Raw genomic sequence first — 56,533 nt, forward strand, 5'->3', positions numbered from 1 at the left:
CAGCGGCCGGGCGGCGAATCCGACGGCGTACGTCAGGAAGGACAGGAGGGTGCCGACGAGCGGGTCGGTGTTCGGAAAGAACAGCTTGTTGAAGACGAGGGCGGCGGCGGAGCCGTAGAGGAAGAAGTCGTACCACTCGATGGTGGTGCCGATGAGGCTGGCGGCGACGATGCGCTTGAGGTTCGCGGGTGGTGGGGGAGCGGTGGTTGCGGAGGCCATGTGCGCCACTTCCTCGTGTGCGGTGGGGACGGGTACGTGTTCGCACACCGTAGGAAGGTGCAGGTCAGGGGCACATGTGGTGGGGCAACATAGTTCAGGGCGCAGCTATGCGTCGGACCACCATGACTGCTCGCGGAGCGGCGGCTGAGAGGGACCCCGCCACCATCGTGATGTGCGGGCAACCGCGGCCACCGAGGTGGGGTGGATGTCGTGCAGGAGGACGACATTGTTGCGCTCGGCCTTGTCGATGACGGTGCGGGCGACCTTGGCCGCGTCGCGGTACTTCCAGTCCTCGGTGTCCACGTCCCACAGCACGGGGGAGAGGGTGGTCGCCGCCTTCACGGTGGCGTTCATGGCGCCGTACGGCGGCCGGAACAGCGCCGGTGGCCTGCCGGTGGCGGCCTTGGTGGCCGCGCTGGTGCGGTCCAGCTGGGAGCGGACCTGGTCGGGGGTGAGGCCGGTGAGGTCGGGGTGGTTCCAGGAGTGGTTCCCGACTTCGTGACCGGCCTGCGCCTTCGCGCGCACCAGCTCGGCGGGGGCGGCGACGTTCTGGCCGGTGTTGAAGAAGGTGGCGCGCCTTGTACTGGGCGAGGTGCTTCAGCAGTGTCGCTGTCTCCGGGGCCGCCGGGCCGTCGTCGAAGGTCAGTGCGATGCACTTCACCTTCTTGCAGTCCGTTGTGTCGTCTCCCAAGGCGGCCTCCGTCGGGACGGACGGCTCGGGCGTTTCGGTCGCGCCGAGGTCGAGTCGGCTGCTGGGACGCACGGTCTGCTGCTGGACGCGGTTGCCGAAGTCGGACAGCCACGGGGTGACCGTCGTCTTCGAGAGGGCACGCGTCTGGTCGTAGGGCGATCCACAGCAGGACTTCGGCGTGCGCGCCCGAGAGGTGGCCCGGCCGTCCTCGCCAGCGCTGTGATCAACGCGGTGTCGATGTCGAGGAGCGCGGGTGGCGCCGTTCGTGGGATTGGGTCCGGGTGCGCCGGTTCAGCTCCTCTGTGAAGGGAGACCGGCGGTCCAGCGGAATGTGGTGGGGAAGACCCGCAGCAGGTTGTGCGAGGTCCAGGCGCCGACGGCGTCGTGCGCGGCCCGGCTCCGTTACCGGGCCCCGGCCGCTGGGCCTGTCAGGCCCGTGGAAACCGTGCCTGCTGCACAAGCTCCCATTGCTGGGATCCGTCCGTGAGCGCGTTACCGGTTTTACGCGTGGCCGAAGCCGGGGCGCGCCCGCCTTGCGTAGGCACAGGCGAGCGGCCCGACTGCCGCTGCGCTCGGGGACAGCAGGCGGCGCTAGAGGCAGGATCAGCCGCGGCCGACCAGAGAGGCCCAGAACTCGCTCAGCGCCTTCGCCGCCGACTCGGGGTCCTCGACCATCCAGAAGTGACCGGCCTCCAGGACGCACACCTCGGCGCCCAGATCGCGGGCGACGTCGCGAGCCACCTCCTCGTTGTCGAACGGGTCACCGGAGGGGACGAGGACGAGGCCCGGCGCGTCGGTCGCTGCGAGGTCGCTGCCCCAGTCGGCGAACGGGTTGGGCAGCGCGGAACGGTAGAGCCCGAGGATGGATTGCCCCATCGTCTTGTCGAAGCCCTCGTGCAGCGCGAGGGCGTGATGCTCCGGCACACCGAGGGACCGGAGCTGGCCGGCTGTGCTGTCCGGCTCGTCCACGGACGCGGTCCGCGCACGCTCGTTGAACGCCTCGCCGTCGCCCGACGTCTGCCAGATCTGCGCGACGGGGTGCCAGACGTAGTCGGTGTGCATGACGCTCGAGCAGTCGGCGGCCCAACTACGTAGAGGCACGTCGTACGCCGTGACGACCCGATAGGTCAGCAGGGCACCCCAGTCGTGGCCCACCAGGTCGACGGGGCCGGGGATTTCGCGCAGCGCGTCCGCCAGCCACCGCGCGTACTCCTCCTTGCTCGCGCCGAATCCCTCCGGGACCGGGGCACCGAACCCGGGCAGGCGAAGGGCCACGCTGTCGGTGTCGAGTCGATCGCGCACGTCCTGCCAGATGTCACCTGTCTCGGGAACCCCGTGGACGAATACGGCAGTCATGTGGTCTTCCTTTCCCTCGTGTACGTGTCTGCAGGCTTCCCTGACGACTGCTCATTTCCCAGGCCGGATGGTCGCTCGGTTTGCGCGAGTTCTGCGCGGATCCTGTCATCCGACAGAAGTCTCGCGCGACGGATCGGCCGGGCGAGCGGTGGTGCGGCACCTCGCCGAGCCCCTCCCGGGGAGGGGTACATCCCGGGTCGTGTCGGGGCGAGCTCGCGGACGCGGCCGCCCGCGGGGCCGTGTGGCCAGGAGCGCTTGGTCGGCAGGTACTTGCCGCCCCGGGTGACGACCGCGCGCTCGCCGCCCCCGGCGTTGCCGTCCTCGTGCAGTACGCGAACGAACGCACCGGCCTGCGGTTCCGGCAGCGGATCGTACGGTTTCAGCTGCGCTAACTACTGACAGCCCGGTGCCTCTCCCGCCACCGCGCGTACGTGCTGCCGGTGGCGCAACTGCTCAGATACCCGTCGTGGACCCGACGAAGGACCGCCTCGCCATGCGGCGCCACGGGGCTGTCCCGGCGCCAGGCGAGCACATGGCGGTACCAGAGCGGATTGCCCGCCAGGGGGCGGACGGCGACGCCGGGTACCTCGATGAAGGTGGCCTGGCAGAGGCTGACGGCAAGTCCTGCCCGGACGATCTCGATCAGCTGACGTCCCTCCGCCTCGTAGGGGGTGCGCGGACGGACGTCGGTGAGGGCGAAGACGGACGTCCAGTACTCGCGGGTGCGATCGCTGTCGGGTCGGGGTACGGCCCAGTCCTCCTTGGCGAGCCGGGTCAGGCTCACTTCCTCCCGCTCGGCCAACGGGTGGTCGGCGGGGAGCAGAGCGAAGACGGGCTCCGTGACGAGCGGGTGCAGGATCACGCCGTCGCGCGGTGCGAGCTCCTGGCCCGGGTGGTCGCCGAGGACCGCGGCCTCCAGGCGGCCGGCGGCGAGGTCGTCGAGGAGCGGCGCGGGCGCGTACCGGCAGCGGCAGGTGACCTCGGCCCCCGGCACCACATCGCGTACGGCCAGCAGGAGATGGCCCAGGAGCGGGGCGCCGACCGAGCCGACGCGGACGCGGGCGGGGGAGGCCGCGCGGCGGGTGGCGCGGTCGGTGTCCGCGAGGAGCTGGTCGATGCCCGGAAGGATGGCGTGGGCCCTGGCCAGCACCAGCTCACCCAGCGAGGTGGGCACGGCTCCGGCGTGGCCGCGCTCGAACAGCGGGCCGCCCAGGAGCCTTTCGACGCGCCGCACCTGGGCGCTCAGGCCGGGCTGGGTCATTCCCAGCGACGCCGCCGCGCGGGTGAGGCTGCCGGCTTCCGCGACGGCGCACACCACGCGCAGATGGCGTATCTCCAGATCCATGGCGCGGATGTTATGGAGCGCTGGGAGGTTCCCGACAGGGCTGCGCGGCCCCCACAGTCGTATGTGAAATGTCACATGCCGTATGTGTGGAGGTAACGCATCCATGAGACCTACCCTTCCCGCGCCAAGGAGGCGAGGAGTGCTGCTGTCGGCCGCGCTCGCAGGCCTCCTTCTCTTCCTGCTCGGCGTTCCCGGCGCCCCGTACGCCCGGGCGGTGACGGCGGCCCGGGCGGCGGACAGCGCCTCGGACTGTGCACTGCGCGGCACCACCGGGTGGACGGACGAAGGTCATGACACCGACTACTCCGTCTTCCAGCGCCCCGCCGCAACCATCAAGGTCGCCATGATCTTCGTGGACTTCCCCGACGCCCCCGCCACCGAGTCCGCCGCCGACGACGCGGCCCAGCTCACGCCCGGCGCGGACTGGGTGTGGAACGCGTCCTACGGCCGGACGTGGCTCGCCATCACCCAGCACCGGAGCTGGGTACGGATGCCGCACAACTCCACGGACTACGGATTCGCACGCGGCCTCAGCCACGAGACGCACGAGGCGTATCTCAAGGACGCCGTCACGGCCGCGGATCCGTCCGTGGACTTCTCGCGCTACGACATGGTGTACGTCGTACCGACGAAGAACGCGGCGGCCATCTCCTTCACGCCCACCTATGTGTACGACCCGGGCACGGCCGGGGTGGTCGCCGACGGCAAGCGGATCAAGTGGGCGGTGACCTTCGGTCAGGACATGTGGCACTGGGGCCACAAGCTGCTCGGCCACGAGACCGCGCACACCTTCGGGCTGCCGGACCTGTACGCCTTCGACGCGGGCACGGACGCGCATCGCTTCGTGGGCGGCTGGGACGTGATGGGCCTGATCGGCGGGCACGGGCCGCAGTACTTCGCCTGGCAGTCGTGGAAGCTCGGCTGGATCGACGACAGTCAGGTCGTCTGCCGGAACTCCGCGGGCACCGACACGGTCACCCTGAACGCGGTCGAGTACGCCGGCGGAACCAAGATGGCCGTCGTCCGCACCGGACCCACGACGGCGTACGTCGTCGAGTCGCGGCGAGCGGTCCTCGCGGACACGGGGCTGTGTTCGACCGGTGCGCTGGTGTACCGGGTCGACTCGTCCGTCGCGACCGGCAGCGGACCGATCCGGGTGATGGACGCCAAGCCCGACGCCACTCCGGCAAGCGGCTGCCGTCCGCTGGACGACGCGCCGTACTGGGCCGGGCAGTCGTTCACCGACGCGGCGGCGGGGGTGCGGATCGAGGTCCTGAGCGCGGCCGGCGACTCGGACACCGTCCGTATCACCAAGTCGTAGGACATCGCCGGTCGTTCGTGCACAGAATGCACGGACTGTGTCCTGGACCCACCCCACAGGCGGTCCAGGACACAGCCGTGTTCCCTCAGGCGGCCTCGGGGAAGTGGCAGGCCACCTGACGTGTCTCACCTGGCGCCGCGATGCCCAGCACCGGAGCCTCGGACCGACAGAGCGCCTGGGCCCGGGGGCAACGGGGGTGGAACGTGCAGCCGGGCGGGGGAGCCGCCGGGCTCGGCGGGTCGCCGAGCAGCGTGATCCGCTCGCGGCTGCGCTCGGCGACCGGATCGGGAAGCGGTACGGCGGACAGCAGGGCCCGGGTGTAGGGGTGGGCCGGGGCCGTGTACACCCGCTCCTTGGGGCCGATCTCGACGATGCGGCCCAGATACATCACGGCGACCCGGTCGCAGACCCGCTTGACCACCGACAGGTCGTGCGCGATGAAGAGGTAGGCGAGAGAGAGTTCGCGCTGCAGACGCTCCATCAGGTTGACGATCTGCGCCTGCACGGAGACATCGAGCGCCGAGACCGGTTCGTCGGCGACGACCAGGCGGGGGTTCGTGGCCAGGGCGCGGGCGATGCCGATGCGCTGGGCCTGGCCTCCGGAGAACTCGTGCGGATAGCGGTCGATGTGCTCGGGGATGAGCCCGACCAGCTCCATCAACTCCGCGGCCCGGCGCCGCGCGTCGACCGCGGAACTACCTTGTACCAGCAGCGGATCGGAGATGATCCGGGCCACGGTCTGGCGCGGGTTGAGCGAGGAGTGCGGATCCTGGAAGACCATCTGGATCTCCCGCCGCAGCGGTCTGAGCTCGCGCTGGGTGAGGTGGCTGATGTCGCGGCCGTCGTACGAGACCGAGCCATCGGTCGGCTCCAGCAGTCGCAGGATCATCCGGCCGGTGGTGGACTTGCCGCATCCGGACTCCCCGACCAGACCGAGGGTCTCGCCCTCCGCCACGTCGAAGCTGACGCCGTCGACGGCCCGTACGGGGGCCGAACGGCCTCGCCGACCTGGGAAGGTCATCGTCAGGTCGCGCACGGACAGCAGCGGGTCGGCGTGGGGAGGGGGCGGTGCGGCAGTGGCGCTGATCGGGAACGTCGGCCCGTCGATGGGCGTCATGAGATGACCTTCCGAGTGGAGTCCGTGGGGGCGGTGGCGTGGCTCAGGGGCAGGTGACAGGCCACCGCGCGCTCGTCGGAGCCGACCAGAGGGGGCCTGACCCGATCGCAGCGCTCCCGAGCGTCGGTGCCGGCCGACGCGGCCCGCGGGCAGCGCGGCGCGAACGCGCACCCCGGCGCGGGCGTGAGCAGCGACGGAGGGCTGCCGGGGATCGCCCGAAGCGGGGTGTCGTCGGTGTCGTCGAGACGGGGCAGGGAGTCCAGGAGGCCCCGCGTGTACGGGTGGGCCGGGGCGGCGAACACCGCCTCCACCGGGGCCCGTTCGGCGGCGCGGCCGCCGTACATCACCAGGACCTCGTGCGCGACGCGGGCGACCACCCCGAGGTCATGGGTGATCAGGACGACGGCCAGGGAGCGCTCCTGCTGGATCCGGGCGATAAGCTCCAGGATCTGGGCCTGCACGGTGACGTCCAGGGCGGTGGTCGGCTCGTCCGCGATCAGCAGGTCCGGTTCGCAGGCCAGCGCCATGGCGATCATCACGCGCTGGCGCATGCCCCCGGAGAACTGGTGCGGGTACTCGCCCGCTCGGCGCCTCGGTTCCGGAATGCCGACCTCGGCGAGCATCTCCACGGCGCGCTGCCGGGCTGCGGCCCGCCGGGAGCCGAAGTGGACCCGGTGGTGCTCCGCTATCTGCTCGCCGACCGTGTAGTAGGGGTGCAGGCTGGAGAGCGGGTCCTGGAAGACCATGGCCATCTTCCGGCCGCGCAGCCGGTTCAGTTCGCGCTCCGCGAGTCCGACCAACTCCCGGCCGTCCAGGGTGATCGAGCCGGTGACCTCGGCGCCGGTGTGCAGGCCCATCACCGCCATCGAGGTGACGGACTTGCCGGAGCCGGACTCGCCGACGATACCGAGGGTCCGTCCCCGGTGGACGTCGAAGGAGAGCGTGTCGACGGCGCGGACGGGGCCGTGACCGGTCGGGAAGGTGACGGTCAAGTCCCGTACGGACAGCAGGGGTTCGGCGGCCATCACAGCCTCACTCGCGGGTCGACGACGGCGTACAGCAGGTCGACGGCCAGGTTGGCGACGACGATGAAGGCGGCGGCGAGCAGAGTCACGCCGAGGATCACCGGCTGGTCGCCGGTGGACAGGGCGCCGTAGAAGAGCCGGCCGATGCCCGGCAGGCCGAAGATGGACTCGGTGATCACGGCACCGGCGAGCAGGCCGCCCAGGTCCATGCCGAAGAGGGTGAGGATCGGCGTCATGCCGGAGCGCAGGCCGTGCTTGACGACGACGGTGCGGCGCGGCAGGCCCTTCGCGCGGGCGGTGCGGATGTACGGCTCCGCCATCGTCTCGATCATCGAACTGCGGCTCTGCCGGGCATACATGGCCGCGTACAGGATGGCGAGGGCCAGCCAGGGCAGCAGCAGGTTCGAAGCCCAGTGCGCGGGGTCGGCGCCGAAGGACACGTACTGCGGGTAGGGGAGCAGGCCCGCGACCCGGATGAGGCCGTAGATCAGCATCATCGAGGTGAAGTAGACCGGCAGCGAGGCGGCGCCGACCGCGCCGACCATCAGGACGCGGTCGGTGAGGGTGTCCTTGCGCAGGGCCGCGACCACGCCGGCGCTCAGACCGAGCGCCAGCCACAGCACGGCGGCGCCCAGCGCGAGGGAGGCGGAGACGGGGAGCCGGTCCATCAGCAGGGCCCAGACGGACTCGCTGCTCTGGTACGAGTAGCCCAGGCACGGGAAGTCGCAGTGCAGCGCGTATTGGCCGCTGCCCATGGTGCGGCCGGTGAAGATGCCGCCGGCGAAGTCCCAGAACTGGCGCCACAGTGGCTGGTCGAGACCCATGTGCGCGCGGATCGCCGCCAGGCGTTCGGTGCTGCACGCCTTGCCGCAGGCCGCGGCGGCGGGGTCGGAGGGAAGGACGTAGAAGATGGTGAAGGTGACGGCGGCGACGGCGATCAGCACACCGATGACGGCGGCCAGCCGCCGCAGCGTGTAGACGATCATGTGCGGCTGCCCCTCGGGTCGAGGATGTCCCGCAGGGCGTCGCCGAGCAGTGTGAACGCCAGCACGGTCAGGAACAGGCAGGCGCTCGGGATGACGAAGTACATGGGGTCCGTGTCGTAGAAGGAGACGCTGTCGGCGATCATCTGGCCCCAGGACGGGGTGGGCGGACGGACGCCGACGCCCAGATAGCTGAGGGCGGCCTCGGTGGCGATCATGCCGGGGATGATCAGGGTGGTGTACGCGATGACGGGGCCCGCGACGCCCGGCAGGATGTCGCGGGTGAGGATCCGCCACGAGCCGGCGCCGCCGACGCGGGCCGCGTCGACGTACTCGCGGTGTTTGAGCGAGAGCGTCTGTCCGCGCACCACGCGGGCGATGCCGGGCCAGCCGAACAGGCCGATGACCGCGGTCATCAGCAGGATCCGGTTGACGTCCTTGGCCACCGACATCATCGCGATCATGAAGATGAGGGACGGGAAGGACATGGTGAGGTCCATCAGGCGGGAGAGCACGGTGTCGGTGCGGCCGCCGAAGTAGCCGGCCGCGATCCCGGCCGCCGTTCCGGCGACGACGACGATCGCGGTGGCCGTCAGGGCGATGAGCAGGGAGACCTGGGCGCCGTGCACGACCCGGGCGAACAGGTCGCGTCCGGTGACCGGTTCGACGCCGAGCCAGTGGTCGGCGGAGATGCCGCCGAGCGGCCCGAGGGGCGTGCCGCCCAGGTAGGGGTCGACGGCGGTCTTGTCGAACTCGTCGGGCGACCAGCCGCCGAGCGCGCTCAGCAGCGGGGCCCCCGCCGCCATGAGGAGGAAGGCGGCGACGATGGCCAGGGAGATCTTCACGGAGGTGCGGCGACGCAGTTCCTGACGGGCGAGCTGCCAGGGGCCGCTGCCCGTGGCAACGGGGTCCAGGGGGACGGGGGTTGCCATGTGACTACTCACCGCTCTTGGAGGGGTCCTTGAGGCCGACGGAGGCGTAGTCGAGCTGTCCGCCGAACGAGGTCTGTCCGTACGCGCCCGCGATGTTGGTGCCGAGCACCAGCGGCCAGCGGCGCACGAGGACCGGGACGGCCGGTGCCTTCTTGAGGATCTCGCCGTCCAGCTCCTGCCAGGCCTTGTTCGCCGTGTTGGCGTCGGTCAGCGCGGCGATCTCGTCCATCCGCTGCATGGTCGCCTCGTCGCGGAAGAGGGAGTGGTTGCCGGAGTTGCCCTTCTCCTTGATGTAGCGGCCGTCGAAGACGAAGGGCAGGAAGGTCGAGCCGGAGGGGTAGTCCGGGCACCAGCCCGTGTAGACGAGGTCGGTGCGCTGCGTGGTGTCGCCGATGGTGGCGTAGAACGCGGACGGGTCGACTGTGTCGATGGTGACCTTGATGCCGACCTTGGCGAGGGACTGCTGGATCGCCTCGGCGCGCCCCTTGTCACCGGTGGAGACGGTGATCTCGGTGGAGAAGCCGTTCGGCTTGCCCGCCTTCTTGAGCAGTTCCTTGGCCTTGGCCGCATCGCCCGTGGCGGGGATCTTCAGAAGGTCGGGCTGCTTGCCGTCGAAGAGCGTGGCGGGCATGTACGCGGTGGACAGGTCGTTGAAGGCGGGCCCGCCGGACGCGGTCAGGACGGCGTCCCTGTCGAGGGCGTACTGCACCGCCCGGCGGATCCTGGCGTCGTTGAACGGGGCGCGGCCCGTGTGCATCTGCACCATGTCCGTGCAGTTGGTCGACTCCGCGAGCAGCCGCTTTCGGACCTCGGCGTTGGGCAGCACCTTGGCCGCGCTCTCCGGCCGCAGCGCCCCCCAGGAGACGGCGGAGGCGTCCGGGCCCTGGCTCGCGATGAGCCGGTCGTCGATCTGGTTGCCCTTCAGGCCCATCACCACGACCAGCTTGTCCGGATACGCCTTGCGGACCTGGTCGGTCTTGGGGTCCCAGTGCGGGTTGCGGACCAGGACGAGCTGCTTGTCGCGGTCGTACGACTGGATCTTGTAGGGGCCCGAGGAGAACGGCCGGTTGTCGTACCGGGGCCCCTTGTCCTGGGACTTCGGCACGGGCGCGAAGGTCGGCATGACGGTCGCGTTGGGGAACTCGGCGAAGGGCTTGCGCAGTTCGAAGACGATCGTGTGGTCGTCCGGCGTCTTGATGGAGTCCAGGTGCTTGCCCTGCGCCGGCCCCTGGTAGCCCTGGGCGCCGGCGAGGTAGCGGGCCGCGTAGTCGGCGCCGCCCGGCAGGTCGGGCGAGAAGGACCGCTCGACGTTGTACTTCACGTCCTGCGCGGTGACGGGCGTGCCGTCCTCGTATCTGATGCCCTTCTTCAGGTGGAAGGTCCAGGTCTTGGCGCCGTTGGAGGACGTGCCCAGGTCGGTGGCCAGGTCGGGGACCAGCTCGCTGCCCCCCGTGCCGGGGGCCGCCTTGTAGGTCACCAGGGTGCGGTAGAGCAGCCGGGTGCCGAACTCCATGTCGCTCATGACCCAGTTGCGGGCGGGGTCGAGGTGGGTGAAGTCCTGGTTGGACAGGACGGTCAGGGTGCCGCCCTTCTTCGGAGTGCCGCCGACGACGGCGCCCTGGTTGACCAGGGCGGGGTTCTTGCCACGGCCTTCGCCGTCCGTGGAGTGCGTGCCGCCGGAGCAGCCGGCCGCGCCCAGGGCGAGGGTCGCCACCAGTGCGGTGGCGAGGGAGATACAGGTGCGCTTGTTCATCGTGGTCACTCCGTGAACAGTCGGACAGCCTCAGGCAGCCTCAGGCTGATATGTGACCCGTAACATAGTAATGTGAAATTGTACTGCGCAAGGTGGCGCCCGCTCCTTTATCCAGCCGTGTCCAAGTGCTCGCCTGCGGCCGGGTGGGGCACGGGCAGACCGAGATGGAGGAGACAGCATGAAGGAATCCGCGCCCGCCGTACCCCGCACGCTCAGTCATGACGTGCCCGTGTCCACGGAGTTCGAGGGGTTCATGGCGAGTGACTGGGCGGCGACCCCCCTGCCCGCGGACATCCGGCCGGCCGTCGCCGACCTCACCCCCGCCCGCCGCGCCCGGCTGTCCGCCCGCTTCCCCGGTGAGCGGCTGATCATCCCCGCGGGGGAGCTGAAGGTCCGTACGAACGACTGCGACTACCGCTTCCGGCCGCACAGCGCGTACGCCTGGCTCACCGGCCTGACCGGCGAGGAGCAGGCCGGGCACGTCCTGGTCCTGGAGCCGGACGGGCCCCACCGGCACGAGGCCGTGCTGTACATCCGGCCCCGCTCGCCGCGCACCGACAGCGGCTTCTACCGGGACCGGCGCTACGGCGAGTTCTGGGTCGGCCGGCGCCCCGACCTCGCGGAGGCCGAGCGCATCACCGGGATCCGCTGCGTCCACCTCGACGCGTACGGGCGGGTGCCGCCGGGCCGCGACGCCACGGACGACGCCGAACTCGCCTCGGCGCTCAGCGAGTTGAGACTCGTCAAGGACGCCTGGGAGGTGGGTCAGCTGCAGCTGGCCGTGGACCACACCGTCACCGGTTTCGAGGACGTCGTGCGCGCCCTGCCGCGCGCGCTCGCCCACCCGCGCGGCGAGCGCTGGATCGAGGGCGTCTTCGGCCTGCGCGCCCGCGCCGAGGGCAACGGCACCGGCTACGAGACCATCGCCGCATCCGGCGCCCACGCCTGCGTCCTGCACTGGATCCGCAACGACGGTCCCCTGGATGCAGGGGAGTTGCTGCTGCTGGACGCGGGCGTGGAGACGGACAGCCTCTACACCGCCGACATCACGCGCACCCTCCCGCTCTCCAGGCGGTTCTCGTCCGTGCAGCGGCAGGTGTACGACCTCGTGCTCGCCGCCCAGGACGCGGGGATCGCGGCGCTCAGGCCCGGTGCGGCCTTCCGCGACTTCCACCGCGCCGCGATGCGGGTGATCGCGGAGGGACTCACGGAGTGGGGCGTGCTCAAGAGTCCGGAGGGGGAGCTGCATCGCCGCTACACCCTGTGCGGCAGCGGGCACATGCTCGGGATCGACCTCCACGACTGCGCGCAGGCGCGGACGGCGGCCTATCCGGACGGGGTGCTGGAGGAGGGGCAGGTGCTGACGGTCGAGCCCGGCCTCTACCTTCAGCCGGACGACGAGACCCTCCCGGCCGAACTGCGCGGAATCGGCGTGCGCATCGAGGACGACCTGGTCATCACCGCGGACGGGGCGCGGCTGATGTCGGGGGCTCTGCCGCGGACATCGGGCGCGATCGAGGCGTGGATGGGGGCGCTGATCGACGGCTGAGACCTCTCGGCGACGAGACGGCTGAGGCTCTTGGTGCCTCGACGAAAGCCCCTCGACGGCTGAGCCTGTTGGTGGCTCGACGGTGAGCCTCTTGGCAACGGCCAGTGCAATGTGAAATATTACTGACGTGCCCACGAGAAGCTCTCCCGATCTCATCATCGTCGGAGCGGGCGTGGTCGGCGCCGCCTGCGCCTACTACGCCGCCCGGTCCGGCCTCCGCGTCATTGTGATCGACCGTGGCCCCGTCGCCGGCGGGACCACGGGAGCCGGCGAGGGCAATCTGCTGGTCTCCGACAAGGAGCCTGGCCCCGAACTCGACCTGGCCCTGCTGTCCACGCGGTTGTGGCGCGAACTGTCCGAAGTGCTGCCGCCCCACATCGAGTACGAGGCGAAGGGCGGCCTGGTCGTCGCCTCCGACGAGGCGGGAATGGCCGCCCTGCGGGACTTCGCCGCGCGCCAGGCGCGGGTGGGTGTCTCGACCCAGGAAATCGCGGGTGACCGGCTCCGCGATCTGGAGCCCCACCTCGCCCCGGACCTGGCGGGTGGCTTCCACTATCCGCAGGACGCTCAGGTGCAGCCCGCCCTGGCGGCGGCGCATCTGCTGCGGGCCGCGGGCGAACAGGCCTCGGACCGGGTGCGGTTGCGGCTCGGTGAGGAGGTCACCGGCGTCCTGACCGGCGCCCACGGCGAGGTGCGGGGCGTACGGACGGCGACAGGTGAGGTACATGCGCCGTATGTCGTGAACGCGGCCGGGACCTGGGGCGGTGAGCTGGCCCGGCTCGCGGGCGTGGACCTGCCGGTGCTGCCCCGGCGCGGCTTCGTGCTCGTCACCGAACCGCTGCCGCGCGTGGTGCGGCGCAAGGTGTACGCGGCCGACTACGTCGCCGATGTCGCCAGCGGCTCGGCGGCGCTGCAGACCTCCGCCGTCGTCGAGGGCACCCCGGCAGGCCCGGTCCTGATCGGCGCGAGCCGGGAGCGCGTCGGCTTCGACCGCACGCTGTCGGTGGAGGTGCTGCGCCGCCTCGCGGCCCAGGCCACACGCCTGTTCCCGGTGCTCGCCGGGGTGCGGGCGATCCGCACCTACGCCGGATTCCGCCCGTATCTGCCAGACCACCTGCCCGCGATCGGACCGGACCCGCGCGTTCCCGGACTGCTGCACGCCTGCGGCCACGAGGGCGCGGGCATCGGACTCGCGCCGGCGACCGGCGTGATCATCGCTGGGCTGGTGACCGGGGAGAAACTCCCGTTGGACGTAGAGCCGTTCAGGCCGGACCGGTTCGGCGGTGCGCGATGAAGCCGACCCGCCGCCGCATCCGCTCACCCTGGAAGGAGCCGCGCCATGGCGCGTGACCGCAGCCCCGCCGAACTCGTCGGCGCGACGCCCGAGGCCCCGTTCGAGATCACCTTCGACGGGCGCACACTGACCGCGCTGCCCGGACAGTCCGTCGCCGCCGTCCTGTGGTCGGCCGGCATCCTCGCCTGGCGCACGACTCGCCGCGGCGGTCGTGCGCGCGGAGCCTTCTGCGGCATCGGCCAGTGCTACGACTGCCTCGCCACGATCAACGGCCGGCCCAACAGGCGAGCCTGTCTGGTGCCCGCCCGCCCCGGCGACACGATCACCACCCAGGAAGGACACGGTCATGCCGAACTCGCCGTCTGACGAGGCGACCGACGACGCGACCGACCACGCCTACCGGGAACCGTACGACCTCGCAGTGATCGGCGCGGGCTGCGCGGGCCTGGCGGGCGCCGTCACCGCCTCCGAACTGGGGCTGTCCGTCGCCCTGTTGGACACTGCCGACCAGATCGGCGGCCAGTTCTACCGCACCCCCGCCCCGGCCCTCGGCGCGGTGCGCCCCGAGGCCCTGCACCACGACTGGTCCGCCTTCGCCGACCTGCGCCGGCGCCTGGAGGACAGTGGCGTCGTCCACCTCGCCGGGCACCACGTGTGGACCGTGGCGCGGGGGAGTGAAGGGGAGGCCGAGTGGGACGTGCACGCGGTCACCGGCGCGGACGGCTGCGGGGAGCGCCCGGTCCGGGTGCGCGCCCGTACGGTCCTGCTCGCGACGGGCGCGTACGAACGCCAGCTTCCCTTCCCCGGCTGGACGCTGCCGGGCGTCGTGGGCGCCGGGGGAGCGCAGGCGATGCTGAAGGCGGGTCTCGTCCTGCCTGGCCGGCGCGTCGTCGTGGCGGGCAGCGGCCCGCTGCTGCTCGCCGTCGCCTCGTCGCTCGCCGCGGCCGGGGCCCGGGTCCCCGCGGTGGTGGAGGCGTCCGGCTATCTCGGGTACGCACGCCGCCCGGGCGTCCTCGCCGCCAACTCGCACAAGCTGGCGGAGGCTCTGGTCCATGGCGCGGCGCTGCTGCGGCACGGCGTACGCCTGCGCACTCGCAGCGCGGTGACCCGGGTCCACGGCATGGACCGGGTGGAGGCGGTCACCGTCTCCCGGGTGGACCGCGACTGGCGGCCCGTACGGGGGACGGGCCGCCGGATCGCCTGCGACGCGCTGGCGGTCGGGCACGGTCTCGTCCCGCAGATCGAACTGGCCACGAGCCTGGGCTGCGCGACCCGGCGCACCCAGGACGGAACGTGCGCCCTCGAACTGGACGGCCTGCAGGAAACCTCGCTCCCCGGCCTCTGGGCGGCGGGCGAGACCGGCGGCATCGGCGGCGCTCAACTCGCCCGCGCGGAAGGCGAGATCGCGGGCATCGCGGCCGCCGCCCGGGTGTCCGGGCAGTCCGCGCTCACCCGCAGCGCACGTGTGCGCGAGCTGCAGCGCCGCCGCGACCGGATGCGGGCCTTCGCCGACGCCATGGCCGCGGCGCACGCCCCGGGTCCGGGCTGGGTGCAGTGGCTCGACGACTCGACGGACGTGTGCCGCTGCGAGGAGGTGACCGCCGGCGCCGTCCGTGAGGTGGTCGCCGACTACGGCGCCCGCGACGCGCGCACCGTCAAGCTCCTCACCCGCGCGGGCATGGGCTGGTGCCAGGGGCGGATGTGCGGAGCGGCCGTGGCCTGCCTCGCGGCCGGACCGGGCGCCGCATCCGTGCCGCCGTCCGCCGAACGCCGGCCACTCGCGGTGCCCGTGCCCCTCGGGGTGCTGGGGGCACTCGACCCGACAGCTCAGGGCACCTCCGAGGCGCCGGGTACCCGGTCCGACCAAGGGGCGCGGGGAACTGCGCGACCAGCCACGACCGACCCGCACTCGCAGCCACCCCCGCACCCCCACGGCGATTAGCCACGGCGCCCCGCACTGTTGTCGGCACCACTCACACCACAATAAAATGTCACACATCACACAAGGAGTTGCTTCATGAACGCCACCACCGCCGGCACCGCCCGCGCCACCTGGACCGCCACCCGCCCCTGGCGCGGCATCATGGTCGCCACCGCGCTCCCCCTGCGCGACGACCTTTCCGTCGACCACGACGCCTACGCCGAGCATGTCCGTTGGCTCATCGACAACGGCTGCGACGGCGTCGTACCAAATGGCTCACTGGGCGAGTACCAGACCCTCACCGACGAGGAGCGCGCCCGCGTGGTGCGTACCGCCGTCGAGGCCGCGGGCAACGGGGCGCGCGTGATGCCCGGGGTCGCCGCCTACGGCAGCGCCGAGTCCCGCCGCTGGGCCGAACAGGCCGCCGAGGAGGGCTGCGGCAGCGTTCTGCTGCTCCCGCCGAACGCCTACCGAGCCGACGAGGAGGCGGTACGCGCCCACTACGCGGAGGTCGCCCGGGTCGGACTGCCCGTCGTGGGCTACAACAACCCCATCGACACCAAGGTCGACCTCACCCCCGCCCTCCTCGCCGCGCTCCACGGCGACGGCAGCATCGTGGCCGTCAAGGAGTTCACCGGCGATGTGCGCAGGGCCTACGAGATCGCCGAACTCGCCCCGGACCTCGACCTGTTGATCGGCGCGGACGACGTCCTGCTGGAGCTGGCCCTCGCCGGGGCGGTCGGCTGGATCGCCGGCTACCCGAACGCCTTCCCCGCCACCTGCGCCGAGCTGTACCGCGCCGCCGTCGCCGGGGACCTCGGCACGGCACTGCCGCTGTACAGGTCGCTGCACCCGCTGCTGCGCTGGGACTCCAAGACCGAGTTCGTGCAGTCCATCAAGCTGTCCATGGACCTCGTCGGCCGCCGGGGCGGCCTCACCCGCCCGCCGCGCATGCCGCTGCCCGCCGCGACCGCCGCCGCGGTGCGCGCGGCGACCGAGAAGGCAGTCGCCGAGGGCCACCACTGACCGCAAGCCGGCTCACAGGAAGGGACGTTCGTTGCGTACCCGTCATGTCTTCCACGCCGTCGACTCCCACACCGAGGGCATGCCCACGCGCGTGATCACCGGCGGTGTCGGGGTGATCCCCGGCGCCACGATGGCCGAGCGCAGGCTCCACTTCATCGAGCACCTGGACCACCTGCGCACGCTCCTGATGTACGAGCCGCGCGGCCACGCCTCCATGAGCGGCGCCATCCTCCAGCCGCCCACCCGCCCGGACGCCGATGTCGGCGTGCTGTACATCGAGGTGTCCGGCCTGCTCCCGATGTGCGGGCACGGCACCATCGGCGTGGCCACCGTCCTCGTCGAGACCGGCATGGTCCCGGTCACCGAACCGGTCACCACCATCCGCCTCGACACCCCCGCCGGGCTCGTCTCCGTCGACGTACACGTCGAGGACGGGGCGGCGAAAGCGGTCACGTTCACCAACGTCCCCGCCTTTTGCGTGGGCCTCGAGCGCAAGGTGGACGTGCCGGGGTACGGGACGGTGACGTACGACCTCGCCTTCGGCGGGAACTTCTACGCCTTCGTCGAACTCGACGCGCTGGGGCTGCCGTTCGACCGGTCCCGCAAGGACGACCTGCTCGCGGCCGGGCTCGCCGTCATGGACGCGATCAACGCCTCCCCGGACCGCCCCGTCCATCCGCTGCAGCCCGAGATCGCCGGGCTCAAGCACGTTTACCTCGCCGCGCCCGGCTCCGACGCCCACCGCTCACGCCACGCCATGGCCATCCACCCGGGCTGGTTCGACCGCTCCCCGTGCGGCACCGGCACCTCGGCGCGGATGGCGCAGCTGCACGCCCGCGGCGCGCTGCCGCTGCACGAGGACTTCGTCAACGAGTCCTTCATCGGCACCGAGTTCACCGGTCGGCTCGTGGCCGAGACCGAGGTCGGCGGGGTGCCCGCCGTCGTTCCCAGCATCACGGGACGTGCCTGGATCACCGGCACCGCCCAGTACTTCCTCGACCCGGACGACCCCTTCCCCGGAGGCTTCCTCCTGTGACCACCGCCCTCGCCCCGGTCGTCTCCCGCAACCCGGCCGATCCCTCCGACGTCCTGGTGCAGGTCCCCGCCCCCGGGGCCTTCGCCGCCGTCGCCGTCGTCGAGCGCGCCCGCGACGCCCAGCCCGGCTGGCTGCTGGGCGGCGCGAACGCACGCTCGGCCGCGCTCGTCGCCGTCGCCGCCGCCATCGACTCCGCCGCGGACGAACTGGCAGCCCTCGCCGTACGGGAGGTGGGCAAGCCGGTCACCGAGGCACGCGCCGAAGTGGCCCGCACCGCCGCCATCTGGCGGTACTACGCCCAGGCCCCCTTCGAGTCCACCGGTTCCGTCCACGAGGCGGCCGACGGTGCGGGGCTCCTCCTGAGCCGGCGCCGCCCGCACGGAGTCGCGGCCCTCATCACCCCGTGGAACTTCCCCTTCGCGATCCCGAGCTGGAAGGCGGCCCCGGCGCTCGCGACGGGCAACACGGTCGTGCTGAAGCCGGCACCGGAGGCGACCGCGTGCGCCCTGCGCCTGGCCGAGATCGTTCAGCGGGCCGTGCCCGCCGGGGTCTTCACGGTGCTGCCCGGCGGGGCCACCGAGGGCAACGCCGTACTCTCCGCCGCCGACGTGGTCTCCTTCACCGGCTCCAGCGTCGTGGGCCAGGCGGTCGTCCGCGCCGCCACCGCGCGGGGCATCCCCGTACAGGCCGAGATGGGCGGGCTGAACGCGGCGATCGTCCTGCCCGACGCGGACATCCCGCGGGCCGCCGCGCACATCGCCACCGCGATCGCCGGATACGCGGGCCAGAAGTGCACGGCCACCAGCCGCGTGATCGCGGTCGGCGCGGCCCTCGACCCGCTGCGCGAGGCTCTCGCCGAGGCGCTGCGAGCGCTTCCCGTGGGCGACCCCGCCAACCATGCCACGGTGTGCGGACCGGTCATTGACGAGCGGGCTCGTGACCGGGTGATCGAGGCGAGGGAGGGGTTGTCGATCGTCGCGACCGCCGCCGTCCCCGAGCGGGCGGACGGCTGGTACGCAGCCCCGGCCCTGGTCGAGAAGGTGCCGCCCGGCGACCCGCTGCTGCGGGAGGAGGTCTTCGGACCGCTGGCGGCGCTGCTGCCCGCCGACGACCTCGCTCACGCGGTCCGGATCACCAACTCCGTCCCGTACGGCCTGGTCACCTCGGTGCACACCACCTCGCTCGACACGGCACTGCACGGGCTCGACCACCTCGACACCGGCATGATCCGCGTCAACGCCCCGTCCTCCGGGGTGGATTTCCACCTGCCCTTCGGCGGGGCCAAGGCCTCCAGCCACGGTCCACGGGAACAGGGCCGCGCCGCCCTGGAGTTCTACACCTCCGGCCGCACCTACACCCTGGTCCCCGCCCACCCATAGGGTCTCGGCACGCGGCCCGGCACATCCACGGAGCCCCGGCACCAGCCCCGGCCCCCACGGGGGCCCCGCAGCCTCACAGGGTCCCGCACACCCCCGGGCACCTGCGAAAACAACGTGACATTGTACGCTGGTGATCCGCTCGGCCACGAGGGCACAGGGCACGAAGGGAACACCACCACCATGGGCCACCTCAAGCAGCGCAACCTCATCACCACCAGGGAGCGGCTGCGCGACCAGGTCGCCCATGCCCTGCGCGCCGCGCTGATCTCCGGCGAACTGCGCCCCGGCGAGGTCTACTCGGCGCCCGGCCTTGCGGAGGACTTCGGTATCTCCGCGACACCGGTGCGCGAGGCGATGCTCGACCTGGCCCGCGAGGGCCTCGTCGAGCCCGTCCGCAACAAGGGCTTCCGCGTCACCGAGGTCAACGAGCGCGACCTCGACCAGTACACCGAGATCCGCACCCTGATCGAGGTCCCCATGGTCGGCCGGATCACCCGCAGCGCCGCCCGCGAAGACCTGGAGGCGCTGCGCCCGGTCGCCGAGGAGATCGTGCGCGCCGCACGCGAGCACGACCTCATCGGCTATCTGGAGGCCGACCGGCAGTTCCATCTCTCCCTGCTCGCCCTCGGCGGCAACGACCGCCTCGTCGAGACGGTCGGCGACCTGCGCAAGCGTTCGCGCTTGTACGGCCTGACCGCTCTGGACGAGCGCGGACAGCTGATCCCCTCGGCCGAGGAGCACATCGAACTCCTCGACCTGATGGTGGCCGGTGACGCCAAGGGCGCCGAGAAGTGCATGGCCCGCCACCTCGGCCATGTGCGCTCGCTGTGGGCCAAGGGCGGCCAGGACCAGCAGGACAAGCCCGCCGGGCGCGCGCCGCGGCGGAAGCTCGGCGCGGCCCGCTGAGCCTGCCCCGCACCGACTGTGCTGGTGGGGGTTTGGGATGGGTGCAGGGCCGTTCACCTGCGTTCATGGACAGCCCTTAGGACCGACTTCAGCTTTCGGCCCGTCTGAACGGCTGTGAACGAGGCTGAATGAGAGGGAAGTTGAGACGGACGGCGGGGTCGGGCTCGCGAGCATCCTTGGTGTCGAGGAGGGGGCATGGCACTGGCCCGCAAGGGATCACGACGGATCGTGGTCGACGGCACGGTCTACCGCTGGCGTCTGCGGCGTAGGCCGACGTACTTCCAGGGCCTGGCCTGGTCGCCGTGCACATTCGCGGTCGAGCATGCGGGCACCCCGGGGGCGATGCTTGTGGTCATCACCGACCAGCCGCATCCCAGCAACTGGATAGGTCGCGAGGCCGAACCTGTGCTGCCCTCCGGTGTTGCCGCGGCCGTTCGGGTGGCCCTGCGTGAGGGCTGGACACCGACGGCTCCGGGCTCCGCGTTCCACCTTGACCAGTCCGCCGACTTCACGCCTTCTCACTGAACAGAGCCGGGAAATCGTTGGAGCCTGTACCTCGGCCGACGACAGTCGGCCACGATGCGGGTCCGCCGAACGATCAGGCGCACGTGTGCCTCGCGGCGCCCTCACCGGCCTCCGCCAGGCCTCCGTCGACGGTTGATCAACCACCGTAGCGGCTGCGCAAATCCTCGCTGGTCCTCGACATCAGCCCTATCGTGCCTTGCGGTTGCATCTCCGCCAGCGGACGTTCCGTCTGGAGTCGTAGGCAGTCAGCCCCGTTTCCTTCTCGACGATGGCTGAAAGGGCGAAGACCTTGCCGAGCACGACCGCAGCATCGTCCCCTGCATGCCAGTAGGGCACATGGCGTTCAGGGCCAGGACGACGCGCTCCACCAACCGGCTCTGGGAGTTGGCGAACCTGCGGAGATAGAAGGTAGGCACTGTGTGATGCCGTGCTCCTACTTGCTGGCTCGGATCGGCGTTCTCCGGGTCCCACTCGTCCATGCCGTGAGCGTCGCATGGGGCACTGACATTCGGCCGACCAGCTGGGGCAGTGGATCCGTCAGGTGGGCACGGCAGGGCGTGGACTTCCGTGGAAGACCTGGCTGGTGTGCCAGGCGCGGTGGTCGGCGGCGACAGGGCGGGCACCTGGCTGTGGGCCGACGAGAGGTCGGCCGGCGAGCGCTATGACGTGATCCCGGGATGCGGGGCTGTGGCCCACGAAGCGCTGTGAGACCAGGATGCGGTAGTCGGCGTCGACCCCGAGAACGCCCTTGTCGAAGAGTTTGTGGTGCAGCGAGCACAGGCACAGCCCGTTGTCGACGTCGTCCGGTCCGTCGAGGGCCCACCAGCGCACGTGCGCGGCCTCCAACCCGACCGGCACAGTGCCGATTCGGCCGTCGTAACCGCAGAAGGCGCACCGGTACTCGTAAGCGGTCAGCACCAGCTCGCGCATCCGCCGGTCCCGCTGCCTCCGGGCGGTCGAGAGCTGGCTGGTCTCAGCCGTCTCCAAGTCCAAACCGACGGCTTCACACAGGTCGCTGTGGAGCGAGGGAGGAAAGTGCAGGTCGAGCAGTGATCGCGCTATTCGGTGCAGCAGCTCTGGTTCGCTCCGCAGGGCTTGTCTGAGTCCCGGGGCGAGTTGTCCGGTGGCACCGGATTCCCGGAGGTCGCGCAGGGCACTGCCTGGACTGCTGGGGCCGCGGTCGGTACGTACTTCCCATACGCCGTCGCTGACCAGGTGGTGGAAAGGGTAGGCGGGCGTCGTCCTGTTGGGCGGGCCGTACTCGGTCAGCAGCCGCTGTAGATCCTGCTCCACCGCGCTGTACCGCAGCTCGCTGCCAGCGTCCTCCTGGAACCGGCCGAGGGCGTACAGGAGCAGTAGGGGCTTGTGCGGTGCGCGCGTCCCGCTTCTGGTCCACTGCCTCAGCTTCGCGGTGCGTTCGAGCCAGTCCATGGCCAGTGATCGTAGCGGCGACTGCCGGGCATGGACGGGGCCACAGAACCGGGCCTCGCTGGGGGAAACGTCCCTCAGCCAGACTCCGCCTTGATATCTCCGGCTTGGCGGATGGCGCCGATGACCCGGTCATGCGCTGCGGGGTCGAGAGTGGTTGCCACGGCTGCGGCCAGTACATAAAGCACGGGTGCCATGCCGGTCCCGTACGTCGTCGTCACCCAGGCGAAAGGCTTGGTCGTCAACACGGTCCAGGTGCCGAGTAGTACCGTCGCGGCTGCGAGGCGCCGGGTCCAACGGACCAGCCGGCGGCTGAACAGGTCGCGGCTGGAGACCTCGGCGGCCAGGGTGCGCCAGTCCTCGTCGGCGATGTTGACGACGGCCACGCTGAAAGCCTTGCGCATGTCCTCCAACTCCGGGCCACCCATGGCTGCCACGGGTTTCCAACGGCGTATTCGGGCAGCGATGCCGTCGGCCACGCGGTTCACTTCGACGTCCCCGGTGTGGTCTCCGGTGCGCCTCGCCCTACGCCACCGGCCCTCCTCGAATCTACCGAGAAGAGCCCCTTGGTCACCGCGAGTTGACCCGGTCGGCGTCCCCGTCATGGCGGGCAAGGGTGAACCGTCCCGGCGCGTCCTCGTCCAGCCAGCCCCGCTCCACCAGAGGCTTCAACTTCCCCCGGGCCCCCTCGATCTTCGCCATGGTGGCCTCCAGCCCGATCCGCGGCACGATCTGCTTGGCCTGCACCGGACCTGGAGCATCAGCGACGCTCTCCACGATGTCCCGGTACACGTCCGGCAGCACCTGAGCGACCAGGCCCTCCCGCCACGGCGGGACCGCCATCACCCCGATCCCGTGAGGCTCGGCGTTTCCTCGGGTTCAGGCACATCGTGCGCGTCACCTTCCTGCGCGACCTCCGCGGCCGACAACTCCGCCAGCACCTGCGCGACGGTCTCCCGCGTGATCTCCAACCACGACAGATCCGCCCGGTACTTCTCCAGCCGGACGGCCAACTCCTCAGCTTCGGCCTGGAGTTCTTCCACCCGCTGTCGAGCCGCGGCCTCCCGCGCCTGGAGCTCTTCCGGCAACGACACCATGGCGTCCCACCTCCACCCCCCACGGTAGAAGTCCAGCCGCACCAACCACACGCCAATCAGCGGGTCACGAGTTAGTGATCTTGCTGAACGCGAGGAGTACCAAGAAGCAGCCCAGCGGACAGGCGCCGGCTATGAGGATCAGTTTGCCGTCACGGCGGCGATGTCCCCGCACGGCCAGCCAGCCGCCAACAAGGGCTATGGCGGCGAGCACTCCGCCCAATAGGCGTGGGAGGAAGGGCGAGAAGAGGCCGGCGAGCAGCATCAGCCCGTTGAACATGCCGATGCCGATCGTGATGTTGAACCGCATGCGGTCGTCCATGCGTGCGTCGGTGTCATCGCCCATGTCGTTCATCAGCATCATGGCACGCTACCAATACGGAGCCGATCTGCACCGACCGGCCGACGACCTCGATCCGCCCCGTACCTCACTTGATCCAGACCACCAATTCAGAGGATCCGCACCCAAAGCGGTTTGCTGCACGGCTACTGGATGCTGTCTGGCTATGGCCTGCGCGCCTCCCGCGCCCTGGGCTGGCTCGTTGCCGCCATGCTCGTCTCCGTCGTGCTGCTGATGGGCTTCGGGCTCCCTCAGGATTCCCCGAAGCAGGAGGTGACCGGCACTGTGCCGCCCGACAGAGGCGGCAAGGTCATCTTCGAGATCGAAAGACAGCCCCCAGAATCCCACGGGGAGTTGGTTCACCAGTGAGCGCTTCGAAGAAGGCCCTGAACGTCACCCTGAACTCGGTGGTGTTTCGCTCCTCTGGCCAGGATCCGACCACCGTCGGCACCTACATCGAGATGGCTTCCCGGTTGACCGAGCCCGTTCTCCTGGGGCTGGCCGTCCCGGCTGTCCGAAACCGAGTGAAACGCTAACCCAGCGCTGGTACGGCCGCCGACGCGGCGGCGAAGAGGCTACCGAAGTGTCCGACGACGCGGCGGTCGGCTGTACCCTCGGGGTTGGCACGGCATGCTGTGGCCAGCGTGCCTCGAAACGGATACACCGTGGTCCGCAACCACGCCCGCAAGAGCGATGCCCGCCGCCATACCGCGGCCACCAGCCCAAACCCTCAACTGGCCTGTCCGCACTGGATGAACTGCTCGGTGGCGGTCTGCGCCCCGGACGGCTCACCGTGATCGCTTCGCGCACTGGCATGGGCAAGTCCATGATCGCTCTGACTCTCACGGTGCCGGGCAGCCATTAGGCGTCGCCGGCCGGGGTGGGCAGAACGGCGAGCATCGAAGCCAACCGCCCTGGCCGCGGACGCTCAACCGGCTCCAAGGATCGGGAACAAGGTAACCGTGCCAGTAGACCGAGTTGATGATCAGAGGGCTGGGGGCGCAGGTGGGTGGGCTCGGTAGGGAGCGAGGGCGGCGGTGGCGGCCTCGGCGTAGGGCTTGCTCGACATGCGGGTGACGAACTGCCCCATGGCGCGTTCGTCGCCCAGGTCGTGAGGCAGGACCAGGCCGAGAGCCTCGGCGAGCGGTTTGCGGCCGACGTTCACCAGAGCACGTACAGCAACGGCCCAGTCATCGGTGAGCGTCACCGCTGTGCGATACCAGAAGGGGATCAAGGCGGTCAGACACACGACGGTTACGGCGAGCACGGCACGGCCAGATGCCCGTATAGCAGGGCGACGAAGAAGTCGACGTTGGCGCGGGCGGTGTCGACCTGCCGCCGTGCCTGTTCGGGAGCGGTGGTGATCAGCTCGTCCCACAGCACCTGGGTGTCCAACCGGTAGCGGTCGTAGCCGTATTCCTCCAGGCGGCGGATGGCGTTGCCGAGCCGGGTCGGAGCGATCTGCACGTCCGCGATGGGGAAACGATCGATCTTCTCCCGCAGGAGCCCCCGCTGCAGCGGACCGATGCCTGCGTCCAGGCGGGCCTGCATCGCGTCCCGGCGGGCCTTCTGCACCGGGCAGTTCCGCTCGTAGGCTGCGCGCGGCCAGAATGTGTAGCCCTCCAAAAACCGGTACAGCAGCGGTCCCAGGGCGCTCATCACCAGTCCGAGCAGCACCGCGGCAACGAGGAACGTGGACGTACTGCTGCCCAGTTGGGGCCACTTGTCCAAGGGACCGGGGCCCTTGAGGCTTGGCGCGACGGTGAAGATGAACAGGGCGAGGTTGAGGCCGGTCGGCAGAATCCATCCGCGGCCGCCGTGGCGGACACAGGCCCCAGGCGCCGGATCCGGCTTATGGCAACACCAACCCGTCCTAGGACGGTCCGTATGACGGGACCCGCGAAAGTGTCGGTTTGGGTGGCGGCACAGCCAGCACCAGCTCTGGGAACACCAGGTCCGGTAACGCAAGCAGTGACCCTATAGTCACGGGAGCGGGCGACAAGAAGGAAAACCAAGGAAAATCTCTGTCCAACGGTGACTTCTGGTCCGGTCTCATCGAGACCATCGGCGGCGCGTTCGGCGAAGCGGGGGGCGGCGCCTCATCGTCACGGGCCTCGTCGAATGCGGGGTAGGGGTCCTGTGTGCGGCAGGTGTCCCATCCATGGCCGGCGGTGCGGGACTCGTCGTTGCTGGATCGGGCCTGATAAATTCCGGATCGGACAAGCTCTGGAAGGAATTCCGTGAAGCTGATGCGGCATTCGGTGGAGGGGAACCATCTACCGGGCAGGTCGGATATGGGAGCACCAAACTCGGTAGGTTCATCGCGCTTCGGCGACTCTTGGACGAAAAGAAGACGGGCGGAAACTATGCTGCCGGCCATCTCGAGGACGGCACCGTGATCGTTGGGCGTACATCGGGGGCTGCTCACGCAGAGGAAGATGTGATACGCCAGGCCAACGGAAAAGGAATCGTAGACATGTACTCTGAGCGCGAGCCGTGCAAAACAAATGCCAAGGGCTCACAAGAGACATGAATGTCACGTATACCGTCCGCTGGAACGGCGTGGATAGAGATGCGGCTAAGGCTGAACTTGCGAAGGCCATGAGGGAATTCTTCAAATCGAGCTGATTCGTAGATGTGTCCCGCAGGAGGTCAGTGTAAGCTGGCCGCCCGCGGACGTTGAGGGAGAGGCATGGGGGAGAGGAAACTCCAACTGGTCGAATTGTCCAACGTTGATAGTTGGGTCTCCGGTTCGGAGGGAGCCTTCGTCGTTCCGGAAGAGCCAGTCTTCAATGTCTATCAACCGGTTGCGCCGGTCGAGGTCATCACGATCGGCGATCGGAGAATGATTCGATTCGGCCGTTCTGGAATCTTCGGGTCCTTGCTGGTAGACCTCGCGTCTGGAAATGTGTTGCAACAAATCCAGGACGACCCCGACGTGAGCCTGGTCAACACGTCCCTCGCCGCATTCAACAGCTGCCTTGAGGCATTTCTCAACAGGTTCCCGCTGGATGAACTCGACGATGAGGATGAGGAAGACGAGAGAAACGCACGAGTGGCTCGAGAGATTGAAAGCGATCTGAAGGGAATCGATCCACAGGCATATACCGAAGACAGCTTCTGGTATGAGGTGCGCTGGAGTGTAGCGATCGGAGACTTCGCCAGTTGAGAGCCTAGTTCCCGCGTGCGGCACAACCGACGAGCAAGGGGAGCGTCAGCTGGTGGTCCGCAACGGTCACCACTGGCCCCGGACCGTGGTCACGGCGGCCGGGCCAGTCGAGGTGACCGCCCTTCGGGTGAACGACCGGCCGGGTGGACGAGGTCACTTGTGAGCGCGCGGCTTCCATCCCCTTCTGGCTGATTGGGCGGCAACATCCGGACCGCGAAGGCAAGTCGCGTGCCGCCCGGGTCGGTCCGGCACAGGACGCGCAGGCCGCTGGCCATCGGTGCAGGGCTCGGGCGACATGCGGAGGCGGTTCTACCAGTTTCTTCGCCGCCTTCCGTGTCGCCTTGAGTCCGGGGCCGGCTTCTTCCAGTGGTGGGCACCGACACCCTGCGTGGACGCTTGTCGTACACGGAAGACACAATCGGCGCATGTCTGAGACCTTCGTCGACCTGGGAACTGTCAATGCGCCGTCTGGTGTGCTGGTGCTTGGTATGGCCGGAGGGATCGACCAGTGGCGAGAACTGGGTCAGCCTCTGTCCGAGCGCGCAAGGACGGCTGCGGCAGACGGAGGGGGCCACCTTCGGGAGTGGTTGTGCGAGGCGGTTGCGGTCCCGGCAGCGGCCGACCGGCCTTTGAGAGTGCGGGCGAGTACCTCGCCGTCTCCGTTCGACGGGGAACCGACGATCGCGATCTTGGAGATCAGCCTCGGTCTTCTCTGGCCCGAGACCACGGAGCTGTCGGTACCGGTCCGGCTCGGGGGCCTCCCCGTCGACCGGTGCGGCATGGTTGTCGGCGACGCCGCAGGGCTGGACGCGTGGACGGGAATGGACGACGAGCCGGCCGACGGGCTCGCCGATGTCTTCTACTGGGGCCGGTATGCGGGCGAGGCGCATGCGCAGTTCGGTGGTGAGCGGATCGCGCAGTACGGCGTCGACGGGCCACACGGGTGGCTGGACCTCCCGGTGGCTGAGGCGGCTGCACGTGCCGCCGAACTCGCCGCCTGGCGCGACCGCCTCCATGGCAAGGGCCTCATGGTCTCGGTCGACGAGCACACCGATTTCCACCGCTTCCAGCGGGCCGGGTGGCACCATCCGCTCCACGTCGGCGCGATCGACGTCGGCGGTTGTCAGGTGCTCGGCATCGAATGGGACCAGGGCGACCACTCGATCAGGCACCGCGGCGAGCGGGACGCTGGTCAGGTCTATCCGGTCACCCTCGAAGCCGATGAGGCGGGCGAGACGATGATGCGATGGACCATCCCGCCCCACGACTTCGTCGACGAAGACGAGTGACGAGCCCAGCTCTGGATCCGCCACCGTCGTGAGACGGATCAATCCCCGACACGAGAGACAGGGCTGAAAACCCAAGTCACAGCGGCGGCATGTGACACAAGCCGCGAGACCCTACACACGATCCTCCTGTTGACCAAGCACGCCACCATCCACGCTCTCCTCGCCGCTGGTCACAGCAAGCGGTCCGTCGCCCGACAGCTCGGGATGACCCTCAACACGATCCTGCGCTTCTCCCGCGCCATCACCCCGGAGAAAATGTTCACCGGGCAGTGGAGAAACCGCGCGACCAGACTCGACGCCAACAAGCCCTACCTCGACCAGCGCTGGCAGGAAGGCTGCACCAACGCCTGGAAATTATGGAAGGAGATCAAGGAGCAGGGCTATCCCTGCGGCTGCGCCAGCGTCCGCGACAGCGTCAGCAGGAACATTCGCGGCAAACCCCACCCAGTCGGCCCTCGTCCGCCGTCGGCCCGCGCCGTCACCCGCTGGATCCTCACCCACCCCGATGCCCTGCCCGAAGGCAACCGGATTCAGCTCAAGGCCGTCCTGGTCAACTGCTCCGAACTGACCACACCTGTCGACCACGTGCGCTCATTCGTCCACATGGTCACCGAGCTGCGAGGCGACGGACTGCCGGAGTGGATCGCATCCGCCCGAGCCACCCCCGACCTGCCAAGCCTCAGCCGATTCGCCCAGCACCTCGAACGCGACCTCGATGCGGTCATCGCCGGCCTGACCCTGCCATGGAGCTCAGGCGTCGTCGAAGGGCGCGTCAAAAGGATCAAGATGCTCAAGCGGCAGATGCACGGTCGCGCGGGCTTCAAGCTCCTGCGCAAGCGGGTACTGCTTGCCCCCTGACCTCACTGTCGGCGGCAAATGCGACGATCCCCAGACAGCCAAGCAAGGAGAGAAATGGGCACCTGGGACATCGGCCCCTTCGATAACGACACCGCCGCCGACTTCGGAGGCGACCTGGACGAGGCAGCACTGGAAGAACGCGAAGCCATGATCCGCAGCGCGCTCAAACGCGCCGCTGACCCTGCGGACTTCCTGGATACCTCCGACGGTGAGCGAGCCGTCGCCGCGGCCGCCCTGGTCGCTGCTCAGTACCCGGATGGCGAACCGACATGCTCGAACTACGGTCCGTCAGAGCCTCTGCCAGAGTTGCCCGCAGACCTTCGTACGCTCGCCGTCGACGCTCTGGACCAAGTGGCCTCCGAGCGGTCTGAACTCGCCGAACTTTGGGACGACGCTGCGAACGGCTCGAAGTGGCGCCACGACATCACCCGCCTTCGCGACGTTCTTGACCCTCCGGTCCCTCCACAAGAGGAAGCCCTCTTCGACATCTAAGCGATCACCCACAGTCACGGGTCACAGAAGTTGGACCAGAGCCCGACTTCGGGAGTCACTCAGGCAGCGTCCGGGTGATCGGTATCGATGTGGTCTACGACGTGCCGCTGTCCGGTACCAAGGCCCCGAACGCCATGGGCACCTCGCAAGTCTCGTCCTTGGGCCAGAGCGATGTGCCGACCGACACGACCGCAATCTCCCCGCGGATGCGGTGCCGCTGTCGAACACTGGCAGCGACCTGGCTGCGTCCGAAATGTGCCATGTTCGGTGTCGAGTCGGTCCCTTCTCGCCGAATGCAAGGCGGGCAAGACGGCATCAAGGCCCTGATCAGCAAACGACGGCGGATACCCCGCACAAGCCGCGGCCGTGCGCGGCGGCGTGCCGCCACATCCGGAGCGGCCCGTCCAGCACGCTCTCCTCGTCCTCGCGGTAGTCCAGCCAGTCCTGGGCCTCGGCTGCAGCGCGCTCCTGCGGGGTGAAGCCCAGGGCCCGCTCGACGGCCGGCAGCGTCTCGCGCACCTCGGCGGAGGTGCGCAGGAAGTTGCCGCACCAGCCGGGTAGGGAGGCGGCCCGGCCGGGGCCTATGGCGTGGAAGAAGGACCGCAGCGCGAACTCCTTGCTCTGCACCGAGATGAAGATGTCCTCAGCCCCGGTCACCAGGTCCCATACGTCCGTCAGCAGGGGAAAGTCATCCTCGGGCGACAGGCTGTCGTACATCTTCTGCACGTGGTTCCCCTCCAGCGGTCAACTCGTGGAAGGAATCCAGGGCGTCCGCCTCCCAGCCGCTGGACCGCCCGAAGGGCTCCCACCAGGTCCGAAAGTCAGGCAGTGGCTCTCGCAGCCAGCGATCCCAGCGCTCAGGCGCCAACGGCTCATTCCGCTCTGAATCGATCAGCGAGAGCAGCCGCGGAGCCAGAGTCTCTATGAACGCGTCGTCGTGGGCGGTGATGGACCAGGCCGAGGTGAAACCCATGTGAGGACCGTACGGTGCACCACTGACACCCCCCGATTGGGAGCGTGGACTGTGAGGCACGCGGCAGCCTGGCTGTGGCTGCCCCCGCGGCCGGATCACTCGAGGGCGCTGCCGCGCCGAGCATGGACGGAGAGCTCAGCGAGGAGGTCTTGAAGGACTACTTCGATCGCCTCGGGCCGCGGAAGCAGGCCTCCTGCCGGGCGCGAACGCGTAGAGGGCTGTAGCAGCCGCCCAGTTCGTATGATTCCCCAACTCTGTGCTCAGCGGCGGCAGAAGGCCTGGAGAGCATGTAGTCGTGACCGTTGTCGGCCAGCTATCCGCCTCCCGGTCGACCTTCTGCGCGGCGCATTCCTGCGCACCAGGCTGCGCCCAGGCAGAGGCTGCCGGTCTGGTGCGGTTGAACAGGCTGGGGCACCGTTCTCTGGGTGGTGCGGGCGTATGACCTTGAACAACCTTGGCCTGATGTGTCGCGGAGGGGGCGCTGGGGCAGGGTCGGGCGATACGGTCGCGGCGTCGGCACACGGTGAAGGGGGACCGGGGGAATGTTGGCGGAGGCGATGGTGGCGTTGGCTGCGGCTGGCGGTACAGCTGTAGTGCAGGCTGCGGGTACGGACGCGTGGGAGACGCTTCGGCAGCGGGTGGCGCGGTTGCTGGGCCGGGGAAGTCCTGAGCGTGAGCGGGTGGAGCTGGAGCGCCTGGACCGGACCGCGGCCGCCCTGGACGCGGCGGCGGAAGGTGAGGCCGAGCGGGTGCTGGTGAGTCAGGAGGCATCCTGGCGGACCCGGTTCGAGACACTGCTGGAAGACGCGGGCGACGACGAGCGCGAGGAGCTCACTACCGCGCTGGGCGAGCTGGTGGAGCATGCCCGGGCTGCCGGGGGCGCCGTGTCGGGTAACACCTTCCACGGGCCCACTGCCGTTCAGGTGGGCGACCACAACCGCCAGGACAACCGCTTCGGATCGGGGACATGACCGCCTCCGGGACAGGCGAGGACGGGGTGTCGGGCAACATCTTCCATGGACCGACCGCCTTCCAGTCCGGCAGCCACTCGATCCAGCACAACCATTTCTACACACGTCGGTCTGCGGCGGTGTCGTGGCCACACCAGGTGGGAGTGCTGCCCCGTCGAGCGGATGGCTTCCGACAGCGCGGCGAGGAGCGACTGTTGGCTGAAGCGGTGGCTGAGGGCGGCATGGCGGTGCTGTCCGGCGCCGGCGGGGTCGGCAAGACCCAACTGGCCGCCGACTATGCCCGCCGCACAATGACGGAGGACCAGCTGGACCTGCTGGTGTGGGTCACCGCCACCACCCGCGAGGCCATCACCACCGCCTACGCCCAAGCCGCAGCTGAGATTCTCGACGCCGATGCGGCCCTGCCCGACCGGGCCGCCGCACAGTTCCTGGCCTGGCTCGAGCCCAAGCCAGCCACTACCGGTAGCCGACCCTGCCGGTGGCTGGTGGTCCTCGATGATGTGGCCGACCCGGCGGACCTGCGCGGTCTGTGGCCCCCGTCCAGCCCGCACGGGCAGACACTCATCACCACACGGCGCCGCGACGAGATTCTTCGAGGCGGCGGCCGCCGCCTGGTCCAGGTGGGCCTGTTCACCGCTTCTGAGTCGGGCGCCTACCTCGCCGCCACACTGGCCGACCACGGCCGGGCCGAACCACTCGAGCAGATGACCGAGTTGGCCGCGGCGCTCGGGCACCTGCCGCTGGCTCTGTCTCAGGCCGCCGCCTATCTCATCGACACCGACCTGGACTGCGCCGACTACCGGCGACTGCTGGCCGACCGCGCCCGCGCCCTGGCTGACCTGTTGCCCGAGGACTTCGCGCTGCCCGACGACCAGACTGCCAATGCTGCCGCTGTCTGGTCCCTGTCGATCGACCGGGCTGACCATATGCACCCAGTCGGTTTAGCCCGCCCCATGCTCCACCTGACCTCCATGCTCGACCCCAACGGCATTCCCGCCGCTGTCCTCACCAGCCCGCCTGCCCTTATGTACCTTGCCCTGCGCAGGTCCCAGACTGACGCTGCCTTTCTCCGCGCAGCACTGCGGAGACGACTACGACGATGGCCGTGGAGCGGACCGGGCAAGCCCACACAGGCCACTCCTGAGGAAGCAGTCAGCGTGCTGCGTAGCCTTCACCGTCTGAACCTGATCGACCACACCCCCGCCACCACACACCAGGCCGTACGCGTCCACCAGCTCCTCCAACGCACAGTCCGCGACACCCTCAACCCGAACCAGCACGTTTTCTGCGCTCACGCTGCTGGTGCTGCTCTCTTCGGCGCCTGGGCCGACGGAGACGACGCCCTCGCCGATGCCCTGCGAGCGAACACGAAAGCGCTCACGCAGCACGCCTGGGACGCGTTGTGCCAGTCCGGCGCTCATCCGGTGCTGTTCCGCATGGGCAGCAGCCTCTACGAAGCCGGCCAATACCGGGCCGCCGCGAACCACTTCCGCCGCCTGGCCGACATCACCAGCCAGCGATTCGGTCCCGACCACCCCGACACCCTGGTCGCCCGCGCCTTTCTCGCCTTCTCTCAGGGGTCGGCCGGGGATGGGCCAGGTACCGCGGCGGGCACCGTGGCGGCCGTTGCCGAGCTGCTGCCCGATGTGATGCGGGTACTGGGCTCCGACCACCCGGACACCTTGGCCATCCGTATCGAGCACGCCGCCTGGCGAGGGGAGGCTGGGGACGCGGCGGGCGCCGCGGCGGACTTCGCCGAGTTGCTGCCCGATGTGGGGCGGGTACTGGGGCCCGATCACCTCAACACCCTGTATGCGCGTCACCTGCTCGCCCGCTTTCAGGGGCTGGCTGGGGACGCGGCGGGGGCCGCAGCGGCCATCGCCGAACTGCTGCCCGATCTGATGCAGGTACTCGGCCCCGACGATGGGTGGACCGTCATCGCCAAGTGCAACCTGGCTGGCTGGCGAGGGGAGGCCGGGGACACGGCGGGTGCTGAGGCAGCCCTGGTTGAAGTTGCGCCCGATCTGAGGCGGGCACTGGGCTACAGTCCCCCCCACACGATTACCACCCGATACGGAGACATCATCCTCGGGGACCCGGACTCCCAGGACATAGGGGGCGCCCAGGTGACGATCGCCGAGGACGGGTTTCTCAAACATAGTGCCCAGGTGATGATCGCCGATGACCTTTTGTCTCTTCACCTGCACCTGGTGGACCGCCACCCCGCCCCTACCTTTACGACGAATCTGCGCCTGGGGGACCGTTACGCCGCCACCACCGTGAGGGTTGCTGGCGACTTGATCATCGGAGATTTGGACGTAGGGGATCATTCGGTTGATGAACCGAATGATCCCTGAGCAGGATCGGGGCGTTCGGCGGCGAGGCTGCGCGCGATCTGCTTGGCCATCGTCCCCTCGCCGCCACGGGAGCCCGACTCCAGCCTCTCGACGATCCGCCGATAGTCCGGCGCGAGCGCCTGGACCGTCATCCCCTCTCCGAAGTACGGCACGATCGACGCCGCGGCCAGGAGCTCCACCGCTAGGGCCGCCGACACCAGCTCCGGCACCTCCTGCACGGCCCCGTCTTCGAGGGCGGTCAGGGTCTCGGCCAGCACATCCCGAGCGATCACCTGGCGTTCCAACGCCGGCTCGGCCGCAGCGAGTTCAGCCAGGATCCGATCCGCCTCCGCCTGAAGCTCCTCCATTCGCACCGGGGTAGCGGCCTCCCGCTCCTCCAGCAACCCCATCACCGTCAGCCAGACCGGGGCGCCAACACCCCCCATTACCGTCTTCATAGCCCGCAACAGGGCTACCGGCCTTCGGAATTGGCATGACTACCTCCCATTGTCGAGTGCATGGCCTGGGGGGTGGTGTCACCAGCTCCGGAGGCACTGACAGACCGCTGATTAGGGGCATGACCACCGGCGTTTTCCCACGTCGGGAGGCTCTTCGTAATGTGGATGTGGCGACGTCCTATTCGCCATGCTCCGCGACGGCACCTTCTACCAACCGCCAACCACCATTGCCCCTTGACCAAAGTCATAGGGGCCCCGAGCCCGCGGAGGCGCCCCTGCAACCGCACCACCCCCCAACGAACCCTCACAGCCCGGCTCACCGAACCCGGTGAACTGGGTCACCCCGCGCCACCTGGCCGGTGACGACGGTGCTCTTGCCGATCGGATCGGCGAGACTCTGGCTGGCCTCGGCTGGCGCATGTGGCCCACTGCCCGCGACAGCCTGCTGTAAGTCAGCCCGGACGGGCTGCACGGTGCCGAGTGGATCCTCGCGGCCTACCCGTTCGAGCTGGGCGGACTTCCCGTGGCCGGGCAGTTGAGCGCACGCCTTGGTAGCACGTCCGTGATGACGGAGGGGAGCGCCTACCTCAACACCGGCGTCGCGTACGAGGGGCTGGCCGATCTCCTCGTGGCGATCGACGCTCGTGAGGCGCACGACGTCGGTTTCGAGGGGCCGGAGACCGTCCTCGACGTCCGCGGTGCCTGGGGCTGAATCCGCGACGTGGATCGGCCTACTACCGCCATAGACCCTGGGTTCTGCTCCAGCGTGTCCCTGGAGATGCTGCCGCCGCTCGTTCAGGACGCCGGCCCGCGCCCCGACCTGCTGGGCTGGCAGGCGTGGGCGGACCCGTCCCGGGCGCTACCTATCTGTGGTGTGCCGGCTTCAGCGCCAGCGTTCCCCACGACCTGGTTCTTTCGACGTGCTCGCGAGGACCGTGCACTCCGTGAAGTCCAGCGCGCAGGTTTCGCGATGCTCCAGCATCTGCAGGCCAGGCAGCCATGGCCAGGCTTACCCGAGCAGCCCGCACCTGCCCCGGACGCGCAGATTGGCCGCGCAGCACCATGAGCGCGCCACCTCGCATAACACGGGGTTATGGCCAAGCGGGAGCTTCTGCGGGCGGATCGGGCCGCCACACACTGGCGGCGACGTCACACGTCACATGTCATCCGGCACCCCGCTGCCCTCCACGCACCTGCCCGCCGACCGGCCGCGCAGGTTCGGGAAAGAAGGCCATGAACCCCGCGTACGCGACCGTCGACCACTCCTTCACCGTCCCACTGGACCACGCGGACCCCGGCGGCCCCACCCTCCGGATCTTCGCCCGAGAAGTCGCCGATCCGGCCCGCGCCGGCGACGACCTGCCCTGGCTGCTGTATCTGCAGGGCGGGCCGGGCGGCAAGTCGCCGCGTCCGTCGGCCGGTTCGCCCGGCTGGCTGGACCAGGCCCTGAAGACCCACCGCGTGCTGCTCCTCGACCAGCGGGGCACCGGCCGCTCCACCCCCGTGACCGCCAACACCGCCACCCGGTTCCCGGATCCGGGCGAACTCGCCGCGTACCTCGCCCGCTTCAGGGCCGATGCGATCGTCGCGGACGCGGAGCTGATACGCCGCGAACTGTGCCGCGAGCGGCCCTGGGAGACACTCGGCCAGAGCTACGGCGGCTTCGTCACCCTCACCTACCTCTCCCAGGCCCCCGAAGGGCTGGCGGCGTGCTATGTGGCCGGGGGCCTGCCGGGGCTCACCGCCACCGCCGGCGACGTGTACGCCCGCACCTATCCGCGCGTACGCGACCGCGTCCTGGAGTACTACGACCGCTACCCCGACGACGCCGGTCTCCTGCGCCGCATCGCCGGCCGCCTGGCCGAAGACGAGGTGCTCCTGCCCGACGGAGACCGCCTCACCGTCCGGCGGTTGCGCACCCTCGGCCTCGCCCTGGGCATGGGCGACGGATTCGAGCGCGTGCACTGGCTGCTCGACGAAGCCCTGGACGAGCGCGGCGAGTTGACCGGCACCTTCCTCCACCAGGTGATGGGCCTGACCGGGTTCACGGACAACCCGCTGTTCGCCGTACTCCAGGAGACGCTGTACGGGCAGGGGAGCGCACCCACGGGCTGGGCGGCCTCCCACGCGCTCGCCGCCTTCCCCGAGTTCGCCGAGGACACGCAGACACTCCTGCTCACCGGCGAAATGATCTACCCCTGGATGTTCCAGGACATCCGCACCCTGCGCCCCTTCGCGCAGGCCGCCGACCTCCTCGCGCGGCGGACCGACTGGCCGCCGCTGTACGACGCCGCCCGCCTGGCCGCCAACGAGGTCCCGCTGGCCGCCGTCGTGTACCACGACGACATGTACGTCGATGCGGGACTGTCGCTGCGCACCGCGCGCGAGGTCGGCGCCACCCGCGTCTGGGTCACCAACGAGTGGGAGCACGACGGACTCACCGCGTCCGGCGGCCGCGTCCTCACCCGCCTCATGGACGTGGCCGCCGGCCGCGCCTGACGCACCACCCAACCGCGCTGACCGCACCGAACAGCACACACAGAGGAGAGCCATGGCCATCCCGCCACCCCGTCCCCGTCCGCGTCCCCGGTCCCTCGCCGTGGCCGCCGCCCTCGCCGCCTGCCTGACCACTCCCACCACAGCGACAGCGCAGGAACAGGAGACCAACTCACCGTCCACCGCGGCCGACTGTGCGCTGCCCGGCAGAACCGGCTGGACCGACGAGGGCCACGCCACCGACCACACCCAGTTCCGGCGCGCCACCGGCACCCATCATGTGCTGACCCTGTTCGTGGACTTCCCGGACGCTCCGGCCACCGACTCCACCGACGCCTACGCCGCCCATCTGGCCCCCGCCGCCGACTGGATGCGCACGGCCTCCTACGGCCGCGCACGGCTCGACATCGCGACGCCGTACCGCAAGTGGATCCGTATGCCCTCGGCCTCCACGTCCTACGGCTTCGACCGGGGCATCACCTTCGAGACCCACGAGCGCTACCTGCGCGACGCGGTCACGGCGGCCGACCCGTTCGTGGACTTCTCCCGCTACGACATGGTCTACGTCGTCCCGGCGAAGTCGGCGCGCGCGATCTCCTTCTCCCCGACCTACCTCTACGACCCGGCAACGCCCGGCGTCACCGCCGACGGCACCCGCGTGAAATGGGCCGTCACCTTCGGCCAGGACATGTGGCGCTGGGGGTACAAGGTCGCCGCCCACGAGACCGGCCACACCTTCGGCCTGCCCGACCTCTATGCCTTCACCGGTGAGACCCACCGGTACGTGGGCGGCTGGGACCTCATGGGGAACATCGCCGGCCCCGCGCCGCAGTACCTCGGCTGGCACTCCTGGAAACTCGGCTGGATCCGCGACAGCCAGGTCGCCTGTCTTGCCACGAGCGGCACGCGGACCGTGCGGCTCACACCGGTGGAGCGTCCCGGCGGCACCAAGATCGCCGTGATCCGCACCGGCGAGACGACGGCCTATGTGGCGGAGTCCCGCAGGGCCGAGTACAACGACCGCTCCGCCTGCTCCACAGGCGTACTGATCTACAAGGTCGACTCGGCGACCCAGACCGGCGAGGGCCCCGTCCGCGTCATCAACGCCAACCCGGACACGACGCCGCCGAGCGGCTGCGCCCCCCTGGACCTGGCCGCGTTCGCACCCGGCCAATCCTTCACCGATCAGGCGACCGGCATCCACATCGACGTACGCAGGGGCGGTCCGTCCGGAGACACGGTGCGCATGGGCAAGCCGTAACTCGAAAGGTCTCAGCAGCAGAGTCCCAGGAGCCTCACACTGCCTGCGGCCGCTGTCGGATGTACACCGACCCCGACGCGGCGCTGCGAACAGCGTGGCTGGATCGTGCGCCACCATGCCTCCGCGGTGATCCGGTCGCCGCGCGATCCGGCGTGCTCCGGCCCCTGGTCGGCGTGGCTCCGGCTCATCAGACCCAGCCACGAGCCAGCCGGTTCAGCCGCGCGAGGTGGTGTCCCTGACCCAGGGCAACGCGAACCGTTCCAACAGCACCAAAGCGAAGTAGAGCAGGATGCTCATCAGTCCGATCAGGATGATCGCGGCCCAGGCGGTGGCGGTGTCGCCGACCCCGCCCGCCTGCACGATCAGATAGCCCAGCCCGGTCTCACCGGCCTGGAACTCGCCGATGACCGCGCCGATGGCGGCGAGAGGCATGGCCACCTTCAGCCCGACGAAGATCTGCGGCAGTGCGGCGGGCAACCGTACCTTCCGGAACGCCTGCCAGCGCGAGGCGTCCAGTGAGCGTGCCAACTCCGCCAGGTCAGCAGGGGTCGAGGTGAGGCCGGCCGCGGTGGACAGCACGATCGGGAAGAAGCAGAGCAGGAAGACCATGGTCAGGACCGGCTTCTGCCCCCAGCCGAGCGCCCCCACCAACAGCGGCCCGAGCGCGATCTTCGGAACCGCGTTGACAGCCACCAGCAGCGGCGTGAACATTCGCTCCAATACCCGTGAGCCCGCCAGTGACAGTCCGATCAGAACACCGCAGGCGCTGGAGAGAACGAAGCCGGCAACCGTCTCCACCGTGGTGTCGCCGGCGTGTTCCAGGAACTGGGCCGGGGCTGTGGCGAAAGCCGAGAGCACGGCACCTGGCGGAGGCAGCACAGCCGGGTGGATCACCTCCAGCACCGAGGTGAGAAGCCACCACACACCGAGCGCGACCAGCAGCCCGGCCATGGGCAGCAGTACGGCACCGAGGCCCGTCCTGCGCCGTGGACCGTCACGCGACACCGGCACTGGCTCCGGGTCCGCCGCGGGGGACTGATGCGGCTTCGAGAGGTCGGTCATCCCATCCTTCTCCCAGCGCGGCCCTTCTCCAGCGCGGCGCGATCAGGCTTTCGGCACCAGGTCGAAGTCGATGATCTTCTCAGGGGTCATGCCCTGCCGCAGGGCGCCCGCGCGCTCCAGGATCGCGATGCTCCTCGCGACCCGCGCGGAGTCCAGCGTCCCGAGTGCCGTGCCGGAACCGCCCGGCCTGACGTACTCGGCCATCAGGTCCAACTCGGCGGCCGCGGCGGTCGGGTTGGTGGCGTCCACGTTCCGCTCCAGGATCTCGGCGGCCTCCTCCGAGTTGGCGAGGCTGTACTCCAGGCCCTTGAGCAGCGCATCGGTGAACCGCTTCACCATCTCCGGGTCCTGCTCGGCGATCTTCTTCGACGTGATCAGTACGTTTCCGTAGAGGTCGGGTATCACGTCGCTGTACGGCAGCAGGACGGCCTCCTTCTTCGTCACCGCCTCGATGGTCGGCTTACCCACCACGAACTGGCCGATGCCGTCCACCGAGCCGCTCGCGAGCGTGCCCATCAGGGTCTGGGCCTCGCCGTTGACCCAGGTCACCTTGTCGGCGTCCACGCCGGCCAGTCGGGCGTACGTCGGGAAGAGATTGCGTACGACGGAGCCGGGCGTGTCGGCGAGCCGTTTGCCCTCGAGGTCCTTCGGAGTGGCGATGCCGCTGCCCTCGGTGGTGGCGATCGCGGCCATGGTGCGCTGCTGGATGGCGGCCACCGCGACGAAGTCCTTCGCCTGACCGCTGCCCATGTGCAGCAGCCCTCCCGTCAGGTCGATCGGGCCGAACTGCGCCCGGCCACTCGCGACGGCCGGAATCACGCCGCCGGTGCCCTGGCCCGGCCTGATCTCCACGTCGAAGCCGGCCTCTTCGAAGAACCCCTTGTCCTTCGCGACCCAGGCGTACGAGTCCCGGCCGAAGTTGCCGAACGAGGTCAGGTAGGTCACCTTCTTCAGTGCCTTGCCGTCTTCACCGGCACCCGCGTCGGAATCCGAGCCGCCACAACCCGCCACCAGCGCCAGCGCTGTGGTCAGGGCTACCGCGGCGACCGTACGGACGAACCTGATCATGCGCACAGTGTTGTCCTTTCCGACCACCGACTGCGCCGGCGGAGGGGCGTCGAGACAGACGAGACAGACGAGCCGGATGAGACGGAACGGCTGACGGAACCGTCGAGGGCATGACACTTGGTGCGGGCAACAGCGTACGAGGGATGGGTAGTTGTGGGCCAGGTGTGGGGCGTTGGGGCATGCGCCGACAGGACGACAGGTACCGCAGAGCGGCCTGCCGCAGGTAGCCTGGCTGGGCGTTAGGACCCGGCCGGCATGGCGATCGCCAGTGGATATCACCAGTGGATGGGGAGACCGCCGGATGATCAGACTCACCGGTGTGTCCCGGAGCTTCACCAGCCGGTCCGGTTCGACGGTGGCGCTCCAGGACATCGGCCTTCACATCGCCGAGGGTGAGTTCGTGGCGGTGGTGGGCCGATCCGGGTGCGGCAAGTCCACACTGCTCCGGCTGATCGCCGGGCTGCTGCCGGTCACCGAGGGCGAGATCACCATCGGCGGCGAGCGAGTCACCGGAGCCCGGCGGGATGTCGCCATGCTGTTCCAGCGGCCGGCACTGCTGCCCTGGCGGTCGGTCCTCGACAATGTCCTGCTGCCCGTGGAGATCTTCGGCTGGGACAAGGCCGAGCACCGCGTGCGGGCGAAGCGCTTGCTGGAGACGGCCGGACTGAGCGGCTTCGAGAAGCACCGGCCGCACGAGCTCTCCGGGGGTATGCAGCAACGCGTCGCACTGTGCCGGTCGCTGATGGGCGAGCCCCGGGTGATGCTCATGGACGAACCGTTCTCCGCACTCGACGCGCTGACCCGCGCGGACCTCGCGGTGGAACTCCAGCGCATCCACATCGAGAACTCGTCCACAGTCGTCTTCGTCACCCACTCGACAGACGAGGCCGTGCTCCTCGCCGACCGGGTGGTGGTGCTCAGCCCGCGCCCGGGCCGGATCCGCAAGATCGTCGACGTCGCCGTTCCCCGGCCGAGGACGCTGGGCCGCACCGCGCACCTGGACGAAGTGGCCCGGTGCAGCGCCGATCTGCACGAGCTGCTGATGGAACGGGACATATCCACGTCGGCCGAACCGGAGGGGCGATGAGCCTGCGGATCTGCGTCTTCACCGAGCCGCACCGCGGCGCCGACTACGAGGACCAGCTGCGCTTCGCGCGACTCGTCGAAGCCGCCGGGTTCGAGGGCTTCTTCCGGGCCGATCACTATCAGGCGATGGGCGCCGATCCCGGGTTGCCCGGCCCTACCGACGCTTGGCTCACGCTGGCCGCGCTCGCCCGGGAGACCTCCCGGATCCGGCTGGGCACCCTGGTCACCCCGGCCACCTTCAGGCTGCCGGGCCCGCTTGCCGTGATGGTCGCGCAGGTCGACCGGATGAGCGGGGGGCGGGTCGAGCTGGGCCTCGGCGCAGGATGGTACGAACGGGAGCACACCTCGTACGGCATCCCGTTCCCACCCGCCCCGGAGCGCTTCGACCGGCTGGAGGAACAGCTGGCGGTGATCACCGGCCTGTGGCGGACACCGGTCGGCGAGAGCTTCAGCTATCGCGGCGACCATTACCAACTGGCCGACGCGCCCGCCCTGCCGAAGCCCGTGCAGGTGCCGGCGCCGCCGATCATCGTCGGCGGCCGCGGTCCCAAGCGCACCCCGGAGCTGGCCGCTCGGTACGCCGACGAGTTCAACATGCCCTTCAAGTCGGTGGCGGAGACTGCCCGGGCGTACCAGCGGGTGGCCGAGGCGTGCGACCGGACCGGGCGGGCCGACGCCGGTCGGCCACCGCTGGTGCTCTCGGCCGGGGTCGTGGTCGCCATCGGCCGTACCGACGCGGAGGTGCGACGGCGGGCCGCACCGCTGCACGTCAAGAGCGCGCTGCCGCCGGAGGATCCGGTGGTCGGATCCCCGGCCCAGCTCGTGGAGCGGCTCGGCGAGTTCTCCGCGATCGGCGCGAGCCGTGTCCATCTGCGACTGATCGACTTCCACGACCTCGACCACCTGGAACTGATCGCCGGTGAGGTGCTCCCGCAGCTGTAGGGCGTGCCGGGTGCCGGGTGTGTGTCGGCCCACCGTAGAAACACCGTGTGGCCGCGCCGCGCCTCTGTTCCCTTGCCCACCACACCGCACGCGCTGTGCGAGGTGTGGCGCAACACCACCGCACGTGAGCAGACGGTGAAGAGATCGGCACAGATAATCCTGGACCGTTCCTTGGTGATTCAACCAGCGTTGAGGGCTGCACGTTTGTGATCGGGTTGCTTCAAGTGTGCGTGAATCCTGTGGAGATCGACCAGCTGTCGGGCGTGGGGACCACTTCAAGAGATTGATCTGCTCGCGACAAGTCGGCACTCTCCTTTGCACGCGCAGCGCTGCCGTTCGAACGCAAATCCCCCCACTTCACGAGGAGACCCCTCTTGACGGCGCATCACAAACGCTCAGGCAAGGCCAAGATCGTCACCGCGATCGCGGCCGTCGCAACCGTCGTCGGCACCGGCCTTTACGTGTCCCCCCTTGCTCAGGCGGGACAGCCCGCGGAGGGCAAGGTCTACGGTCTGAACGCCGAAGGAGCCGTGGCCGGCAGCTACATCGTCCTCCTGGACCAGAAGGCGTCCACGGCCGAGAAGCGGGACCTGGCCACCGAGTACGGAGGCAAGATCAGCCGGACATACGGCTCGGCGGTCAACGGCTTCTCCGCCAGAAGCCTGACCGAGACGGAGGCCAAGCGCCTCGCGGCCGACCCCGCGGTGTCCAAGGTGGTCCAGAACAAGAAGTTCCACACCAATGCCACCCAGGACAACCCGCCCTCCTGGGGCCTGGACCGCATAGACCAGAACGACACGGCCGGCGACAGCAAGTACACCTACCCCGACAAGGCCGGGGAAGGAGTGACCGCGTACGTCATCGACACCGGCGTACGCATCAGCCACAAGGACTTCGAGGGCCGCGCCGCCTCCGGGTTCGACGCCGTCGACAACGACGACAACGCCGACGACGGCAACGGCCACGGCACCCATGTGGCGGGAACCATCGCCGGTGCCGCCCATGGTGTGGCCAAGAAGGCCAAGATCGTCGCGGTCCGCGTGCTCGACGACAACGGCTCGGGCACCACCGAGCAGGTCGTCGCGGGCATCGACTGGGTGACCCAGAACCACCAGGGCCCCTCGGTGGCCAACATGAGCCTCGGCGGCGGCGCGGATCCCGCTCTCGACGAGGCGGTCAAGAAGGCCATCGCCTCGGGCGTCACCTTCGCGGTCGCCGCCGGCAACGAGTCGGCGGACGCGGGGCAGGGTTCACCGGCCCGGGTCCCCGAGGCCATCACGGTCGCGTCCAGCACCAAGGACGACGCCCAGTCGGACTTCTCCAACTTCGGCTCGATCGTGGACCTGTACGCGCCGGGCTCGGACATCACCTCCGACTGGAACGACAGCGACCAGGGAACCAAGACGATCTCCGGCACCTCCATGGCCACCCCCCACGTCACTGGAGCCGCCGCGGTCTACCTGGCCGGTCACCCGGACGCCACGCCCGCTCAGGTCGCCACCGCACTCACCGGCGCGGCAACCGCTGACAAGATCACCAACCCGAGCAGCGGAACGGCCAACAAGCTGCTGAAGGTGACCGAGTAGAGCCACAGTAGAGCTCCACAGGACACCGGGCCCGGCGGTGCCGCCAGCGCGTGCGCAGCGGCACCGCCGGGCCGCGTCGTGGCAAGGAGTGGTGCCCGGCGCTGGGCAAGTGCGCAGCAGGGGTGACGGGAGTTGCCGCGTCGCTCGCATTCCCCCGGTACACGCCGAGCCGGCGGGGCAGTGGGTCGCCTACGCCGACTCCTCGCGTGGCGTCACCCACGGCGAGCTGGAGCATCGCCCGCGCGCTGGGGCGTATCTCACCCGGACGGGACTGCGCCGCGGGGACGCATTCGGATTTGTCACCGGGCGTCGGTCCGTGTCATAGCCCACCCGGAGCAGTGGCTCTGGTGACGGATCACTCACGCTGCCAGGAGGAAAGGGGCTGGACCGACCCCCTCGCCAGGGCTGATCGTGGGAGACGTGAACGATCACCGTATGGCACCTGCCAGCCGCACAGGTTCGCGAGACGCAACCAGCGACGTGGCCTTGGATGCAGAGGCCGGTGAGGTCCGCCGTTTCTGGAACGGGCTCGGCCTTCCCGGGCTGGTCGACGTCCACACGCACTTCATGCCCGAGCGCGTCCTGCACAAGGTCTGGCAATACTTCGACGCGCAGGGGCCGCTGACCGGCGGCCTGGAGTGGCCGATCAGCTACCGGCAGCAGGAGGCGGAACGGGCCGCTGTGCTGCGCAAGTTCGGCGTTCGAGCGTTCACTTCGATGCTCTACCCGCACAAGCCCGGCATGGCCCGGTGGCTGAACGGTTGGGCGGCAGACTTCGCCCGGCGGACCCCGGAGTGTCTGCACACCGCCACCCTCTACCCCGAGCCGGGTGTCGAGACGTACGTTCGCGAGGCCGTCGAAGCGGGTGCGCGCGTGTTCAAGGCGCACGTACAAGTAGGGGCGTACGACCCGGCCGACGAACTCCTCCGGCAGGCATGGGGGTTGCTGGCCGAGGCTCGCATCCCCGTGGTGATCCATTGCGGCTCCGGGCCCGCGCCCGGCAAGCACACCGGCCCCGAGCCGATCGCACAGGTGCTGGCGCGACACCCGCAGCTGCGGCTGATCGTCGCGCACCTGGGGATGCCCGAGTACGAGGACTTCCTCGGCCTCGCCGAGCAGTACGCGCAGGTCCGGCTGGACACCACCATGGCGTTCACCGACTTCACCGCGGAATTCATGCCGTTCCCCCGCCGTGCCATGCCTCGGCTCGCCGGGCTCGGCGACCGTATCCTGCTCGGTTCCGACTTCCCCAACATCCCTTACCCGTACGTACACCAGCTCCACGCTCTGGAGCGGCTCGGCCTCGGGCCGGAGTGGCTGCAAGCCGTGTGCCACGACAACGCGGCAACGCTGTTCGGACTGTGATGAAAAGCCTCGACTCCTAAGGGCTTGCCGGGCAACACGTCGTGGCTTCCGTCTGCGGGGATCGTTGTCGTGGTACGGGGAGAACGGAGGGACCGAGGCAGCCCTGACTGCGAGGTTCGAGGCGTTGTCACCACACCTGCACGAGCCTCAGCTCCGGCTGGCCATAGGAGCCCAGGCGCGGTCGCTGGGACCTGGCGAGATCAGGCTCGTCGCCGTCGCGGCCGGAGTCCGGGAGGGCACGGTCTCGAGTCGGGTGGCTGAACTCGAGTCCGACCGGGCCCCGTTGGGGCGGGTGCGCCGAGCAGGCGGAGGCCGGAAGCTGGCAGCGGAGCTGACCCGGCAGGGCCACCTGATCTCCGCCGACACAGTCGCGGGCCTGCTGCGGGAGGAAGGTTCAGCCTGCACGCGTGCCCTGCCTCACGTGTGGACGCCGCTGTCGGCGACGATCCACTTCGCACCCGATCGAGGTGTGGGAAATCGACACCACAAGCGGCACCGATGGAAGGAATCCACCATCTCCCTGCTCTGGCTGGAGCACTCCGTTCCGCCACGCCCACGCTGAGTCGTGGTCGGCCCGCACGCCCCGTCGGCCGGGGCCGGGCCGGTGTGTCGACAACGGTGGAGAGGAACCCCCGATGACTGCTGAGCGTGTGCTGACGCCGATTCCTACGGCGTACCGATGGCGGTGGCCGGCGCTCACCGCCCTGCTGCTCGGTGAGGCGATGAACCTGTTGGACGCGACCATCGTGCAGGTCGCCGCACCGAAGATCCACGCCGATCTGGGTGGCTCGGTGTCCGACATCCAGTGGTTCACCACCGCCTACACCCTGCCGTTCGCGGTGCTGTTGATCACCGGCGGCCGGCTGGGTGACATCGCTGGCCGCAAGCGGCTGTTCGTGATCGGCGTCACCGGGTTCATGGTCGCGTCCGCCGCCTGCGCCGTGGCACCGACGGCAGGGCTGTTGATCGCCTTCCGGGTGGTGCAGGGAGCCGCGGCGGCCGTGATCATCCCCCAGACGATCGGCCTGATCAAGACGATGTTCGCCGGTCCCGAGATGTCCAAGGCGCTCGGCACCATCGGCCCGGTGATGGGCCTGGCCGCCGTCTGCGGGCCGGTCCTCGGCGGTGTGCTCACCCACGCCGACCTGTTCGGCTCCTCCTGGCGCGCGGCGTTCCTGGTGAACATCCCCGTGTCCCTGGTCGTCCTCGCGATCTCGCCCAGGCTGATGGAGAACCGCGCACCCGAACGCCCCACCCTCGACCTGACCGGCACGCTGCTGGCCATGGCCGGCATCGGGCTCGTCGTCCACCCGCTGATCGGCGCCGATCTGAACGCCCAGTCCCGGTGGAGCTGGACGGCCATCGCGGCCGGGCTGTGCCTGATGGCCGTGTTCGCGGTGCACCAGCGCGGGGTGGCCGCCGCCGGACGCAGCCCGCTGGTGGAACCCAGTCTGTTCGCCCACGGCGGCTTCTCGGCAGCACTGGTGACGTCGGCCTCCTTCTTCGCCGTCACCAACGGTCTGATGATGGTCATCGTGCTCCAGCTCCAACTCGGCCTGGGCACCGACGTGCTGAAGGCGGGGCTGACCCTCGCCCCATGGTCGGTGGGCCTGGCCGTGGCCTCCTGGGTGGCCGGCGCGTACCTGGTCAAGCGCCATGGACACCGCATGATGTCCCTCGGACTCGCCGTCCTGCTGGTCGGCGCGGTCGCGGCCGTCGCCGTCTACCACGCGGCGGACCCGCACACGTACCCGACGCCGCTGCTGTTCGCGCTCGGGGTCGTCGGACTCGGGGTCGGTCTGTTCAGCCCGGCGTTCTTCACCATCGCCCTCCAGCCGCTCCGGCCGCAGGAGATCGGCTCGGCCGCCGGTCTGCTGAACGCCGTACAGCAGTTGGGCGCCACCCTCGGGGTGGCTGTCCTCGGCAGCGTCTATCTGGACAGTGCCGGTGGCGGCGGCCCCTCGGCCGCGCTGCATGCTGTCCAGGTCGCGTTCTTGGTCGCCGTGGTACTGGTGGTGGTGAGTTTCGCGACCAGCCGGCTGATGATCGACAAGGGTGCTCCGGCGGACGCCCGGGCGGAGCACTGAGCGCTCCTGCGGAAGTGCCGTGATGCGCAAGGTGTGAGCGGCGGCCTCCGGGCCGCCGCTTCGGCGTACTCGCTGCTGGTGGGCCACCACCTCTCACGCTCGGCTACGAGCCGGTGCGGAGGGCCGTCTGGTGCGGGCCAGATCCGTGATGATGGGGCTCGCCGCCTTGAGGTTCTGGAGGACCGGACTGGTCTCCAGGGTGTGGATCGCGTCCAGCGAGCCGAGCCGCTGGGCCAGGTAGCGGTGCAGGTCGGCGGGGTCGCGGCACAGGGCCTGTGCCACCAGGTTGGTGGGGCCCGTGGTCGCGGCGACGAACGCCAGCTCATCGTGGCCTGCCAGGGTTGCCGCCACGTTCTCGATGTGCGCCGGGCTCACCGACATCCACAGCAGAGCCCTCGTATGGGCACCGAAGTGCCTGGTGTCGACCTCGACGTCGAAGAAGATGGCGCCGCCCGCCTGGAGATCAGCGAGCCGACGCGCCACGGTGACCGGGGACCAGCCGGTCGCCCGGGCCAGCTCCGCGTGGGTGGCCCGCCCGTCCTTCTGCACGGCCACCAGAAAGTCGGCGTCCGATTCGGTGAGTTGGCGCGGCACGGGCGTGTACGACGTGCCGGCCGCCTCGCGCTCGCACAGAACGCGCTGCTGCTCCTCGTCCAGCGTGTCCGCACTGCGGCGCCAGTTCGTCGGTCCGCCCAGGTAGGTGTGCAGGATGCAGTGGGCTGACACGGCGGTGATGCTGTTGCTGCGTGGAATGTCGCGCAGCAGCAGAGTGTTGCCCGCGCCGGCCTCGGTCGGTGTGTGGATGATCGCGACGATCTCGGTGCCGCCGGAGGTGAGTTTCACCCACGAGGTGTCCTGCCGGCGCACCAGTGCGCGGGCCAGGTCCTGCGCGGAACTCGCCGCCGCGGTGAGCCGCACGAGCCACTGCGTCTGACCTGCCTGATGGGGGTCCGGCAGCCCGACGACCCGTAAGGAGGCCTCGGTGCGCAGGCGGCGGTAGCGCCGGGCGACGGTCTGTGGTGAGACGCCGAGGGCGGCGGCGATCTGACTGAAAGGCGCACGGCCGTCTATGTGCAGCGCGTGGATCAGGGCACGGTCCAGGTCGTCCAGCATGCACACATTGTTCAGTGAGGGCCTGCTCCATGGAACGGCCGACGTTGGACAGGGGAGCCACGGCCGCGTGGTGTCGGCTCTATCAGAGTCGTCGAGGGCCAGAGCGACCGTGGAGATGGTGGTCGTGAGCCCGAAAGCCCCGCACCGTCGGTGCGGAGGCGGGCGGCCGGACCTACCGGTGAGGCCTGTCGCGGAGGCGAGGCTGATCCGCTCGGCGCGGTGAGCGAGCCGTCCACTGTCGCATCGCGTGAGCCCTGTCTCACCCGGGCAGCGCCCCTTGGCTATGCAACGAGTTGCATAGCAAGATCGAGGCATGGCGCTCGAGCACGCGATCCTCGTCTCCCTGCTGGAGAAGCCGGGCTCCGGCTATGAGCTGGCCCGGCGTTTCGAACGGTCCATCGGATACTTCTGGACCGCCACGCACCAGCAGATCTACCGCGTTCTCAAGCGCATGGAGGGCGATGGTCTGCTCGCCGTGCGCGCGCTGCCGCAGCAGAGCCGGCCGGACAAGAAGGAGTACTCCGTCGTGGGCCCCGGCCGCGCCGCCCTCTCCCAGTGGCTGCACGAACCGATCGAACCCGAGAGCATCCGGCACGAGCTCGCCGTGAAGATCCGCGGCGCCGCATTCGACGACCCGTCCGCGCTGATCGGTGAGGTCGAACGGCACCGCGAGGTGCACAGCGACCGGCTCGCGCACTATCTCGCCGGGGAACTGCGCGACTTCACCGGACCGACGGCCCCCACCCCGCTCGACGCCGGTCAGGAGCTGCAGCATGTCGTGCTGCGCGGCGGCATCGCGTACGAGCGGATGACGATCGCCTGGCTCGACGACGTACTCGCCACCCTCCGCCGGCTCGGCACCCCGCACCGGCACGGCTGAACCGCCGGCCACCGCCGCACGCGCTCCGCGACCTTCGCTGCCACATCTTCACCCGCAACCCTCAACCCTCAACCCTCAACCCCTCGGAAGGCAGACCCTCATGGCCGACCCCCTCCTCTTCAACCCGCGCACCTACGACCCGGCGCAGTTCGACCCCGAGACCCGCAGGCTGCTGCGGGCCACCGTCGACTGGTTCGAGGACCGCGGCAAGCGCAGGCTCATCGAGGACTACCGGTCCCGCGCCTGGCTGGCCGACTTCCTCGCGTTCGCCGCCAAGGAAGGGCTGTTCGCCACCTTCCTCACCCCCGCGTCCGCCGCCGGCCACGAGGACCAGCGCTGGGACACGGCCCGGATCGCCGCCCTCAACGAGATCTTCGGGTTCTACGGTCTCGACTACTAGTACGCCTGGCAGGTGACCATCCTCGGTCTCGGCCCGGTCTGGCAGAGCGACAACACCGCAGCCCGCACCCGCGCGGCGGAACTCCTCGCCCAGGGTGAGGTGTTCGCCTTCGGCCTCTCCGAGAAGACCCATGGCGCCGACATCTACTCCACCGACATGCTGCTGACGCCGGACGGCAACGGCGGCTTCAGGGCGACGGGTTCCAAGTACTACATCGGCAACGGCAACGCCGCCGGGCTCGTCTCGGTCTTCGGCCGGCGCACCGACATCGAAGGCCCGGACGGCTACGTCTTCTTCGCCGCCGACAGCCGCCACCCGGCCTACCACCTCGTGAAGAACGTCGTCGACTCCTCCAAGTACGTCAGCGAGTTCCGCCTCGAGGACTACCCCGTGGGCCCGGACGACGTCCTGCACACGGGCCGCGCCGCCTTCGACGCCGCCCTCAACACCGTCAACGTCGGCAAGTTCAACCTCTGCACCGCCTCGATCGGCATCTGCGAGCACGCGATGTACGAGGCGGTCACCCACGCGCACAACCGCATCCTGTACGGCCGCCCCGTCACCGCCTTCCCGCATGTGCGCCGCGAGCTGGCCGACGCGTACGTACGCCTCGTCGGGATGAAGCTGTTCAGCGACCGCGCCGTCGACTACTTCCGCTCCGCCTCGCCGGACGACCGCCGCTACCTGCTCTTCAACCCGATGACGAAGATGAAGGTGACCACGGAGGGCGAGAAGGTCATCGACCTGATGTGGGACGTGATCGCCGCCAAGGGCTTCGAGAAGGACACCTACTTCGCCCAGGCCGCCGTCGAGATCCGAGGACTGCCCAAGCTCGAGGGCACGGTCCACGTCAACCTCGCGCTGATCCTCAAGTTCATGCGCAACCACCTCCTGAATCCGGCCGAGTTCGCGCCCGTGCCGACCCGCCTCGACGCGGCCGACGACACGTTCCTCTTCGAGCAGGGACCGGCCCGTGGCCTCGGCTCCGTGCGCTTCCACGACTGGCGCCCCGCCTACGACGCCTACGCCGGCGTACCGAACGTCGCCCGCTTCCGGGAGCAGGCCGACGCCCTGTGCGAGTTCGTCGCCACCGCCGCCCCCGACGAGGAGCAGAGCCGCGACCTCGATCTTCTTCTCGCCGTCGGCCAGCTGTTCGCGCTGGTGGTGCACGGCCAGCTCATCCTGGAACAGGCCCGCCTGACGGACCTCGACGAGGACGTGCTCGACGAACTGTTCTCCGTCCTCGTCCGCGACTTCTCCGCCTACGCCGTCGAGCTGCACGGCAAGGACTCCGCCACCGCGGACCAGCAGCGCTGGGCGCTCGGTGCGGTCCGGCGTCCCGTCGTCGACGAAGCGCGTTCGCAGCGCGTGTGGGAGCGTGTCGAGGCACTGTCCGGGGCGTACGAAATGGCGCCCTGACAGCGGGCTCAGGGGCCGGCTTCCCTACGTACCCGCCGTGGCCATCGCCACGGCGGGTGCCGCCGGGGTCACGCCGGTCGGCTCGGCAGCGATCGCGTGTGAGTTCCCGCAGTCTGCTCGCCCTCGTCCGCCGGGGACTGGTGCTCGCCGCAGGCGACGAAGTAGTCGGCATCCTTCGGCCTCTGAACCGCCGGGCGTGGCCGCGGTGCCGGCTCGAGGTGGGGGATGTGCTTGGAGCAGTGCACATACGCCTCCTCCACCGTGATGTGCACCCAGAATTCGGGCCTGCGGCCTGGAGCGGTGTCCACAGGAAGGTGGGGGTAGGCCCGCCGCTGCTCGTCGTCCCGGTGGAGCCGAGCCGCGCCATTGACGTGCAGGCCGATGTGGTCATGGGTGAAGTCGACGAAGAGCAGGCCGATATGCGGGTTCTCGGTGATGTTTCCCGCACTGGCGAGGACCCCGTTCCCGCGGTACTCGGGGTAGGTGAGGGTGCCGTCGTCCAGCACGGTGACGAAGCCCGGGGGACCGGCACGGAAGGTGACGTCACAGGCTCCGCCGGCGTCCGACGTGGACAGGAACGCCATGGTCTGCCGCCCTATGAAGTCCGCCATCTGCGGGGTCAGCCGGGCCTGCACCTGGCGGTCGTAGAAGGTCGCGGCCTGGTCGGTCGTGCCGAGAAGGTGCTGCAGGCGGCGCTCGCCGACGGAGCCGGTGGACTCGTGGGTGTGGTTCACGGAACGAGCTGCCTTCCTGTGGCCTTCAGTTGGGCTTGGGGAGCGACGGCACTCTAACGCCGGAGGGAGCACGGTGTCGTGGTGGGTACGGGTCACCAGTGGACCCGTGATCTCCTGTGTACGGGCGTGGGCCTCGCAGGACGACATGGCCGCGACGACTTCCGGCTGATCACTGCCGCCCTCACCTCGGGGGTTTCGGGTCGGCTGCCCCTTCGTCCGGAGGGGCCTCCACGCCGGCCGATGTCGGGACGGGCTGCTGGATGACCTCGGGCAGGGCCTGTTCGGCCCAGATGACCTTGCCCTGGGGGGTGTACCGGGTGCCCCAGCGCTCAGCCATCTGCGAGACCAGGAACAGGCCCCGGCCTCCCTCGTCCGTCGTCGCGGCGTACCGCAGATGCGGTGAGGTGCTGCTGCTGTCGGCGACCTCGCAGATCAGCGTGCGGTCGCGGATCAGCCGCACGTGGATCGGCCCGGCGCCGTAGCGGATGGCGTTGGTGATGAGCTCGCTCAGGATGAGCTCCATGGTGAAGCCGAGCTCGGACAGGCCCCACGCTTCGAGTTTTTCGGACACGGCGTCGCGCATCCCCGAGACCGCGGCCGGGTCCTGTGGTACGTCCCAGTCGGCGATCCGGTCGGGCGGCAGTCCCCGCGTGCGGGCGACGAGCAGGGCGACGTCGTCCTTGGGGCGCTCGGGGAGCAGACTGTCCAGCACGTCCTGGCAGGTCTCCTCGGGCGGCCGTCCGGGGTGGCCCGTCAGCGCGTCGCGCAGCAGTTCCAGTCCGACATCCAGGTCGCGCCTGCGGTCCTCGATGAGGCCGTCGGTGTACAGGACGAGCTGGGTCCCCTCCAGGAGGCACAGCTCCGCGGTCTTGAACGGCATGCCGCCGAGGCCCAGGGGCGGACCGGCGGGTACGTCCGGGAAGGTGACCGTTCCGTCGGGCTGGACCAGCGCGGGCGCCAGATGCCCCGCACGCGCCATGACGCAGCGGCGCGTCACGGGGTCGTAGATCCCGTACAGGCAGGTGGCACCCACTACGCCCGCGGCGCTCTCCGCCGCCTCGTTCTGGTCGATGCGTCCCACCAGGTCGTCCAGATGGCTCAGCAGCTCATCAGGCGGCAGATCGAGGGCGGAGAAGTTGTGCACCGCGGTCCGCAGCCGGCCCATAGTGGCGGCGGCGTGCAGGCCGTGGCCGACCACATCACCGACGGCCAGGGCCACCCGGCTCCCCGGCAGGGGGATCACGTCGAACCAGTCTCCGCCCACGCCCGACTGGGCGGGGAGGTAGCGGTAGGCGATGTCGAGGGCGTTCTGCTCGGGCACGGCCTGTGGCAGCAGGCTGCGCTGGAGGGTGACTGCCAGGGTGTGCTCGCGGGTGTAGCGGCGGGCATTGTCGATGCTGATCGCGGCCCGGGCCACCAGCTCCTCCGCCAGCGACAGGTCCTCCTCGTCGAAGCACTCATGCGGCCTCGCGCGCCAGAAGTTGGCCATGCCCAGCACGACGCCACGGGCCTGGATGGGGGCGGTGATGAGGGAATGGATGCCGTAGTCGATGATCGCCTTGGCGCGCTCCGGGTCCTGCACGCGCCAGTCCGTGGCGGTCGGCAGATCGCTCACCAACTGGGAGCGGCCGCTGCCGTAGCCGCGCGCCTGGGGCGTGGAGGGAAGGTAGTCGAAGAGCCGGCCCAGTTCGGAGAGCGGATGGTCGTCGCGGATGCCGCTCACGGCCGCGCGGCGCATGTCCGTCGCCGTGGGGGCCGGCTCCTCGCCGTGCAGGACGGCGTCGGCCAGGTCCACGGTGACGAAGTCCGCGAAGCGCGGAATGGGGACCCGCGCCAGCTCGTCGGCCGTGCGCAGCACGTCCAGAGTGGTGCCGATGCGCAGTCCGGCGTCGTACAGCAGCCTGAGCCGCTCCCGTGCCACCTCCGCCCTGCCGGTCACGGCCTGCAGCTCGGTGGAGTCACGCAGCGTCACGACCGTTCCCTTCGGGCCTCCCTTGCCACCCGTGGGCCGCTGGTTGACGGCGAGCAGCCGCTCTCCGGCGAGGTGCACCTCGTCGGTGGCCTCGCGCCCGGAGGTGAGCAGCGCCTTCGTCCCGGGATCGAGGCCCGGCAGGTCCGAGACGAGCCGTCCCTCGACCCCAGGGGGCAGCTCGAGCAGTCGTCTGGCCTCGTCATTCGCCAGCATCAGCCGCCCGTCGGCGGCCACGATCAGTACCCCTTCCCTGACGGAGTGGAGCACCGTGTCGTGATGCTCGTACATCAGGGTCATCTCGTCCGGGGCCAGGCTGTGCGTCTGCCGCCGCAGCCGCCGGCCCACCAGCGCCGTCACACCGGTGGACAGCGCGAGCGCCCCGGCCCCGGCGCCCAGGATGATCGGCAGCTGCCGGTCCACCTGACTCTCGACGTTCTTGACCTTCATCCCGGCCGATACGAGGGCCACCACCGTGCCATCGGTGTTCTCGATCGGGACCGTGGCCTGCACCTCGCGGCCGAGCGGGCCGTTGACGCTCTCCACGTAGACCTTCCCCGCCAGCGACGGCCCGATCTCTCCCACGAACCGTTTTCCGATCCGGTCCGGCAAGGGGTGTGTGTACCGGATGCCCTTGGTGTCCATGACCACGATGAAGTCGACCTCGGCGGCCCGGCGTGCCGCCTCGGTGAGCGGCTGGAGGATCTTGCTCGGATCCGGGGTCCGCAAGGCCGCCAGGACGCCCGGTGAGTGCGCGAAGGTCTGTGCCACGGCCGTGGAGCGGCGCCTGGCCTCGGCGCTGGTGTCCCGCTCCGACTGCAGGACGAGAGCGAAGACGGCGCAGGTCACGAGCAGCACTACCAGAGCCACCTGGAAGACCAACACCTGCCCGGCTACGCTCCGCGTGCTCTTGCTGATCAGGCGCTTGACCGAGAGGTGTCGAAAACGGGCGAAACGGTTCGCCATGCGACCTTTTTAACACCGGTGATCCCGAGTGGCCAGGGCCCGTTCGATCCTTGCTCGGCTGACCCCGGGTTCGGTGCAGTCGTGCGTTGCATGGCCTGGGCCCCTCCGGGCATGGCCGTCCGCCGCAGATTCTCGGGTGTGGCGCATGATCTCTCCGCGCTGGATGTCCGCTTAGGCCGATATGATGCATTTTGTGATCATGTCTGCACGGCTGTGGCGCCGTCGCCCCGCCTACAGCGGCCGATGGGAAGCTGTCCGGCTGTCACCCGTGGTCCTGACCGTCCTCATCGCCGGCCTGGCCTTCTCCACGCCCAGGGAGATCGCCGTCAGCCGCCTCCTGCCCGCCGCGCCCGCCCTTGCGGCCGCGATGTGGCCGGTGCTCCCCACCATCCTGTTGGGGACGTGCTGCATGCTGATCATGATCGTCCTCAGCTTCTTCTACACCGATCTGGGGACGCAGTACACGGCCGCCGCGATCGTCGCGGTCACCTTGGCGGCCGCATACGGCAGCCACGTCCGGCTTCAGCGGGAGGAGATACTCTTCCAGGTCCGGCTCGTCGCCGACGCGGCCCAGCAGGTGCTGCTGCGCCCGCTGCCGCGCCGCATCCAGGACGTCGAGATCGAGTCGCTCTATCTGGCGGCCCAGGAACAGGCTCGGATCGGCGGCGATTTCTATGAGGCGATCGGTACACCGCACGGCGTCCGGCTGCTCATAGGCGATGTACGGGGCAAGGGCCTGTCCGCAGTGGGGGCGGCCTCGGCGGTGATCGGTTGCTTCAGAGAGGCCGCGTACGACGAGCCCGACCTGCAGGGCATCATCCACCGCCTGGAGACCACCGTCACGCGCCACAGCGCTGACTTTCCAGCCCACGATCAGCCCGAGCACTTCGCCACTGCCCTCCTCGCCGAGATCCCGTACGGCGGCGGCCACGTACGACTTCTCAACTGCGGGCATCCCCCGCCGCTGATCGCGCACGGCGGGAAGGTGCGCGTCCTGGAGCCCACGATCCCCTCCCCGCCCCTCAACCTCGCAGCGCTCATCGGTGACCGCTACTGGGTCGACAGCGTCGCCTTCACCCCGGGTGACCAACTGCTGCTCTATACGGACGGCGTATCGGAGACCCGGGACCACACCGGCCGGTTCTTCCCACTGCCGGACTGGATGCGGCGGCAGTGCGTGGAGCAGCCCCGCGAGCTGCTCGACCAGCTGCACCGGGATCTGCTCGAGCACAGCGGCGGAAGGCTGGACGACGACATCGCGGCCCTTGCGCTGAGGTGCTCCCACGCGCAGGATCGCGGAGCCGTCGGCGTGGAGGGCTGAGGATTCGTGTCGGCATGCCGGGCCGAGGCCGCCAGTGCTTCCGGGAGCTCGACTGCGTACTTGTATCGGCGTCCTCGGCCCGGTCGGCCTTCTGCCTGTAAAGATCAGCGGGCTGGACGAGTGGCCCGAGGATTACCGAGGTGGTCGCTGAGCAGCGGAAACATCCTCGGCAGCTTTCCGGCCCGCGAATGGTCCGGATCTTGATCCGCGAGCGCACCGCAAGGGTGGACCTCTCCGTTCGGGGAACGTCGGGACGGCTCGGTCGAAGCCGGCCCGGACCGTTGTCCACCTGGCAGCACATCCGGGCATTTCGAGCGCCAGGTGTAGTCCGGAGACGGTAGGCAGCGGACATCCACGCCGGATGCACCGGAAGTATTTGTCCGGCGCGTCTCCCCCTGACACGCTCTGACATCGGTCCCGGCGGAGTGTGTCCCGAGTACGGCGACAGGCTCGTGTGAAGTGTCTTCGAGGCCGTTCATGATCTCCGTTTCGGTTACCCTCTGTGGCCCTGGACTGAAAGTGATCCAGAGCCACTCTCGGAGGCCGCCGACACGGATCAGCGGCGGCGGAGGAGGGCCGGCGTTCCAGCGCGTGACGAACCGTCCTGGCTCTGGCTGCCCTTGAAGCCCGTCCGGTTGTCGGGGGCCGTTGAGCCCGCCCAGAACGCACATTGGTGATCGGCCGCGAACGCCGCCGAGGGGCGGGTGTTCCCGGGATTCAGGGTCAGGACGGTGTACCGGGGGCCGGCCACCGGCCATCCGATTTCACCAGGGAGGTTCGGATTCCCGGTGTGGGCGAACGCCCCCCAGCGGCGCTTCATGTCGTCGGCCAGCGAGACCTGTTCGGCCGTGAGCGGGCGATCGGCCATCGTGAAGTCGTGCAGGTAGGCGAGTTCGGCGCTGTGCGCATTGGCCATGTCGATGCCCGGGACCTGCGCTCCGTACAGCGTGGGGGAGCCGGGGTCGTCGAACTCGTAGACATACGTGCGCACT

50 protein-coding genes and 5 pseudogenes (2 of these 55 running past the window's edge) are annotated in these 56,533 nt (G+C 69.6%); 31 read left to right on the forward strand and 24 right to left on the reverse strand.

What is annotated here, in order from left to right:
* The 4 genes and pseudogenes from ACZ7L6_RS07580 to ACZ7L6_RS07595 all read right to left on the reverse strand — a co-directional run.
* Window positions 1-219, reverse strand: partial view of an MFS transporter gene (locus tag ACZ7L6_RS07580; protein ID WP_471921052.1) — the start only. 1,167 nt of this gene lie to the left of the window's left edge; 219 of the gene's 1,386 nt are visible here — the first part of the coding sequence; the start codon lies at window positions 217-219; the stop codon falls past the left edge of the window.
* 105 nt (window positions 220-324) lie between these two features.
* Window positions 325-783: pseudogene (locus ACZ7L6_RS07585) on the reverse strand (polysaccharide deacetylase family protein); the annotation flags it as partial.
* Window positions 784-1,513: 730 nt separating this feature from the next.
* Complete coding sequence (locus ACZ7L6_RS07590) at window positions 1,514-2,266, reverse strand: alpha/beta fold hydrolase (RefSeq protein WP_471921053.1); 753 nt, start codon at window positions 2,264-2,266, stop codon at window positions 1,514-1,516.
* A 388-nt stretch (window positions 2,267-2,654) separates the two neighbouring features.
* Window positions 2,655-3,611 carry a LysR family transcriptional regulator gene (locus ACZ7L6_RS07595; RefSeq protein ID WP_471921054.1) on the reverse strand — a complete coding sequence of 319 codons (957 nt, stop codon included), beginning with the start codon at window positions 3,609-3,611 and terminating at the stop codon, window positions 2,655-2,657.
* 103 nt (window positions 3,612-3,714) lie between these two features.
* Here ACZ7L6_RS07595 and ACZ7L6_RS07600 point away from each other — a divergent pair, with 103 nt between their 5' ends.
* A complete protein-coding gene (locus tag ACZ7L6_RS07600) occupies window positions 3,715-4,932 on the forward strand; it encodes a M6 family metalloprotease domain-containing protein (protein ID WP_471921055.1) in 1,218 nt (405 codons plus the stop codon).
* A gap of 85 nt (window positions 4,933-5,017) precedes the next feature.
* Here ACZ7L6_RS07600 and ACZ7L6_RS07605 read toward each other — a convergent pair whose 3' ends face one another.
* From ACZ7L6_RS07605 to ACZ7L6_RS07625, 5 genes are read right to left on the reverse strand one after another with little or no spacing between them, the layout of a single operon-like run.
* The gene (locus ACZ7L6_RS07605) at window positions 5,018-6,049 is read right to left on the reverse strand and encodes an ABC transporter ATP-binding protein (RefSeq protein WP_471921056.1); all 1,032 of its coding nucleotides are present in this window, start codon (window positions 6,047-6,049) and stop codon (window positions 5,018-5,020) included.
* Window positions 6,046-7,074, reverse strand: coding sequence for an ABC transporter ATP-binding protein (locus ACZ7L6_RS07610; protein WP_471921057.1), 1,029 nt, complete (start codon window positions 7,072-7,074; stop codon window positions 6,046-6,048). Before ACZ7L6_RS07610 ends, ACZ7L6_RS07605 begins: the two co-directional genes overlap by 4 nt.
* A complete protein-coding gene (locus ACZ7L6_RS07615; RefSeq protein WP_471921058.1) occupies window positions 7,074-8,060 on the reverse strand; it encodes an ABC transporter permease in 987 nt (328 codons plus the stop codon). Before ACZ7L6_RS07615 ends, ACZ7L6_RS07610 begins: the two co-directional genes overlap by 1 nt.
* The gene (locus tag ACZ7L6_RS07620; RefSeq protein ID WP_471921059.1) at window positions 8,057-8,989 is read right to left on the reverse strand and encodes an ABC transporter permease; all 933 of its coding nucleotides are present in this window, start codon (window positions 8,987-8,989) and stop codon (window positions 8,057-8,059) included. The genes ACZ7L6_RS07615 and ACZ7L6_RS07620 overlap by 4 nt, the downstream gene beginning before the upstream one ends.
* A gap of 4 nt (window positions 8,990-8,993) precedes the next feature.
* Window positions 8,994-10,742 (reverse strand): ABC transporter substrate-binding protein, encoded by a 1,749-nt coding sequence (locus tag ACZ7L6_RS07625; RefSeq protein ID WP_471921060.1) that lies wholly within the window; start codon window positions 10,740-10,742, stop codon window positions 8,994-8,996.
* Window positions 10,743-10,920: 178 nt separating this feature from the next.
* Here ACZ7L6_RS07625 and ACZ7L6_RS07630 point away from each other — a divergent pair, with 178 nt between their 5' ends.
* The 9 genes from ACZ7L6_RS07630 (at window position 10,921) to ACZ7L6_RS07670 (ending at window position 20,378) form a co-directional block, all read left to right on the forward strand.
* Window positions 10,921-12,291, forward strand: a complete 1,371-nt coding sequence (locus tag ACZ7L6_RS07630; RefSeq protein WP_471921061.1) for an aminopeptidase P family protein — start codon at window positions 10,921-10,923, stop codon at window positions 12,289-12,291.
* A gap of 127 nt (window positions 12,292-12,418) precedes the next feature.
* Window positions 12,419-13,585, forward strand: coding sequence for an NAD(P)/FAD-dependent oxidoreductase (locus ACZ7L6_RS07635; protein ID WP_471921062.1), 1,167 nt, complete (start codon window positions 12,419-12,421; stop codon window positions 13,583-13,585).
* 45 nt (window positions 13,586-13,630) lie between these two features.
* On the forward strand, window positions 13,631-13,951 hold the full coding sequence (locus tag ACZ7L6_RS07640; protein WP_471921063.1) for a (2Fe-2S)-binding protein: 321 nt from the start codon (window positions 13,631-13,633) through the stop codon (window positions 13,949-13,951).
* Complete coding sequence (locus tag ACZ7L6_RS07645) at window positions 13,932-15,527, forward strand: FAD-dependent oxidoreductase (protein ID WP_471921064.1); 1,596 nt, start codon at window positions 13,932-13,934, stop codon at window positions 15,525-15,527. The genes ACZ7L6_RS07640 and ACZ7L6_RS07645 overlap by 20 nt, the downstream gene beginning before the upstream one ends.
* Window positions 15,528-15,602: 75 nt before the next feature.
* Entirely contained in the window at window positions 15,603-16,532 is a 930-nt protein-coding gene (locus ACZ7L6_RS07650; protein ID WP_471921065.1) for a dihydrodipicolinate synthase family protein, read from the forward strand.
* Window positions 16,533-16,563: 31 nt separating this feature from the next.
* On the forward strand, window positions 16,564-17,568 hold the full coding sequence (locus ACZ7L6_RS07655) for a proline racemase family protein (protein WP_471921066.1): 1,005 nt from the start codon (window positions 16,564-16,566) through the stop codon (window positions 17,566-17,568).
* The gene (locus tag ACZ7L6_RS07660) at window positions 17,565-18,947 is read left to right on the forward strand and encodes an aldehyde dehydrogenase family protein (RefSeq protein ID WP_471921067.1); all 1,383 of its coding nucleotides are present in this window, start codon (window positions 17,565-17,567) and stop codon (window positions 18,945-18,947) included. The genes ACZ7L6_RS07655 and ACZ7L6_RS07660 overlap by 4 nt, the downstream gene beginning before the upstream one ends.
* 180 nt (window positions 18,948-19,127) lie before the next feature.
* Window positions 19,128-19,853, forward strand: coding sequence for a GntR family transcriptional regulator (locus ACZ7L6_RS07665; RefSeq protein WP_471921795.1), 726 nt, complete (start codon window positions 19,128-19,130; stop codon window positions 19,851-19,853).
* Between the two features lie 195 nt (window positions 19,854-20,048).
* On the forward strand, window positions 20,049-20,378 hold the full coding sequence (locus tag ACZ7L6_RS07670; RefSeq protein WP_471921068.1) for a hypothetical protein: 330 nt from the start codon (window positions 20,049-20,051) through the stop codon (window positions 20,376-20,378).
* A gap of 537 nt (window positions 20,379-20,915) precedes the next feature.
* Here ACZ7L6_RS07670 and ACZ7L6_RS07675 read toward each other — a convergent pair.
* The 5 genes from ACZ7L6_RS07675 to ACZ7L6_RS07695 form a co-directional block, all read right to left on the reverse strand.
* Complete coding sequence (locus ACZ7L6_RS07675; protein ID WP_471921069.1) at window positions 20,916-21,809, reverse strand: phosphorothioated DNA-binding restriction endonuclease; 894 nt, start codon at window positions 21,807-21,809, stop codon at window positions 20,916-20,918.
* Between the two features lie 74 nt (window positions 21,810-21,883).
* Window positions 21,884-22,285: a hypothetical protein gene (locus tag ACZ7L6_RS07680; RefSeq protein WP_471921070.1), complete on the reverse strand. Its 402-nt coding sequence runs from the start codon at window positions 22,283-22,285 to the stop codon at window positions 21,884-21,886.
* 91 nt (window positions 22,286-22,376) lie between these two features.
* Window positions 22,377-22,649 carry a hypothetical protein gene (locus tag ACZ7L6_RS07685; protein ID WP_471921071.1) on the reverse strand — a complete coding sequence of 91 codons (273 nt, stop codon included), beginning with the start codon at window positions 22,647-22,649 and terminating at the stop codon, window positions 22,377-22,379.
* Entirely contained in the window at window positions 22,649-22,903 is a 255-nt protein-coding gene (locus ACZ7L6_RS07690) for a hypothetical protein (RefSeq protein WP_471921072.1), read from the reverse strand. Before ACZ7L6_RS07690 ends, ACZ7L6_RS07685 begins: the two co-directional genes overlap by 1 nt.
* Window positions 22,904-22,967: 64 nt before the next feature.
* A complete protein-coding gene (locus tag ACZ7L6_RS07695) occupies window positions 22,968-23,255 on the reverse strand; it encodes a hypothetical protein (protein ID WP_471921073.1) in 288 nt (95 codons plus the stop codon).
* Window positions 23,256-23,360: 105 nt separating this feature from the next.
* Here ACZ7L6_RS07695 and ACZ7L6_RS07700 point away from each other — a divergent pair.
* Window positions 23,361-23,776 (forward strand): annotated as a pseudogene (locus ACZ7L6_RS07700) (pentapeptide repeat-containing protein); the annotation flags it as partial.
* Between the two features lie 449 nt (window positions 23,777-24,225).
* On the opposite strand, the gene ACZ7L6_RS07705 reads toward ACZ7L6_RS07700, so the two are convergent.
* Together ACZ7L6_RS07705 and ACZ7L6_RS07710 are read right to left on the reverse strand one after the other, a co-directional pair.
* A complete protein-coding gene (locus ACZ7L6_RS07705; protein WP_471921074.1) occupies window positions 24,226-24,447 on the reverse strand; it encodes a hypothetical protein in 222 nt (73 codons plus the stop codon).
* Between the two features lie 47 nt (window positions 24,448-24,494).
* On the reverse strand, window positions 24,495-24,971 hold the full coding sequence (locus ACZ7L6_RS07710; protein ID WP_471921075.1) for a hypothetical protein: 477 nt from the start codon (window positions 24,969-24,971) through the stop codon (window positions 24,495-24,497).
* 430 nt (window positions 24,972-25,401) lie between these two features.
* On the opposite strand from ACZ7L6_RS07710, the gene ACZ7L6_RS07715 reads away from it, so the two are divergent.
* From ACZ7L6_RS07715 to ACZ7L6_RS07740, 6 genes and pseudogenes are all read left to right on the forward strand, one after another.
* A complete protein-coding gene (locus ACZ7L6_RS07715; protein ID WP_471921076.1) occupies window positions 25,402-25,773 on the forward strand; it encodes a hypothetical protein in 372 nt (123 codons plus the stop codon).
* Between the two features lie 159 nt (window positions 25,774-25,932).
* The gene (locus ACZ7L6_RS07720) at window positions 25,933-26,409 is read left to right on the forward strand and encodes an SUKH-4 family immunity protein (protein WP_471921077.1); all 477 of its coding nucleotides are present in this window, start codon (window positions 25,933-25,935) and stop codon (window positions 26,407-26,409) included.
* A 25-nt stretch (window positions 26,410-26,434) separates the two neighbouring features.
* Window positions 26,435-26,576: pseudogene (locus tag ACZ7L6_RS07725) on the forward strand (IS256 family transposase); the annotation flags it as partial.
* A 522-nt stretch (window positions 26,577-27,098) separates the two neighbouring features.
* Entirely contained in the window at window positions 27,099-27,698 is a 600-nt protein-coding gene (locus ACZ7L6_RS07730; protein ID WP_471921078.1) for a hypothetical protein, read from the forward strand.
* Window positions 27,699-27,827: 129 nt separating this feature from the next.
* A complete protein-coding gene (locus tag ACZ7L6_RS07735; protein WP_471921079.1) occupies window positions 27,828-28,556 on the forward strand; it encodes a hypothetical protein in 729 nt (242 codons plus the stop codon).
* A gap of 54 nt (window positions 28,557-28,610) precedes the next feature.
* Window positions 28,611-29,048 (forward strand): DUF4259 domain-containing protein, encoded by a 438-nt coding sequence (locus tag ACZ7L6_RS07740; RefSeq protein WP_471921080.1) that lies wholly within the window; start codon window positions 28,611-28,613, stop codon window positions 29,046-29,048.
* 327 nt (window positions 29,049-29,375) lie between these two features.
* Here the strand turns inward: ACZ7L6_RS07740 and ACZ7L6_RS07745 are convergent, their stop codons facing one another.
* Window positions 29,376-29,774: a hypothetical protein gene (locus tag ACZ7L6_RS07745; protein WP_471921081.1), complete on the reverse strand. Its 399-nt coding sequence runs from the start codon at window positions 29,772-29,774 to the stop codon at window positions 29,376-29,378.
* 927 nt (window positions 29,775-30,701) lie between these two features.
* Here ACZ7L6_RS07745 and ACZ7L6_RS07750 point away from each other — a divergent pair.
* The gene (locus ACZ7L6_RS07750; RefSeq protein WP_471921082.1) at window positions 30,702-30,992 is read left to right on the forward strand and encodes a hypothetical protein; all 291 of its coding nucleotides are present in this window, start codon (window positions 30,702-30,704) and stop codon (window positions 30,990-30,992) included.
* Window positions 30,989-33,349, forward strand: coding sequence for an NB-ARC domain-containing protein (locus tag ACZ7L6_RS07755; RefSeq protein WP_471921083.1), 2,361 nt, complete (start codon window positions 30,989-30,991; stop codon window positions 33,347-33,349). Before ACZ7L6_RS07750 ends, ACZ7L6_RS07755 begins: the two co-directional genes overlap by 4 nt.
* Here ACZ7L6_RS07755 and ACZ7L6_RS07760 read toward each other — a convergent pair.
* A complete protein-coding gene (locus ACZ7L6_RS07760) occupies window positions 33,319-33,786 on the reverse strand; it encodes a hypothetical protein (protein ID WP_471921084.1) in 468 nt (155 codons plus the stop codon). The genes ACZ7L6_RS07755 and ACZ7L6_RS07760 overlap by 31 nt on opposite strands.
* Before the next feature lie 565 nt (window positions 33,787-34,351).
* Here ACZ7L6_RS07760 and ACZ7L6_RS07765 point away from each other — a divergent pair.
* The 3 genes from ACZ7L6_RS07765 to ACZ7L6_RS07775 all read left to right on the forward strand — a co-directional run bounded on the left by ACZ7L6_RS07765 (window position 34,352) and on the right by ACZ7L6_RS07775 (window position 37,543).
* Complete coding sequence (locus ACZ7L6_RS07765; RefSeq protein WP_471921085.1) at window positions 34,352-34,498, forward strand: hypothetical protein; 147 nt, start codon at window positions 34,352-34,354, stop codon at window positions 34,496-34,498.
* Window positions 34,499-35,019: 521 nt separating this feature from the next.
* Window positions 35,020-36,285: an alpha/beta fold hydrolase gene (locus ACZ7L6_RS07770; protein ID WP_471921086.1), complete on the forward strand. Its 1,266-nt coding sequence runs from the start codon at window positions 35,020-35,022 to the stop codon at window positions 36,283-36,285.
* A 52-nt stretch (window positions 36,286-36,337) separates the two neighbouring features.
* Window positions 36,338-37,543, forward strand: a complete 1,206-nt coding sequence (locus ACZ7L6_RS07775) for a M6 family metalloprotease domain-containing protein (RefSeq protein WP_471921087.1) — start codon at window positions 36,338-36,340, stop codon at window positions 37,541-37,543.
* A 213-nt stretch (window positions 37,544-37,756) separates the two neighbouring features.
* On the opposite strand, the gene ACZ7L6_RS07780 is transcribed toward ACZ7L6_RS07775, so the two are convergent.
* Together ACZ7L6_RS07780 and ACZ7L6_RS07785 are read right to left on the reverse strand one after the other, a co-directional pair.
* Window positions 37,757-38,605, reverse strand: a complete 849-nt coding sequence (locus ACZ7L6_RS07780) for an ABC transporter permease (protein WP_471921088.1) — start codon at window positions 38,603-38,605, stop codon at window positions 37,757-37,759.
* 42 nt (window positions 38,606-38,647) lie between these two features.
* On the reverse strand, window positions 38,648-39,673 hold the full coding sequence (locus ACZ7L6_RS07785) for an ABC transporter substrate-binding protein (protein WP_471921089.1): 1,026 nt from the start codon (window positions 39,671-39,673) through the stop codon (window positions 38,648-38,650).
* 301 nt (window positions 39,674-39,974) lie between these two features.
* Here ACZ7L6_RS07785 and ACZ7L6_RS07790 point away from each other — a divergent pair, with 301 nt between their 5' ends.
* The 6 genes and pseudogenes from ACZ7L6_RS07790 (at window position 39,975) to ACZ7L6_RS07815 (ending at window position 46,739) form a co-directional block, all read left to right on the forward strand.
* On the forward strand, window positions 39,975-40,760 hold the full coding sequence (locus ACZ7L6_RS07790) for an ABC transporter ATP-binding protein (RefSeq protein WP_471921090.1): 786 nt from the start codon (window positions 39,975-39,977) through the stop codon (window positions 40,758-40,760).
* A complete protein-coding gene (locus ACZ7L6_RS07795; protein ID WP_471921091.1) occupies window positions 40,757-41,701 on the forward strand; it encodes an LLM class F420-dependent oxidoreductase in 945 nt (314 codons plus the stop codon). The genes ACZ7L6_RS07790 and ACZ7L6_RS07795 overlap by 4 nt, the downstream gene beginning before the upstream one ends.
* A gap of 374 nt (window positions 41,702-42,075) precedes the next feature.
* The gene (locus tag ACZ7L6_RS07800) at window positions 42,076-43,287 is read left to right on the forward strand and encodes a S8 family peptidase (RefSeq protein ID WP_471921092.1); all 1,212 of its coding nucleotides are present in this window, start codon (window positions 42,076-42,078) and stop codon (window positions 43,285-43,287) included.
* A gap of 435 nt (window positions 43,288-43,722) precedes the next feature.
* Window positions 43,723-44,652: an amidohydrolase family protein gene (locus tag ACZ7L6_RS07805; protein WP_471921093.1), complete on the forward strand. Its 930-nt coding sequence runs from the start codon at window positions 43,723-43,725 to the stop codon at window positions 44,650-44,652.
* Between the two features lie 64 nt (window positions 44,653-44,716).
* A pseudogene (locus tag ACZ7L6_RS07810) lies at window positions 44,717-45,046 on the forward strand (ISAzo13 family transposase); the annotation flags it as partial.
* Window positions 45,047-45,287: 241 nt separating this feature from the next.
* The gene (locus ACZ7L6_RS07815; RefSeq protein ID WP_471921094.1) at window positions 45,288-46,739 is read left to right on the forward strand and encodes an MFS transporter; all 1,452 of its coding nucleotides are present in this window, start codon (window positions 45,288-45,290) and stop codon (window positions 46,737-46,739) included.
* A gap of 93 nt (window positions 46,740-46,832) precedes the next feature.
* Here the strand turns inward: ACZ7L6_RS07815 and ACZ7L6_RS07820 are convergent, their stop codons facing one another.
* Entirely contained in the window at window positions 46,833-47,852 is a 1,020-nt protein-coding gene (locus ACZ7L6_RS07820; protein ID WP_471921095.1) for an Lrp/AsnC family transcriptional regulator, read from the reverse strand.
* 313 nt (window positions 47,853-48,165) lie between these two features.
* Here ACZ7L6_RS07820 and ACZ7L6_RS07825 point away from each other — a divergent pair, with 313 nt between their 5' ends.
* Both ACZ7L6_RS07825 and ACZ7L6_RS07830 read left to right on the forward strand, forming a co-directional pair.
* On the forward strand, window positions 48,166-48,732 hold the full coding sequence (locus ACZ7L6_RS07825) for a PadR family transcriptional regulator (RefSeq protein ID WP_471921096.1): 567 nt from the start codon (window positions 48,166-48,168) through the stop codon (window positions 48,730-48,732).
* A gap of 100 nt (window positions 48,733-48,832) precedes the next feature.
* Window positions 48,833-50,551, forward strand: a pseudogene (locus ACZ7L6_RS07830) (acyl-CoA dehydrogenase family protein).
* 68 nt (window positions 50,552-50,619) lie between these two features.
* Here ACZ7L6_RS07830 and ACZ7L6_RS07835 read toward each other — a convergent pair.
* Together ACZ7L6_RS07835 and ACZ7L6_RS07840 are read right to left on the reverse strand one after the other, a co-directional pair.
* A complete protein-coding gene (locus ACZ7L6_RS07835; protein WP_471921097.1) occupies window positions 50,620-51,285 on the reverse strand; it encodes a pyridoxamine 5'-phosphate oxidase family protein in 666 nt (221 codons plus the stop codon).
* 181 nt (window positions 51,286-51,466) lie between these two features.
* Window positions 51,467-54,220 (reverse strand): SpoIIE family protein phosphatase, encoded by a 2,754-nt coding sequence (locus ACZ7L6_RS07840; protein WP_471921098.1) that lies wholly within the window; start codon window positions 54,218-54,220, stop codon window positions 51,467-51,469.
* 199 nt (window positions 54,221-54,419) lie between these two features.
* On the opposite strand from ACZ7L6_RS07840, the gene ACZ7L6_RS07845 reads away from it, so the two are divergent.
* A complete protein-coding gene (locus ACZ7L6_RS07845) occupies window positions 54,420-55,541 on the forward strand; it encodes a PP2C family protein-serine/threonine phosphatase (protein WP_471921099.1) in 1,122 nt (373 codons plus the stop codon).
* Window positions 55,542-56,097: 556 nt separating this feature from the next.
* Here ACZ7L6_RS07845 and ACZ7L6_RS07850 read toward each other — a convergent pair.
* Window positions 56,098-56,533, reverse strand: the 3' portion of a protein-coding gene (locus tag ACZ7L6_RS07850) for a carboxylesterase/lipase family protein (RefSeq protein WP_471921100.1). Its footprint extends 1,235 nt past the window's final position; 436 of the gene's 1,671 nt are visible here — the last part of the coding sequence; the start codon falls outside the window, past its right edge — the gene reads right to left on this strand; the stop codon is at window positions 56,098-56,100.

It is taken from the genome of Streptomyces sp. NPDC107522, from assembly GCF_055657525.1.

Bases quoted from the DNA above. Each gene is read 5' to 3' on its own strand.
- ACZ7L6_RS07590 (WP_471921053.1), bottom strand. From the start codon at position 2,266: ATGACTGCCGTATTCGTCCACGGGGTTCCCGAGACAGGTGACATCTGG.
- ACZ7L6_RS07755 (WP_471921083.1), top strand. From the start codon at position 30,989: ATGACCGCCTCCGGGACAGGCGAGGACGGGGTGTCGGGCAACATCTTC.
- ACZ7L6_RS07690 (WP_471921072.1), bottom strand. From the start codon at position 22,903: ATGGTGTCGTTGCCGGAAGAGCTCCAGGCGCGGGAGGCCGCGGCTCGA.
- ACZ7L6_RS07765 (WP_471921085.1), top strand. From the start codon at position 34,352: ATGACGGAGGGGAGCGCCTACCTCAACACCGGCGTCGCGTACGAGGGG.
- ACZ7L6_RS07790 (WP_471921090.1), top strand. From the start codon at position 39,975: ATGATCAGACTCACCGGTGTGTCCCGGAGCTTCACCAGCCGGTCCGGT.
- ACZ7L6_RS07675 (WP_471921069.1), bottom strand. From the start codon at position 21,809: ATGGACTGGCTCGAACGCACCGCGAAGCTGAGGCAGTGGACCAGAAGC.
- ACZ7L6_RS07670 (WP_471921068.1), top strand. From the start codon at position 20,049: ATGGCACTGGCCCGCAAGGGATCACGACGGATCGTGGTCGACGGCACG.
- ACZ7L6_RS07595 (WP_471921054.1), bottom strand. From the start codon at position 3,611: ATGGATCTGGAGATACGCCATCTGCGCGTGGTGTGCGCCGTCGCGGAA.
- ACZ7L6_RS07795 (WP_471921091.1), top strand. From the start codon at position 40,757: ATGAGCCTGCGGATCTGCGTCTTCACCGAGCCGCACCGCGGCGCCGAC.
- ACZ7L6_RS07630 (WP_471921061.1), top strand. From the start codon at position 10,921: ATGAAGGAATCCGCGCCCGCCGTACCCCGCACGCTCAGTCATGACGTG.
- ACZ7L6_RS07780 (WP_471921088.1), bottom strand. From the start codon at position 38,605: ATGACCGACCTCTCGAAGCCGCATCAGTCCCCCGCGGCGGACCCGGAG.
- ACZ7L6_RS07760 (WP_471921084.1), bottom strand. From the start codon at position 33,786: ATGAAGACGGTAATGGGGGGTGTTGGCGCCCCGGTCTGGCTGACGGTG.
- ACZ7L6_RS07775 (WP_471921087.1), top strand. From the start codon at position 36,338: ATGGCCATCCCGCCACCCCGTCCCCGTCCGCGTCCCCGGTCCCTCGCC.
- ACZ7L6_RS07645 (WP_471921064.1), top strand. From the start codon at position 13,932: ATGCCGAACTCGCCGTCTGACGAGGCGACCGACGACGCGACCGACCAC.
- ACZ7L6_RS07640 (WP_471921063.1), top strand. From the start codon at position 13,631: ATGGCGCGTGACCGCAGCCCCGCCGAACTCGTCGGCGCGACGCCCGAG.
- ACZ7L6_RS07685 (WP_471921071.1), bottom strand. From the start codon at position 22,649: ATGGCGGTCCCGCCGTGGCGGGAGGGCCTGGTCGCTCAGGTGCTGCCG.
- ACZ7L6_RS07825 (WP_471921096.1), top strand. From the start codon at position 48,166: ATGGCGCTCGAGCACGCGATCCTCGTCTCCCTGCTGGAGAAGCCGGGC.
- ACZ7L6_RS07840 (WP_471921098.1), bottom strand. From the start codon at position 54,220: ATGGCGAACCGTTTCGCCCGTTTTCGACACCTCTCGGTCAAGCGCCTG.
- ACZ7L6_RS07740 (WP_471921080.1), top strand. From the start codon at position 28,611: ATGGGCACCTGGGACATCGGCCCCTTCGATAACGACACCGCCGCCGAC.
- ACZ7L6_RS07600 (WP_471921055.1), top strand. From the start codon at position 3,715: ATGAGACCTACCCTTCCCGCGCCAAGGAGGCGAGGAGTGCTGCTGTCG.
- ACZ7L6_RS07845 (WP_471921099.1), top strand. From the start codon at position 54,420: ATGTCTGCACGGCTGTGGCGCCGTCGCCCCGCCTACAGCGGCCGATGG.
- ACZ7L6_RS07605 (WP_471921056.1), bottom strand. From the start codon at position 6,049: ATGACGCCCATCGACGGGCCGACGTTCCCGATCAGCGCCACTGCCGCA.
- ACZ7L6_RS07620 (WP_471921059.1), bottom strand. From the start codon at position 8,989: ATGGCAACCCCCGTCCCCCTGGACCCCGTTGCCACGGGCAGCGGCCCC.
- ACZ7L6_RS07720 (WP_471921077.1), top strand. From the start codon at position 25,933: ATGGGGGAGAGGAAACTCCAACTGGTCGAATTGTCCAACGTTGATAGT.
- ACZ7L6_RS07650 (WP_471921065.1), top strand. From the start codon at position 15,603: ATGAACGCCACCACCGCCGGCACCGCCCGCGCCACCTGGACCGCCACC.
- ACZ7L6_RS07695 (WP_471921073.1), bottom strand. From the start codon at position 23,255: ATGAACGACATGGGCGATGACACCGACGCACGCATGGACGACCGCATG.
- ACZ7L6_RS07615 (WP_471921058.1), bottom strand. From the start codon at position 8,060: ATGATCGTCTACACGCTGCGGCGGCTGGCCGCCGTCATCGGTGTGCTG.
- ACZ7L6_RS07785 (WP_471921089.1), bottom strand. From the start codon at position 39,673: ATGATCAGGTTCGTCCGTACGGTCGCCGCGGTAGCCCTGACCACAGCG.
- ACZ7L6_RS07625 (WP_471921060.1), bottom strand. From the start codon at position 10,742: ATGAACAAGCGCACCTGTATCTCCCTCGCCACCGCACTGGTGGCGACC.
- ACZ7L6_RS07770 (WP_471921086.1), top strand. From the start codon at position 35,020: ATGAACCCCGCGTACGCGACCGTCGACCACTCCTTCACCGTCCCACTG.
- ACZ7L6_RS07820 (WP_471921095.1), bottom strand. From the start codon at position 47,852: ATGCTGGACGACCTGGACCGTGCCCTGATCCACGCGCTGCACATAGAC.
- ACZ7L6_RS07715 (WP_471921076.1), top strand. From the start codon at position 25,402: ATGGCCGGCGGTGCGGGACTCGTCGTTGCTGGATCGGGCCTGATAAAT.
- ACZ7L6_RS07665 (WP_471921795.1), top strand. From the start codon at position 19,128: ATGGGCCACCTCAAGCAGCGCAACCTCATCACCACCAGGGAGCGGCTG.
- ACZ7L6_RS07610 (WP_471921057.1), bottom strand. From the start codon at position 7,074: ATGGCCGCCGAACCCCTGCTGTCCGTACGGGACTTGACCGTCACCTTC.
- ACZ7L6_RS07805 (WP_471921093.1), top strand. From the start codon at position 43,723: ATGGCACCTGCCAGCCGCACAGGTTCGCGAGACGCAACCAGCGACGTG.
- ACZ7L6_RS07815 (WP_471921094.1), top strand. From the start codon at position 45,288: ATGACTGCTGAGCGTGTGCTGACGCCGATTCCTACGGCGTACCGATGG.